The sequence below is a fragment of the uncultured Shewanella sp. genome (assembly GCF_947497935.1).
In the GTDB taxonomy this organism is placed as follows: Bacteria; Pseudomonadota; Gammaproteobacteria; order Enterobacterales; family Shewanellaceae; genus Shewanella.
Genome location: NZ_CANMIO010000002.1, coordinates 346,028 through 403,698, shown reverse-complemented (window position 1 = coordinate 403,698; position 57,671 = coordinate 346,028). Strand labels below are relative to the sequence as shown.

At 46.4% G+C, this 57,671-nt stretch carries 53 protein-coding genes (1 of these 53 cut by a window edge); 30 read left to right on the top strand and 23 right to left on the bottom strand.

Translation table 11 applies throughout. The features are described 5' to 3' along the window. Window positions 1-50: 50 nt before the first annotated feature. From Q1A86_RS03970 to Q1A86_RS03950, 5 genes are all read right to left on the bottom strand, one after another. Window positions 51-245 (bottom strand): hypothetical protein, encoded by a 195-nt coding sequence (locus Q1A86_RS03970; RefSeq protein ID WP_299803113.1) that lies wholly within the window; start codon window positions 243-245, stop codon window positions 51-53. A gap of 47 nt (window positions 246-292) precedes the next feature. After that, window positions 293-544: a superinfection immunity protein gene (locus tag Q1A86_RS03965; RefSeq protein WP_299803110.1), complete on the bottom strand. Its 252-nt coding sequence runs from the start codon at window positions 542-544 to the stop codon at window positions 293-295. An 82-nt stretch (window positions 545-626) separates the two neighbouring features. After that, a complete protein-coding gene (locus Q1A86_RS03960; RefSeq protein ID WP_299803107.1) occupies window positions 627-1,769 on the bottom strand; it encodes an ABC transporter permease in 1,143 nt (380 codons plus the stop codon). A gap of 24 nt (window positions 1,770-1,793) precedes the next feature. Beyond that, the gene (locus Q1A86_RS03955) at window positions 1,794-2,528 is read right to left on the bottom strand and encodes an ATP-binding cassette domain-containing protein (RefSeq protein ID WP_299803105.1); all 735 of its coding nucleotides are present in this window, start codon (window positions 2,526-2,528) and stop codon (window positions 1,794-1,796) included. Window positions 2,529-2,538: 10 nt separating this feature from the next. Next, a complete protein-coding gene (locus tag Q1A86_RS03950; RefSeq protein WP_299803103.1) occupies window positions 2,539-4,113 on the bottom strand; it encodes an alpha/beta hydrolase in 1,575 nt (524 codons plus the stop codon). Window positions 4,114-4,615: 502 nt separating this feature from the next. Between Q1A86_RS03950 and Q1A86_RS03945 the strand changes: the two genes are divergently transcribed. Both Q1A86_RS03945 and Q1A86_RS03940 read left to right on the top strand, forming a co-directional pair. After that, window positions 4,616-6,412, top strand: coding sequence for a long-chain fatty acid--CoA ligase (locus Q1A86_RS03945; RefSeq protein ID WP_299803101.1), 1,797 nt, complete (start codon window positions 4,616-4,618; stop codon window positions 6,410-6,412). Between the two features lie 178 nt (window positions 6,413-6,590). Next, entirely contained in the window at window positions 6,591-6,995 is a 405-nt protein-coding gene (locus Q1A86_RS03940) for a thioesterase family protein (protein ID WP_299803099.1), read from the top strand. A gap of 37 nt (window positions 6,996-7,032) precedes the next feature. On the opposite strand, the gene Q1A86_RS03935 is transcribed toward Q1A86_RS03940, so the two are convergent. Further along, window positions 7,033-7,281 (bottom strand): GNAT family N-acetyltransferase, encoded by a 249-nt coding sequence (locus Q1A86_RS03935; protein WP_299803097.1) that lies wholly within the window; start codon window positions 7,279-7,281, stop codon window positions 7,033-7,035. Window positions 7,282-7,334: 53 nt separating this feature from the next. Beyond that, on the bottom strand, window positions 7,335-7,763 hold the full coding sequence (locus Q1A86_RS03930; RefSeq protein ID WP_299803094.1) for a thioesterase family protein: 429 nt from the start codon (window positions 7,761-7,763) through the stop codon (window positions 7,335-7,337). 139 nt (window positions 7,764-7,902) lie between these two features. Between Q1A86_RS03930 and Q1A86_RS03925 the strand changes: the two genes are divergently transcribed. Together Q1A86_RS03925 and Q1A86_RS03920 are read left to right on the top strand one after the other, a co-directional pair. After that, entirely contained in the window at window positions 7,903-8,643 is a 741-nt protein-coding gene (locus Q1A86_RS03925; RefSeq protein WP_299803091.1) for a DUF4344 domain-containing metallopeptidase, read from the top strand. 150 nt (window positions 8,644-8,793) lie between these two features. Further along, a complete protein-coding gene (locus Q1A86_RS03920) occupies window positions 8,794-9,711 on the top strand; it encodes a hypothetical protein (RefSeq protein ID WP_299803089.1) in 918 nt (305 codons plus the stop codon). Between the two features lie 55 nt (window positions 9,712-9,766). On the opposite strand, the gene mtnC is transcribed toward Q1A86_RS03920, so the two are convergent. Next, on the bottom strand, window positions 9,767-10,447 hold the full coding sequence (mtnC, locus tag Q1A86_RS03915; RefSeq protein WP_299803086.1) for an acireductone synthase: 681 nt from the start codon (window positions 10,445-10,447) through the stop codon (window positions 9,767-9,769). Window positions 10,448-10,843: 396 nt separating this feature from the next. On the opposite strand from mtnC, the gene Q1A86_RS03910 reads away from it, so the two are divergent. After that, window positions 10,844-12,052, top strand: coding sequence for an alpha/beta hydrolase-fold protein (locus tag Q1A86_RS03910; RefSeq protein ID WP_299803083.1), 1,209 nt, complete (start codon window positions 10,844-10,846; stop codon window positions 12,050-12,052). Between the two features lie 73 nt (window positions 12,053-12,125). Here the strand turns inward: Q1A86_RS03910 and Q1A86_RS03905 are convergent, their stop codons facing one another. Together Q1A86_RS03905 and hutI are read right to left on the bottom strand one after the other, a co-directional pair. Then, window positions 12,126-13,175 carry a murein transglycosylase domain-containing protein gene (locus Q1A86_RS03905; RefSeq protein ID WP_299803081.1) on the bottom strand — a complete coding sequence of 350 codons (1,050 nt, stop codon included), beginning with the start codon at window positions 13,173-13,175 and terminating at the stop codon, window positions 12,126-12,128. A 1,116-nt stretch (window positions 13,176-14,291) separates the two neighbouring features. After that, on the bottom strand, window positions 14,292-15,518 hold the full coding sequence (hutI, locus tag Q1A86_RS03900) for an imidazolonepropionase (protein WP_299803078.1): 1,227 nt from the start codon (window positions 15,516-15,518) through the stop codon (window positions 14,292-14,294). A gap of 166 nt (window positions 15,519-15,684) precedes the next feature. Here hutI and hutC point away from each other — a divergent pair, with 166 nt between their 5' ends. The 4 genes from hutC to Q1A86_RS03880 all read left to right on the top strand — a co-directional run bounded on the left by hutC (window position 15,685) and on the right by Q1A86_RS03880 (window position 20,979). Continuing rightward, the gene (gene hutC, locus Q1A86_RS03895; protein WP_299803076.1) at window positions 15,685-16,389 is read left to right on the top strand and encodes a histidine utilization repressor; all 705 of its coding nucleotides are present in this window, start codon (window positions 15,685-15,687) and stop codon (window positions 16,387-16,389) included. A 119-nt stretch (window positions 16,390-16,508) separates the two neighbouring features. Then, on the top strand, window positions 16,509-18,197 hold the full coding sequence (gene hutU, locus Q1A86_RS03890; RefSeq protein WP_299803073.1) for a urocanate hydratase: 1,689 nt from the start codon (window positions 16,509-16,511) through the stop codon (window positions 18,195-18,197). A 3-nt stretch (window positions 18,198-18,200) separates the two neighbouring features. After that, window positions 18,201-19,733: a histidine ammonia-lyase gene (gene hutH / locus Q1A86_RS03885; protein WP_299803070.1), complete on the top strand. Its 1,533-nt coding sequence runs from the start codon at window positions 18,201-18,203 to the stop codon at window positions 19,731-19,733. Window positions 19,734-20,067: 334 nt separating this feature from the next. Beyond that, window positions 20,068-20,979: a LysR substrate-binding domain-containing protein gene (locus Q1A86_RS03880; protein ID WP_299803067.1), complete on the top strand. Its 912-nt coding sequence runs from the start codon at window positions 20,068-20,070 to the stop codon at window positions 20,977-20,979. Between the two features lie 73 nt (window positions 20,980-21,052). On the opposite strand, the gene Q1A86_RS03875 is transcribed toward Q1A86_RS03880, so the two are convergent. From Q1A86_RS03875 to Q1A86_RS03850, 6 genes are all read right to left on the bottom strand, one after another. Next, entirely contained in the window at window positions 21,053-21,439 is a 387-nt protein-coding gene (locus Q1A86_RS03875; RefSeq protein ID WP_012157354.1) for a RidA family protein, read from the bottom strand. A gap of 75 nt (window positions 21,440-21,514) precedes the next feature. After that, the gene (locus Q1A86_RS03870; protein WP_299803063.1) at window positions 21,515-22,921 is read right to left on the bottom strand and encodes a Na+/H+ antiporter NhaC family protein; all 1,407 of its coding nucleotides are present in this window, start codon (window positions 22,919-22,921) and stop codon (window positions 21,515-21,517) included. A 105-nt stretch (window positions 22,922-23,026) separates the two neighbouring features. Further along, a complete protein-coding gene (locus tag Q1A86_RS03865) occupies window positions 23,027-24,046 on the bottom strand; it encodes a D-cysteine desulfhydrase family protein (RefSeq protein ID WP_299803060.1) in 1,020 nt (339 codons plus the stop codon). A 91-nt stretch (window positions 24,047-24,137) separates the two neighbouring features. Further along, complete coding sequence (locus Q1A86_RS03860; RefSeq protein ID WP_299803058.1) at window positions 24,138-24,878, bottom strand: sulfite exporter TauE/SafE family protein; 741 nt, start codon at window positions 24,876-24,878, stop codon at window positions 24,138-24,140. A gap of 243 nt (window positions 24,879-25,121) precedes the next feature. Further along, entirely contained in the window at window positions 25,122-25,784 is a 663-nt protein-coding gene (locus tag Q1A86_RS03855; protein WP_299803056.1) for a DUF3157 family protein, read from the bottom strand. Window positions 25,785-25,946: 162 nt separating this feature from the next. Further along, a complete protein-coding gene (locus tag Q1A86_RS03850; RefSeq protein WP_299803055.1) occupies window positions 25,947-26,483 on the bottom strand; it encodes a TonB-dependent receptor in 537 nt (178 codons plus the stop codon). Window positions 26,484-26,676: 193 nt separating this feature from the next. Here Q1A86_RS03850 and Q1A86_RS03845 point away from each other — a divergent pair, with 193 nt between their 5' ends. Further along, complete coding sequence (locus tag Q1A86_RS03845) at window positions 26,677-27,930, top strand: mechanosensitive ion channel family protein (RefSeq protein ID WP_299803053.1); 1,254 nt, start codon at window positions 26,677-26,679, stop codon at window positions 27,928-27,930. A gap of 71 nt (window positions 27,931-28,001) precedes the next feature. On the opposite strand, the gene Q1A86_RS03840 is transcribed toward Q1A86_RS03845, so the two are convergent. Both Q1A86_RS03840 and Q1A86_RS03835 read right to left on the bottom strand, forming a co-directional pair. Then, window positions 28,002-28,628, bottom strand: coding sequence for a LysE family transporter (locus Q1A86_RS03840; protein ID WP_299803051.1), 627 nt, complete (start codon window positions 28,626-28,628; stop codon window positions 28,002-28,004). Between the two features lie 64 nt (window positions 28,629-28,692). Continuing rightward, window positions 28,693-29,244, bottom strand: a complete 552-nt coding sequence (locus Q1A86_RS03835) for a lysophospholipid acyltransferase family protein (protein WP_299803049.1) — start codon at window positions 29,242-29,244, stop codon at window positions 28,693-28,695. 141 nt (window positions 29,245-29,385) lie between these two features. Between Q1A86_RS03835 and Q1A86_RS03830 the strand changes: the two genes are divergently transcribed. After that, a complete protein-coding gene (locus Q1A86_RS03830; RefSeq protein WP_299803047.1) occupies window positions 29,386-29,808 on the top strand; it encodes a DUF4440 domain-containing protein in 423 nt (140 codons plus the stop codon). 214 nt (window positions 29,809-30,022) lie between these two features. Here Q1A86_RS03830 and Q1A86_RS03825 read toward each other — a convergent pair whose 3' ends face one another. Beyond that, window positions 30,023-30,793, bottom strand: a complete 771-nt coding sequence (locus tag Q1A86_RS03825) for an NRDE family protein (protein WP_299803045.1) — start codon at window positions 30,791-30,793, stop codon at window positions 30,023-30,025. An 89-nt stretch (window positions 30,794-30,882) separates the two neighbouring features. Beyond that, on the bottom strand, window positions 30,883-32,535 hold the full coding sequence (locus Q1A86_RS03820; protein WP_299803043.1) for a metal transporter: 1,653 nt from the start codon (window positions 32,533-32,535) through the stop codon (window positions 30,883-30,885). A 217-nt stretch (window positions 32,536-32,752) separates the two neighbouring features. Here Q1A86_RS03820 and Q1A86_RS03815 point away from each other — a divergent pair, with 217 nt between their 5' ends. The 4 genes from Q1A86_RS03815 (at window position 32,753) to Q1A86_RS03800 (ending at window position 38,951) form a co-directional block, all read left to right on the top strand. Then, window positions 32,753-33,349: a YhgN family NAAT transporter gene (locus Q1A86_RS03815; protein WP_012157340.1), complete on the top strand. Its 597-nt coding sequence runs from the start codon at window positions 32,753-32,755 to the stop codon at window positions 33,347-33,349. A gap of 177 nt (window positions 33,350-33,526) precedes the next feature. Beyond that, complete coding sequence (locus Q1A86_RS03810; RefSeq protein WP_299803038.1) at window positions 33,527-35,692, top strand: trehalase family glycosidase; 2,166 nt, start codon at window positions 33,527-33,529, stop codon at window positions 35,690-35,692. 144 nt (window positions 35,693-35,836) lie between these two features. Further along, entirely contained in the window at window positions 35,837-36,136 is a 300-nt protein-coding gene (locus Q1A86_RS03805; RefSeq protein WP_299803036.1) for a hypothetical protein, read from the top strand. Between the two features lies 1 nt (window position 36,137). Then, on the top strand, window positions 36,138-38,951 hold the full coding sequence (locus tag Q1A86_RS03800) for an immune inhibitor A domain-containing protein (RefSeq protein WP_299803033.1): 2,814 nt from the start codon (window positions 36,138-36,140) through the stop codon (window positions 38,949-38,951). Window positions 38,952-39,002: 51 nt separating this feature from the next. Here the strand turns inward: Q1A86_RS03800 and Q1A86_RS03795 are convergent, their stop codons facing one another. Next, on the bottom strand, window positions 39,003-39,560 hold the full coding sequence (locus tag Q1A86_RS03795; RefSeq protein ID WP_299803030.1) for a chorismate lyase: 558 nt from the start codon (window positions 39,558-39,560) through the stop codon (window positions 39,003-39,005). Between the two features lie 424 nt (window positions 39,561-39,984). Here Q1A86_RS03795 and Q1A86_RS03790 point away from each other — a divergent pair, with 424 nt between their 5' ends. The 3 genes from Q1A86_RS03790 to Q1A86_RS03780 all read left to right on the top strand — a co-directional run bounded on the left by Q1A86_RS03790 (window position 39,985) and on the right by Q1A86_RS03780 (window position 42,055). Continuing rightward, window positions 39,985-40,386 carry a flagellar basal body-associated protein FliL gene (locus Q1A86_RS03790; RefSeq protein WP_299803028.1) on the top strand — a complete coding sequence of 134 codons (402 nt, stop codon included), beginning with the start codon at window positions 39,985-39,987 and terminating at the stop codon, window positions 40,384-40,386. A 57-nt stretch (window positions 40,387-40,443) separates the two neighbouring features. Continuing rightward, a complete protein-coding gene (gene rlmF, locus Q1A86_RS03785) occupies window positions 40,444-41,562 on the top strand; it encodes a 23S rRNA (adenine(1618)-N(6))-methyltransferase RlmF (RefSeq protein ID WP_299803026.1) in 1,119 nt (372 codons plus the stop codon). A 121-nt stretch (window positions 41,563-41,683) separates the two neighbouring features. Next, window positions 41,684-42,055, top strand: a complete 372-nt coding sequence (locus Q1A86_RS03780; RefSeq protein WP_299803024.1) for a DUF4440 domain-containing protein — start codon at window positions 41,684-41,686, stop codon at window positions 42,053-42,055. 24 nt (window positions 42,056-42,079) lie between these two features. Here the strand turns inward: Q1A86_RS03780 and Q1A86_RS03775 are convergent, their stop codons facing one another. Then, entirely contained in the window at window positions 42,080-42,985 is a 906-nt protein-coding gene (locus tag Q1A86_RS03775) for a helix-turn-helix transcriptional regulator (RefSeq protein WP_012157332.1), read from the bottom strand. 47 nt (window positions 42,986-43,032) lie between these two features. Then, window positions 43,033-43,863 (bottom strand): formate dehydrogenase accessory sulfurtransferase FdhD, encoded by an 831-nt coding sequence (locus tag Q1A86_RS03770; protein WP_299803021.1) that lies wholly within the window; start codon window positions 43,861-43,863, stop codon window positions 43,033-43,035. A 295-nt stretch (window positions 43,864-44,158) separates the two neighbouring features. On the opposite strand from Q1A86_RS03770, the gene Q1A86_RS03765 reads away from it, so the two are divergent. The 12 genes from Q1A86_RS03765 to Q1A86_RS03710 form a co-directional block, all read left to right on the top strand. Beyond that, complete coding sequence (locus tag Q1A86_RS03765; RefSeq protein ID WP_299803019.1) at window positions 44,159-44,626, top strand: DUF3305 domain-containing protein; 468 nt, start codon at window positions 44,159-44,161, stop codon at window positions 44,624-44,626. Further along, window positions 44,623-45,273, top strand: a complete 651-nt coding sequence (locus Q1A86_RS03760) for a DUF3306 domain-containing protein (protein ID WP_299803017.1) — start codon at window positions 44,623-44,625, stop codon at window positions 45,271-45,273. The genes Q1A86_RS03765 and Q1A86_RS03760 overlap by 4 nt, the downstream gene beginning before the upstream one ends. 147 nt (window positions 45,274-45,420) lie before the next feature. After that, entirely contained in the window at window positions 45,421-47,100 is a 1,680-nt protein-coding gene (locus Q1A86_RS03755) for a 4Fe-4S binding protein (RefSeq protein ID WP_299803015.1), read from the top strand. Between the two features lie 10 nt (window positions 47,101-47,110). Beyond that, window positions 47,111-47,785 carry a molecular chaperone TorD family protein gene (locus Q1A86_RS03750; protein ID WP_299803013.1) on the top strand — a complete coding sequence of 225 codons (675 nt, stop codon included), beginning with the start codon at window positions 47,111-47,113 and terminating at the stop codon, window positions 47,783-47,785. 175 nt (window positions 47,786-47,960) lie between these two features. Continuing rightward, window positions 47,961-48,161 carry a twin-arginine translocation signal domain-containing protein gene (locus tag Q1A86_RS03745; RefSeq protein ID WP_299803011.1) on the top strand — a complete coding sequence of 67 codons (201 nt, stop codon included), beginning with the start codon at window positions 47,961-47,963 and terminating at the stop codon, window positions 48,159-48,161. Window positions 48,162-48,176: 15 nt separating this feature from the next. Then, complete coding sequence (locus Q1A86_RS03740; RefSeq protein ID WP_299803010.1) at window positions 48,177-51,026, top strand: formate dehydrogenase subunit alpha; 2,850 nt, start codon at window positions 48,177-48,179, stop codon at window positions 51,024-51,026. 26 nt (window positions 51,027-51,052) lie between these two features. Continuing rightward, a complete protein-coding gene (gene fdh3B / locus Q1A86_RS03735) occupies window positions 51,053-51,640 on the top strand; it encodes a formate dehydrogenase FDH3 subunit beta (protein ID WP_299803008.1) in 588 nt (195 codons plus the stop codon). Between the two features lie 53 nt (window positions 51,641-51,693). Next, window positions 51,694-52,701 (top strand): formate dehydrogenase subunit gamma, encoded by a 1,008-nt coding sequence (locus Q1A86_RS03730; protein ID WP_299803006.1) that lies wholly within the window; start codon window positions 51,694-51,696, stop codon window positions 52,699-52,701. 730 nt (window positions 52,702-53,431) lie between these two features. Then, on the top strand, window positions 53,432-53,629 hold the full coding sequence (locus tag Q1A86_RS03725) for a twin-arginine translocation signal domain-containing protein (RefSeq protein WP_220762260.1): 198 nt from the start codon (window positions 53,432-53,434) through the stop codon (window positions 53,627-53,629). A gap of 18 nt (window positions 53,630-53,647) precedes the next feature. Next, on the top strand, window positions 53,648-56,503 hold the full coding sequence (locus Q1A86_RS03720) for a formate dehydrogenase subunit alpha (protein ID WP_299803004.1): 2,856 nt from the start codon (window positions 53,648-53,650) through the stop codon (window positions 56,501-56,503). 29 nt (window positions 56,504-56,532) lie between these two features. Next, the gene (gene fdh3B / locus Q1A86_RS03715; protein ID WP_012157320.1) at window positions 56,533-57,102 is read left to right on the top strand and encodes a formate dehydrogenase FDH3 subunit beta; all 570 of its coding nucleotides are present in this window, start codon (window positions 56,533-56,535) and stop codon (window positions 57,100-57,102) included. Window positions 57,103-57,177: 75 nt separating this feature from the next. Further along, window positions 57,178-57,671: the 5' portion of a formate dehydrogenase subunit gamma gene (locus Q1A86_RS03710; protein WP_299802997.1), read on the top strand. The gene runs 487 nt beyond the window's last position; the window shows 494 of its 981 coding nt (coding positions 1-494); its start codon is at window positions 57,178-57,180; its stop codon lies off the right edge, out of view.

Below are 57,671 nucleotides of genomic sequence, written 5' to 3'. Positions count from 1 at the left end.
TGCGATGTCATTCACTTATCGCTTGGTTGATTAACCTATGGGTAATAGGGTTAGTTGCTAACGTTTACAATGCGTTGATGGTCGATTTTAGATCGTTGCTCTAAATATCTGTTTTGCTTACGTAACAGCTCAAGCTCATTGTTGGTGATCTCTGAGCTGGTGAGCTGGCGTGACTGTAAATCGTGCTTAAATGCTTCACCTGCAGTGGCGATAGCAACAATTAACACAATCATTGGGATATCCATGGTGGTACCCCTTATTTAGTTATCTATATCCTTTGACTTTGCGCCTTTTAGCTTTGAGCTTTAGCTCGATTAGCATACTTATCTACGGCCTTACCTGTAATTGCCCAAACCATCACCCCACCCCACGCAATCAGTGAAAACCCAGCAGGGATACAGGCGAGTAAAATCAGTTTGAAATGCTTACGGTTAAACACCAAAGCAAGCATGGCGGGGAGAAACCAAAGCACCACAACGGCTAAGCCAAGCATTGCCATAAAAGCGTAGTTATCACTGGCGAAGATTTTATCGATAAATTCCATTTTTATATTCCTTATCCTTAAAGCGTCATCAAATGAGGGGGCGCTACCGGGGGAGCACTCCCCCGATAGTCATTACTGCTAGTTACAAACCAAAGACGATCTTCTCGCTTTTAAGTGACTTCTGCATGCCAATAGCAAGACCAATGGCAATGGCTAAAGTGAATGCTGATGAGACTGCTATTTGAGTCAGTGGTAGCTCACGACCTTTAATAAACTCAATTAGCGCCTGCATTTGCCCTGAAATAGGTAACCATTGAATGGTCTCAGGCGCGATGTTGTAGCTTGCTGCCATAGCGAGCATCATAGGTACCATCAAGACAATAGTGATGTACGACTGGGCTTCTTTGAAGCTCTTAGCCATAAAGGATACAAACAGCTGTAAGCAAGCCGCCATAATGGCTACAGGTAGTCCGACGATTAGCATCATCACAATAAAGTTCATGTTCACGCTAACGGCAAAACCAAGCTCTTGCCAAGGCACAAAGCTGTAGGCGAGCTTTGAAATAAGCAAGGTGAACACTAAGCCAACCATGGCAAAAATGGTAACTGCGGTGATCTTGGCAATTACAATTTCCCAAGTTGATACCGGGTGACTTAGCAATAGTGCCAATGAGTTACGTTCACGCTCGCCGGCACTGGTGTCGATTGCCAGGTTCATACCTGAGATAAATACCGCATAAATCATCGTCATGGTGGCGATACCTAAAATCATGCCTGCTCTAGAATCAGGGGTGGCTTCATCTTTGACGTTGACTTTTATCGGTTGCATCACTCGAGGATCTATGCCCCGCGCGATCAGGCGTAAACTGCCCATTTCACTACTGTATTCCTGCAAACTTCTTTCTAGGCGACGAATCGAGTTTTGCAGTTTTTCATTAGAGGCATCGGCAACTAAAATTACCTCTGCGCTTAGGCCCTTTGCCATATTCGCGGCGTAGTCATCACTGATTATCAGCTGGATATCTTTGGTGTCTTCGGCTTCGCTGTCACTATTGCTGATCCCGCGGCTAGCAAGGAACTTCACTAGATCGGGAGCGCCTTTGGCATTATCAATTTTGATATTAAGATCTTCTGGGCTGGTGAGCTGACCGATTAGCAAAAAGAACATGCCACACATTAACAATGGCGTACCTATGGCGTAGTACAGGCCCGCCATTACCGAGCGCTTATCGCGAGCGGCATCGATCAGCTCTTTGCGGACCATGGTGATTATTTTATTACTCATATTAAAATCCTTTTAGCAGCCCTATTAGGCTGCAATGCCTTCGTCAGTGCCAATTAATTGAATAAAGGCATCTTCAAGCGAGTCCTTCCCGGTTTGTTGGCAAAGCGCATCAGGGCTACCTATTGCCACCACTCGACCTTCAGCCATCACTATCACTTGGTCACAAAGCGCAGCCACTTCTTGCATCACATGGCTTGAAAACAACACGCAGTGGCCTTGATTTTTAAGGTCGCGCAAAATATCACGCAGCACACGAGTGCTCATTACATCGAGGCCGCGAGTGGGCTCATCGAGAATGATATTGGTTGGCTGGTGGACTATCGCCTGTGCCAGCGCCGTTTTCATTCTTTGACCCTGAGAAAAGCCTTTGCACTGTCTATCGGCAATATCTGCCAAATGCAATTTATCTATTACGCTGCTGGTGGCAATCTTGGCGTCTTTGCGTGATAAGCCATTGAGCTCGGCAAAGTAGCTAATATATTCCCGTGGGGTTAAGCGCTCATACAAACCAAATGGGTCAGGGAACAAGCCTAGCTGTTGTTTGGCCGCGACTGGTGATACGGCGATATCGATACCATCGATTTCAGCGTTACCTTGATCGGCTTTTAGTAAGCCAAATACGGTGCGCAAACAGGTGGTTTTACCTGCACCATTAGGGCCGAGTAGCCCGGTAATTTGACCATCGAGAGCTGAAAAGCTTAAATCATTCAGCGCCTGCACATCTCCGATGCGTTTTGATAGGTTTGATACTTGTATCATTTGTGTTTCCTTACTTATTCAGGGCTGTTTGTTCGTCTGGCTTTGAAGAGTCGTCACTCGGGATCGCCTCAACTGTGCTGGCGTTAAGATAAAAATTACGACGAATATCTTCACTTAGGCATTCAGCATCGAGTTCAGCTACAGAACCTTTGTCGACAAGTCCAGCGATTAAGTCATTACCACAAGACTGATAAGCCACACCATGTGTCGCATAAGGCGCAACAAAGTGTTTGGCATTGGTCAGCTTTTCCATGGCTAGCTCGCCCCAACTTGGTGGGGTGGCGGGATCAAGCTCGCCTGATAGTAAAAGTGTCGGAATATCGCTAGCGATGGGAGCGCCAAAGCTCACATCGACTGCTGGCATATTCCACACGGCGCATGACTCGGCAAAGGTTTTCAGCATCTCTTTGCCAAAGTAGCTCTCGTTGGTTTTTGCGCGCAGTTCAGGTGTGAGTCGCTGCCAATCTTCACCGCATACCACAGAGGCATGCATACCCATGGCGATACCGGCGTTATCGATCCCCATTGCATAGAGACCTGTGATAGGTTGATAGTTGCCCTTGGCTGCTTGGTGAATCGCATGGGGCATAAGTGAACGTGTGCTTGGCGAGTACAGCGCCATACGAAGCGCACCTTTAAACTTGCTGCGAGTGAGTGTCAGTTGGGTTAGCTCGCCGGTCAGAGGGTCGGGCACTTGGCTCACTCTTGGGGCTTGAGCTAGCTCAGCATCGACCTTTTCAAGATCGGCTCTAAGCTGTGGAAACTGACTGTGGCAGAGGGCATTGTTAGCACAGTCTTCAATCAGTAGGTCAAAGGCGCGGGCGATGGCATTTCCAATAGCGAGCACGCTCTGCTGCATAGGCACGACACCATCTAAGGTGACGGTTGCTAGGTATTCTGGATAGTGACGCATATATAGCTGCGCCATGCGGGTGCCGTAGGATATGCCGTATAGATGCAGCTTCTGATAGCCAAGGTGCTGTCTGACGGCTTCAAAATCCTTAAGGGCAGTCAGGCTACCGTATTGAGTCACATCGGCATCTAAGGTTTCGAGGCACTTTTGGGTTTCGACCCGGGTATCAAAATCACTTTCGTCGATCGCAAGCGCACTGTCGAAACCATCACCGATACACTGTAATTGATTTGACTGACCAGTACCGCGCTGATCAATAAGGATCACATCTTCTGTCTGACGTACCTTAGTCAACATGCGATCGAAGCCTTGGGCATTTTCGATAGCCGATTGCCCTGGTCCGCCTGCAATCGCCAGTAGTGCTTCAGTCTTGTCGCTAGGTTTGATGGCTGGCATTACCACATAATGGATCTCAATCTGTTTGCCGTCAGGCTTGGCATAATCTTCAGGAACCAGAATAAAGCCGCATTGCATCTGCTCCGATAGGCCATCGACATAACAGGCTTGCTGATTGTTTGGGCTTGAGGCGTCTGCGCCTAAAGTGTTGGTGTCAGCTTGCACAGCCGGAATGGTTAGACCCGCCCCGAGCAGAACGGCTATGGCGACTTGCTTATGGCGCCATAACGCAGGTGAGACCCGCGTGCGAAGTTGAGAGTACATTCCATGAAGCATGATACTGATTCCTTTTTGAAATTTTGCTTATCCATTAAGAGCCTTGTTACTGTAACAATGTCTTTATGCAGTGGCTAACTACTTTTCCTTATAGCGACATGCTAATTGAGCAAGTGCAGAAACAGGGAGTTGGGCAAAAGGTATTAACTCATGCAATTGCTTTGGCATGCTAAGCGGCGTTTATGGCGAGGGGAGCTGTGGCGCTTATCGTACTAAACCAGATGTAAAAAGCAGAAAACGCGTCAAGATGGTTAAAGTTTAATCTAAGTTGTTGCGCTAAAAATTGCACCAAAAAGGTACACTTGTTAATAAAATATTTCTGTTTTAATTGATATGCTTAGCTTAAAAGACTTGTTGTTAAATATAGGCCTTTGACCTCGCAGGACGGCCTTTTTTTGTGTGTGAGTTAACAAAAATAGAGCAAAAACTCTTAGTGTTTATAGTTTCTTCGAGTAAACTTGCGCCAAAGCGGAACACTTGTAAGCTAAAAGGTAGCCATTTTATGTCGCTCGAGCAATATCACGTAGTACGATTAATACAGCAACAAAGCCAAGCACTTGGCGACGCTATTGCGCTCGAAGGATTCGAAACTGCAGCGCCTTGGCACCAAGTGAGTTGGGCTAAATTCGACTCTATCACCTCAAAAATTGCACGAGTGTTGATTCAGTTCGGTATCGAGTCACAGGACCGCGCAATTATTTTGTCACAGAACTGTCCGCAGTGGACCTGTGCAGATTTGGGCCTATTAAAGGCTAAAGCCGTTGTTGTGCCTATCTATCCAACTAGCACATTAGAACAAGCTGCTTACATAGTTAACGATGCCGAAGCGAAATTAATCTTCGTCGGTGATAAAGACCACTACGCCATGGCGTGTGATTTGGTTGCCCAGTGCGACAGCCTGACTCGCATCGTTGCGTTCGACAAGTCTGTTGAGCTACAAGATCTAGAAAATCATTTCTACTTAGACGAACTTTTAGAACGTGAAGTAAACAGCGCTGCAGATGCAGAGCTAGAAAAACGCTTAAATGCTAAGAATCTTGATGATCTACTAACGCTTATCTACACCTCGGGCACTACAGGTGACCCTAAAGGTGTGATGCTAGATTATCGCAACATAGCGTCTATGGTGCGCCAGCACGACAACTTCCTACCGTTCACGCCGGGTGATGTGTCATTGGCATTCTTGCCACTGAGCCATGTATTTGAGCGAGGTTGGAGCTTCTACGTATTATGTCGCGGCGGTCATAACGTCTATTTGTCTAACCCAATGGCAGTGAAAGAGGCGATTGTGCAAGTGCGTCCGCACACATTATGTGTGGTGCCACGCTTCCTAGAGAAGGTGTATAGCGCAGTACAAGATAAGGTGATCAAAGCGCCAGAGATGAGACAGAAGATGTTCACCTGGGCCATGTCTGTGGGTCACAAGCAGTCTGAAGTCGGTCAAGGTCGTCATAAAGCCTCACTAGGCCTAAGCCTGCAGTGGAAACTAGCCGATAAGCTGGTTTTCAGTAAGTTAAAGCAGGTTTTAGGTGGACGCCTTAAGTTTATGCCTTGCGGCGGTGCGGCTTTAGATCCAAACGTTAGCGCCTTCTTCCAAAGCATCGATGTGCCTGTGCTATGTGGTTACGGCATGACAGAAACCACGGCGACAGCGACCTGTAACACCTTAGGTAATCGTGTACCTGGCTCTAATGGTCAGGTGATCCCTGAAGTGGAGCTCAAGCTAGGTAAAGACAACGAAATTTTGGTTCGTGGTGATACTGTAATGCGAGGCTATTTCAATCGCCCAGAAGAAACGGCTGAAGCGTTTGAAGATGGTTGGTTGAAGACGGGCGATGCGGGTCGTATCGACGAAAACGGTAACCTGTTTATTACCGACCGTATTAAAGAGCTGATGAAAACCTCAAACGGTAAGTATATCGCGCCGCAGCGTGTCGAAGGTAAGGTGGGCTGCTGTCCATTCATCGAGCAAGTGGCCATTGTTGCCGATGCGCGTAACTATGTGACAGCCTTGATTGTACCTGCTTTTGAGTCATTAGAAGCTTGGGCAAAAGAGAAGGGCGTACATTACGAAACACAGCTAGATCTATTACGTCACACTCACGTAGTGGAACACTTTGAGCAGCGTCTTAAGACATTACAAAGCGAGCTAGCTGGCTTTGAAAAGATTAAGAAGTTTACCTTGTTGCCAGATGCTTTCTCTATGGAAGCTGGCCTAATTACCCCAACCATGAAGTTGCGTCGTAAGGTGATTTATAACAAGTACGCTCGTGAAATCGATAAGATGTACAGCCGTTAAGCGAGCTTACAATCGATATTATAAAGGCACGCATTAGCGTGCCTTTTTCATTTATGGAATGGGGTGCTTCCTGAGACTCAAACTTCAATTATCTTTATAGGCTTCTAAGCCGGAAATTTATCGGTAGAATGATGGCAAATAAATACTGCTTACAATAACAACAATAAGGAATTCTAGCGTGCAAGAAACGGCATTTAGCTTAACCCTACAGCCAAGATTTTGTGAAACCGATGCCCTAGGGCATATCAATAATACGGTTATTCCGGTGTGGTTCGAAGCGGCGCGTGAGCCAATTTTCAAGATCTTTAATCCGACGCAAGACTTGTCGAAGTGGAACTTGATTGTGGCGGGCTTCACTATCGCCTTTAATGCGCCAACTTACTTTGCTAGCGATATCACGGTAAAGACTTGGGTCAGCCGTATCGGCAATAGTAGTTTTGAACTGACGCAAAGCTGCTGGCAGAACGGTAAAAAAACTGCCGAAGCGCAAACCACCATGGTCCATTACGATTACGCCAGTGAAAAGAGCCAGCCATTGAGCGATATAATTCGAGCGCAACTGGCATTGCTCACAGGTGAATAGCTACTGGTGAATCACCAGGATTCAATCCCATGAGCTGTTAGGTTTTGCTTAAAAATTTCTGCACATACCAGCAGCTCGCTTCAATTTTAAAGTCTTCTGCCTTGGCCCATTTTAGCCCATGGCGAACCAACTTTTCGGCTAAGCCTTTGCCCCGCACCTGCGGTGGCACATAGGTATTGTTGAAGTTACAGCTAGCATCATAAAGCTCATAGGCCAATACAGCCTGAGCTCCATCTTGGTTAATCACGAAACGGCTTTCATCGGCTAGGTGAATCACTTCACTCATTGGTGTACTCCTTTCATTGCCATTGTTACCTTTGTTGACTGGCTGGCTTCAATTTATGCTTGTTGATATGTCTTTAAAGCATCAATCAGTGCTGGTGTCAGCTTGGCTTTCTGGCCAGTTTTAAAGTTAAACATCACCACCTGCGACGAGCCAAGTGTGGTGACAGCCTTTTGGCTCTGGCTGTAGACACTGTAGTGCATCATGAACCGGTCATCTTTAATGTCACTGATATTCACGCCTACTGTTAAGGTGTCGGGAAAGGTGACTGGGCGCTTGTATCGCGCTTGGTTTTCGCTGATCACCGGGCCAATAGAGGTAGTTTGTAGCTCGTCGAGCAGGTTAATCTGATTGAAAAAGTCGATACGGGCAGTTTCAAAATAGCGGAAATAAACCACATTGTTGACGTGTTGCAGTGCATCCATTTCCCCCCAAGCCACGGCAATTTGAGTATTGATTGGGTATTGCTCGAGAAACTTGTCCATAATGATCCCTAGTTGGTGATTTTGGTTGCTTAAACATGCATTTAAACGGGTGTTTAACTTTTGGCCAGCATAACAGCATGTTTATCAGGCAACAAGGCAGGGGATAATACCCATCAGTATAAGTCGGGGCAGGTAGAAAATGACTAAATGGTTAGCAACGGCGTTACTGCTTAGCTGTGGGACGCAGAGTCAGGCGGCGGTCGTAAGCCAGTTTATTGAGACTGAAACTCGCCAAGAACTTAAGGCATATCGATTAATTAAAGCCATTGAACCACAGTTGCAGCAAGTGTATCAGGCGCTGCCTATGCAGCATAAATTAACCGTGGTTTACGGTGCACAAGACGGCCCCTTGTTTGCCCCAGAGGTTATGCAAATTCAAATCCCTTATTACTTTGTAACAGAGGTACTTAATCGTTTTACCAAGGATGAATATCAAAAAACTGGAGTCAGTCCGAAAGCCGCCACTCAAGATGCGCTGCTGCATACCTTAGGTCATGAGTACGGCCACGCTTATATCTATGCCAACGAGATTATCGTACTGGGACGAGAAGAAGATGCGGTCGACACCTTAGCCACATTGCTATTGATAAACGCGTTCGAAGACGGCGCCGAAATCGCGCTAAGTGCAGCGGATCTGTTTGCCCTTGAAGATGAAGACATTGATGAACTGGTTGAAGATGACTTTAGTGATGAACATAGCCTAGACGCCCAGCGTTACCACGCAACGATATGCTTAATTTATGGCAGTGAGCCTGAGAAATATGCAAGGCTGCTAGCAGGCTCTGAACAAGGCACAGAAAGAGGGACGATGTGTGAACAGGAGTACGCTCGTCAAAATGATAATTGGGAGAAGTTAAAAAGCCGCTACTTAGCAAAATAATGCACTTGAAAGTTGGCAAATACTAAGCGTTTTTACTTATAGCAACAGGAAATGTTGGTAAATTGTTATTAAACGTTTATGGTAGTCGCTTCTTGTGCAATTAATAGTGAGTGGGGCCAGTTTTTTATGACGGCAACAAAAATAATAATAATGCCCGCAGCTTTACAAGTCATATTATCTTCGGTTAAGGGCTTCTACCAAAAGCGAATTTCAGGCTTATGGCAAAAATTGTTAGTACTGACTTTTGCGCAATACCTATATGTGTTAGCGGGATTGATTGCAATTTTTGCGGACTCATTTAGTTGGGTTGTAGTGTTAACAGTGTTGGCGTTAACGATAGAGCTGTTACCTATTTTTGAGCGAATTTGGCATAGCTTAGTTGGTAAAGCTGTGCTGTTGCTGTTTTATGCCTTGGTGGCTAACTTTGCGTTGAGTTGGGCTGCTGGGGTCGTCAATGATGTGATTGGAGTGTCTGCCACGAATGTTGCCTATACTCATAATTTGGCGATTTTGCTGTATATCCCAGTGTGGTTTGTGTTTATCACCGCCTTGGTTATTCTCGCCGCGCAGTTGCTGGTGCCTTTCTATTTAATGCTTGCTTTAATACTCGCGCCATTAGGCATTAAACTGCCTAAGTTGACCCAAAATATTCATTTTCAAAAACTCACTTGGCTATTGCGTTTAATGTTGGCAACCGGCTTGTTCGCTCACCTTGTTTTATATGTATTGCCAGAGCTTGAAGCCGAACAGTCACAACAAACTATCACTGCTGGCTTGGTACCGACTGAGACCACTATAAGCGCCGAGAATGCAGAGCTAAAGGGTATGACAGATGAGTATTTGCAAGCGCGCTATGAGTACCAAGCATTTGTGCGGCAGATGATTGCACTTTTTGCATTTGAGTTTGAAGCTAACAGTAAGTCTCGCTGTCAGAAGGATACCGATTCAAGAGTGGTTGAATTAAACGATTATGAACTGATCGAAATATATCGCGATAAGACGCTGAACGATGGTTTCCGTTTTGAGGTTAAAAAGTGTATTTCGCCCGCTTTTCCAAGCGACAGTTGACAGCAAAAGTAATAAAAGGGCCTTTAAGGCCCTTTTTATTACTTTTGGTATTAGCTTAATCGATCTTTAGTTCGTCAAAGCTAGTAATGGTTTTAAAATCGCCTGTACGTTGGCTGTCATCGCGAACCATCTGCACCACGTATAATCCGGCTTCGTTAGCTGCCTTTAGCTCTTCGAGTACGTCAGAAACAAATAGGATCTGCTTAGGGCTTAGGCTGATCGTATTAACGATATTGCAGTAAGCTTGCTTGAAACGCTTGTTGCCAGTGCGAGTGTCAAAGTGGCCATTAAACTTATCGTTTAGATCACCTGCATCACTGTGGCTAAACAGCAGTTTTTGCGCCTCAACAGAACCCGAAGAGAAGCTATAAACTCGCAGACCTTGCTGCTTGTAGCCATCGAGTGCCTCGATAAAGTCAGGGAAAATATGCCCCTTAAATTCACCATTGGCATAGCCCTGTTTCCAGATCAAACCTTGAATGGTTTTCAGTGGCGTGGCTTTGCGGTCTTCTTCGATCCACTGCAGCAAAATTTCGGTCACACGAGCAAGGCTGGCATCTGGCTCAAGTGCAATATCTTGCACATCACAAATACAGTTATCTACAAGTACATTGTGTTGGTTTGCTTCAAGAAAAGCGGCTAATTCCCTGGCTGAATAAGGAAAAAGTACATCCTCAATAAAGTTAAGGTCGGTAGTCGTACCGGCTGTATCTACAACAATGGCTCTGATACCCATAATATTTGCTCACTCCGCAATGTACATTGTACCAATCACACTGATTCAACTTGATTGGTTATTCTAATAGTCGAGATCTGTTATTGCTCAGATCCTAAGCTGAATTACACGCTTTGGCTAGTGTAATCACGCCTACGTTTGTACTAAATTTTCAGTTTTATTCGTTTTGTTGCGCATTGCCCTCGATATTAATGGTCGAGTCAGAGTTATTGATAGTTATTAATTAACGCCATGTCAGCCTAGTCGTTATTTGCTGAAGGTTATTGACTGATTTTAACGTTGTTGTATTTTTGCTCAGCTGTTAAGTTCATCACTTGCTTAACTAAAATAGATGCCAGTATCTGGGGTTAATGAATTGGCTAAAGAGTTAAAAGGATAACGTTCAGGGAGAGACTGATGATAAGAATAATGATGCTGGGTTGCTTGGCTTTAAGTTTAAGTTTAAGTTTGAGTTTAGGCTCGGCAAGCAGTTATGCCAGCGCAAAAGAAGCGGATGCTAAGGCGCCGAAAGCTAATGTTATGGGGTTAACACTAGAGTCATTAACCATCACTTCCGACTTAATAGAGCCTGCTGAGTTTAAGGTGACGTTACCTGCCAGCTATGGCAACAAGCCAAATAAACAATATGTGGTGCTTTTAGGCTTGCACCCAAGAAGCCAAGCTTTGCTCGCAGGCATGCATGACTGGATGAGCCATAACGGTGATTGGCCTTGGTTAGAGACGATAATCGTCACTCCGCCAGATGGACACCAGGGCTTAGGAGAGCTAAAAACCTTAGCGATTGAACAGCAGGGCAATCAAAAACTGCTAGATTATTTTGAGCAAGATCTGCTACCCGCTATCGATAACAAATATCGCACCAATGGCTTTCGTATCTTAAACGGTTTTGTTGGCGATGCCGGGCTCAGCCTCTATTCCCTGATAAATCGCCCCAGCCTGTTTAATGCCTACTTTGTGGCAAGCCCAGCATTGAGCAAAGACTTTGCCTATGTCATTAAAGATGCACCTAAAAAGCTTGCTGCTATGCAGGGCGAGCCGCGATTCTTGTTTATGAGTACTAACGATAGCAGCCATGACCAGCGTCAACTCGGCGCATTTGCAGAGATGGAAGCTATTCTTAAAGCTAATGCCAGCGACACATTGGATTACCGCATCAAACGTTTCGATGGCAGTTATTATATGACTCAACCTGTGCTTGCTGCAGCCTATGCCATTGAAGCTCTGTTCGATGATTACCATCAAGTGTTGGCGGCAGATTCAGAGATTTCTAAGCAAGGCCCACAAGCTATTGTGGCGCATTATCAATATTTATCTGAGCAAAAATACGGTTTTAAAGTGCCCGCGACTCGCTCACTCATAAAGCTAGGTGATAGTTACCTTGAAACGGAACCGACCAAGGCGATTGAAGTATATCAAGTGGCAATCACCGATGATCCTAAAACGGTTATAGCCTATGACGCCGTTGCAGGGGCTTATGCAAAGCTCGGTGATTTTGAGCAAGCCATAAAATATCAGGCGTTAGCGCTAGATAAAACTAATCACTCTTTTTATAAAAAGAAGTATTCGCAAAAGTTGGCTGAGTATAAGCAGCAGAGCAAGCTTTAAATGTTCACTTTGCTGATTCTTTAGAATTGAATAACAAAAACGATAGCCTTGTGGCTATCGTTTTTTATTGCAGTTATAGGTATTTCTTCTGTCGACTACTGACCTTTTTCAAATAGTTACGGGTTTCTTCGCGGTTATGGCGATGAGTTAAAAACCAATAAAACTCGCTCACCGTCATCTTATTAATCCGTGCTAAAGCCTTAGTGCGATTACCACGTGAGTCTAAGCTCTTCCATAGGTTACCCGCGCCGCCGTTATAGCTAGAGATCACCGCATACTCGCGTTTCTTAGGGTGGGTGATCCCTTTAAGGTAGCGGCTTGAAAGGATCTTTAGATAGCCAGTGCCCACCTCAATATTTTTGGCCGGATCATAAAGGTACGCCGATGACGGCGTGTGTTTATAGCCTTGGATTAAATTGAAATAGTCGCGGCCTGCGGTATTGGCCTTAATCTGCATCAAGCCTAGAGCATTAGAACGTGAGCGTGCCAATGGGTTAAACGAGCTCTCCGTCTCGATAATCGCCATGATCAAATCAGTACTGATCCCGTGCTTACGGCTGGCGCTACGGGCGTAATTAATATACTTATTACCAGCAATGGTGGTGTGCTCTTTCACCATGTGAATCGCCACTTGAAAGCGCGAGTTCACTCGTTTGCTTTTATTCACTAGGTAGTCGGCATAGCGGGATGCGCGCCATTCAAATTCAATCGCTTTACCGTCTTTATCGAGCACCTGCCCCCAGAAGAATGGCTTCTTCTTTTTGCTGATTAAGCCAAAATCCTCTGCAGTTTGCGCGTCGATAACCGTAGGGTCGATCTGGGTTAACAGCACTTGCACCACAGCCTCTTTAAGTTGCGCTTTAGTGCGGGTTTCCACCAAGATCAAACCACGTTTAAAGTCGACGTAGGTAGAGGCCTGTTCGGTTTCTTTATACACCAACACCGATGGCACAATTGGCCGTGAGTAGGAGTCTTGCCCCTGATATTCCAGTAGCAATGCCGCGACATCGGCATCGTAATCACTCAAGTCTAATTCGCTACTGTTAGCGGTAGCGATATTCGCTATGGTGATAGCGGTTACGCTGCAGATCGCAAAGAGTAGCTGGGATAAGTATTTAGACATTTATCAGAGGGTTAGGTTTTTTGTGGCTTGATTATACAATGGTTGGGCATCACCCTCATAGTTGAGGTTTTATTTTTCAAAATTTGGTTGTTTTTTGTGTCATTTGGATTTCTATTTTTTAAATCGATCAAACTTCGTTTGATAATAATTTATGGGCTATACGCCCAATTTATAGAGCATCAGGTTACGCCTGACCTTTAAGTTAGACTTCGTCTAACAACCAAAGTCGTGGGATTCCATCCCTTAGTTACGGCTAATCAAGCTGCGCTTGATAAAGGTCGTGAGCTTCCAGCTCACACTCGGGCAAAAGGGGGACAATAGCTTTCCCCTCTTGCATCACCCGAGCCGCCCCTAACGAAGTTGTTGATCCTCAGTCATTTTCGAAAATCGCTATCGCCTCATATTCGCCATCCCTGGCTCACCTAAGGCTACCTCGGCATCCATGCCTCGCTCACGCGCCTAATGTTTACAAGAGCCTTCAATGACCTCGGCAACTCCGATGGGGAATTGGCGTTTCCTGTAGCAATGGTGGGCAGCTATTCCTGCCTTTTGATATTTAAAACACTTCAGTGAAATGATTGTGCTTTTCTAACCCAGTGTAGATGCGGCCGTGACCGTCCATGACATGGACGTCATGGCCGAGCTTCCAGGGATGGATTAACAGCGTGTCACGGCCGCGTCTGCACATGCGCCGACCGCAGGTCATTGGCTGCATCAGATGTAGAAAGCCATAACAGAGGTGATTAGATACAAAAAGCAGAAACAGTTAAGCAGCTGTGCTTAAAAGGCAAAATCCACCGTAGCTAAATACTTATGCTTTACCAACCCAGTGTAGATGCGGCTTAGGCCTTTGATGGCATGGATGCCATCGTAGAGCGGTCAGGGACGTACTTGCAACGATATCCATATCTAAGGGCCAGTTCAGCATCCATGCTTCTCGTTCGTAACTCAAAGCTTCGCTTTACTCACCGTGCCTAAGAAGTATCTGCACATACGCCGACCGCAGGTCATTAGCTGCATCTGATGCAGACAGTTACCTCTGAGGTAATTCGCAACATTGCTGCCAAAAGCCACACCCAAAACGATGAGAATGCCTCATCGCTCAGGCATTCCCAACTATTGATGTACTAAGTGCCCATTCTTCACCACATCTACACACGAGGCCACACCATAGGTGTAGGCCAGCTCTGCTGGCGTGCTGATATTCCACATACAGAAATCGGCGGTCATGCCGACCTCTATTACGCCGACATGATTATCGATACCTAAAGCTTTGGCGGCATTGCGGGTCATGCCTGCTAGCGCTTCTTCTGGGGTTAAGCGCAGTAAGGTACAGGCCATATTGAGCATCAATAGACTTGAGCAAAGCGGCGATGAGCCGGGGTTGTAGTCGCTAGCGACCACCATTGGCACCTTGTATTTGCGTAGCAAATCGATTGGTGGGTGCTGGGTTTCACGTAAAAAGTAGAACGCGCCGGGTAGCAAGGTGGCGCAGGTGCCACTATCACTGAGGGCTTTAACGCCTTCTTCATCTAGGTATTCAATGTGATCCACTGATTTGGCGCCAAGCTTGGCTGCCATGGCAGAACCGCCCATGTTAGATAGCTGCTCGGCGTGTAGCTTGATTTGCAGACCTGAAGCTTTGGCGGCGCTAAGCACGCGTTCGGTTTGCTCTAGGTTGAAGGCGATATTTTCGCAAAATACATCCACTGCATCGGCAAGATTCTCTTCAATGACCTTTGGCAGCATCTCGTTTATCACTAAATCAACATAGGCATCACTATCATGTTGGTATTCCGGCGGAATGGCATGAGCGCCTAAAAAGGTAGTCTTTACATCCACATGGTGATGCTTGCCCAGCTCACGGGCAACGCGGAGGATCTTTAATTCGGTCTCGATATCTAAACCATAACCTGACTTGATCTCTACAGTCGTAACACCTTCTTTAGCCAGTGCATTTAGGCGCTGGCGACCTAGCTCAAACAACTCGGCTTCATCGGCTTCGCGGCAGGCGTTAACGGTTGAAATTATGCCGCCACCACTGCGGGCTATCTCTTCATAGCTAGCACCTTGTAGGCGTAGTTCAAACTCATTGGCACGATTACCGGCAAACACTAAGTGGGTATGGGCATCGATAAGACCTGGGGTGATCCAGCCGCCTTTGCCTTTGTAGATGGGTGTGGCGAATACATCAAATTCTGGCAGCTCGCTGCGTTTACCGACCCAAGCAATTTTACCGTCTTGAACGGCGAGGGCCGCATCGGTAATTGCACCATAAGGCTCTGAAATATTTGGCGACATTGTAGCGATGTTGATATCTATCCAGACTTGATCCCACGACATGATGCAGTTCTCTTTTTGGTTGTTTTTTGTGGCAGCTAAATACTAACACTAAAAATAATTTGTGAGCTAGCTTGTATTTACTTGTATATACAAGCTAGGATTGTAGCTGAGTTTTTGAGCATGTTAAACAAGAAAGCACCTAAAGATAGCTGTAACGGGATGGTCAATGGCAACGCCAAAGTTTGAAGAGATTAAACAATACATTTTAGCGCAAATTGAGTCTGGTGAATGGGCTGAAGATAGCCGTGTGCCATCTGAAAATCAGTTAGCCGAGTTGTTTAATTGCAGTCGAATGACGGCGCGCAGAGGCTTAACTGAGCTGACCGAATCGGGCGTATTAGAACGTTCGCAAGGGTTAGGCACCTTCGTTGCAGGCCTTAAAACTCAGTCTTCAATGATGGCGATTCGTAATATTGCCGATGAGATAAAAGACCGTGGCCATGGTTATAGCGTGCAACAAGTGTTGCTCACGCAAACGCTAGCAACTGGCGCGATTGCGATTGCGCTGGGGCTAGAAGATGGCAGTAAGGTTTATCAGTCAGTTCTAGTGCACTGTGAGCAAGGTACGCCGTTACAGCTTGAAGAGCGCTTTGTGAACCCTAAGTTGGTGCCTGACTATTTAGACCAGGACTTTACCCTGCAAACTCCCCACGAATACTTATCTATGGTAGCGCCGCTGACTGAAGCTAAGCACACCATCGAAGCCAAGATGGCCGATATCGCGCAGTTAGCGCTATTAGAGATTGCGGCCTCAGAGCCGTGTTTACAGATCACTCGCCGCACTTGGTCGCGCCAAGGTGTGGTGAGCTTTGCACGCTTAGTGCACCCCGGTAGCCGATTTAGATTAGGTGGTCACCTGACTTTTAGTTAACCGCTCCCCTAATGATTAACCGTATTAAGCAAGTGATTTACCGCAGGACAAGACAGTACATATAAAGCTTTAAAAAAGCTGATAAGAAAACACAAAACAAATTGAACGAGGTAGTACCCATGGATAAGAGACACGATCCGAGCCGTCGCATTATCGCGCCGACAGGAACAGAGCTAAGTTGTAAGAGCTGGCTGACCGAAGCGCCGATGCGTATGTTGATGAACAACTTACATCCAGATGTGGCTGAGCGTCCTGAAGACTTGGTGGTCTATGGTGGTATCGGCCGTGCGGCTCGTGACTGGGAATGCTACGACAAGATCGTTGAAGTCTTACAGCGCCTTGAAGATGACGAAACCTTACTCGTCCAGTCGGGTAAGCCTGTGGGCGTATTCAAGACTCACAACAATGCGCCGCGGGTGATCATCGCTAACTCAAACCTAGTGCCACATTGGGCCAACTGGGAACATTTTAACGAGCTAGATAAGAAAGGTTTGGCCATGTATGGCCAGATGACGGCGGGTTCTTGGATCTACATTGGCTCACAAGGCATTGTACAAGGCACTTACGAGACCTTCGTCGCTATGGCGAAAAAGCACTTTAATGGTGATTCTAGCGGCAAGTGGATCTTAACCGGCGGCCTTGGTGGCATGGGTGGCGCGCAGCCATTAGCTGGCACTATGGCGGGTTACTCTGTATTGACTTGCGAAGTGGATGAAACTCGCATCGATTTCCGTCTACGTACAAAATACGTCGACAAAAAAGCCACTACCCTTGATGAAGCATTGGCAATGATCGACGAAGCCAACAAGAGTGGTAAGCCTGTTTCAGTTGGTCTATTAGCTAACGCTGCCGACATATTCGCCGAGCTGGTTGAGCGCGGTATAACTCCTGATGTAGTAACTGACCAAACCTCGGCGCACGATCCACTAAACGGCTATCTGCCGCAAGGTTGGACGTTAGAGCAAGCTATCGAGATGCGTAAAACTGACGAAGCGGCAGTGGTTAAAGCGGCGAAGCAGTCAATGGCGGTTCAAGTTAAGGCGATGCTAGCACTACAGGCCGCGGGTGCCGCGACAACCGATTACGGCAACAACATTCGCCAAATGGCATTTGAAGAGGGCGTTGAGAACGCATTCGATTTCCCAGGTTTCGTACCTGCCTATGTACGTCCACTGTTCTGTGAAGGTATTGGTCCATTCCGCTGGGCAGCGCTTTCTGGCGACCCTGAAGATATCTACAAGACAGACGCTAAAGTGAAAGAGCTTATTCCTGATAATCCGCACCTACATAACTGGTTGGATATGGCACGTGAACGTATTGCCTTCCAAGGTTTACCGTCGCGGATCTGTTGGGTGGGTTTAAAAGACCGTGCACGCTTGGCCCTCGCCTTTAACGAAATGGTTAAAAATGGCGAGCTTTCAGCGCCAGTGGTGATCGGTCGTGATCACTTAGACTCAGGCTCTGTTGCCAGCCCTAACCGTGAAACCGAATCTATGCTTGATGGTTCTGATGCGGTATCGGATTGGCCGTTAATGAACGCCCTGCTTAACACTGCAAGTGGCGCAACTTGGGTTTCCTTGCACCACGGTGGTGGCGTAGGTATGGGCTTTAGCCAGCACTCTGGTGTGGTGATTGTGGCAGATGGTACAGACGACGCGGCTGCGCGTTTAGGTCGCGTACTGTGGAATGACCCAGCAACGGGCGTAATGCGTCACGCTGACGCGGGTTACGATATCGCGAAAAATTGTGCAAAAGAGCAGGGTCTAGACCTGCCGATGCTAGAAAATGCCACGACAGAGGGTAAGTAGAACATGAGTCATTTAGTATTAACTCCGGGTACCTTAACCCTGCCACAAATCCGCGAAATTAGCCGTGGCAAAGTAACATTAGAGCTAGCCGAAAGCGCTATCGCCGATATCAACACTAGCGCAGGTTTAGTGCAGCAGGTATTGGATGAAGGCCGCACGGTTTACGGTATCAACACCGGCTTTGGTCTGCTTGCCAACACTAAGATTGCCGCAGACGATCTACAGCTGCTGCAACGCTCAATCGTACTGTCGCACGCAGCGGGTACAGGTCAATACATGCAAGACGCCACTGTGCGCTTGATGATGGTATTGAAGATCAACTCGCTCAGTCGTGGTTTTTCAGGCATTCGTCTAGAGGTGATTAACTTCCTTATCGCTTTGGTTAACGCCGGTGTTTACCCATGCGTACCTGAGAAAGGTTCAGTAGGGGCGTCGGGCGACTTAGCGCCGCTATCACACATGTGTTTGCCGCTACTTGGCGAAGGCGAGATGAGCTACCAAGGTGAGCTAATCACCGCAGCAGAAGGCCTTGAAATTGCGGGTCTTAAGCCAATCGAACTCGCAGCAAAAGAGGGGCTCGCGCTACTTAATGGTACTCAGGCGTCGACGGCATTGGCACTGGAAGGCCTGTTTAACGCAGAAGATCTGTTTGCGGCAAGCTCGGTAATCGGCGCCATGAGTGTTGAGGCGGCAATGGGCAGTCGTAGCCCATTTGATCCACGTATACACGCGGCTCGCGGTCAGAAAGGCCAAATCGACTCAGCAGCTGTATTCCGTCACTTATTGGGTGATGAGTCTGAGATCAGTCTTGACCACGTTAACTGTGAAAAGGTGCAAGATCCCTATTCACTACGTTGTCAGCCACAGGTGTTGGGGGCATGTTTGACCCAGATCCGTCACGCGGCTGAAGTGCTAGGCACTGAAGCGAACGGCGTTACCGATAACCCACTGGTGTTCCAAGATACTGGCGACATTATCTCGGGCGGTAACTTCCACGCAGAGCCTGTAGCAATGGCAGCGGATAACTTGGCAATTGCGATTGCAGAACTTGGCTCGATTGCCGAGCGTCGTATTGCACTGCTTATCGACTCAAACCTATCTAAGCTTCCACCATTCTTGGTGGAAAACGGCGGGGTAAACTCAGGCTTTATGATTGCCCAAGTTACTGCTGCTGCACTGGCATCAGAGAACAAGACTTACGCCCATCCTGCATCGGTGGATAGCTTACCGACATCGGCTAACCAAGAAGACCATGTGTCTATGGCAACGTTTGCCGCGCGTCGCTTACGTGATATGTCTGAAAATACCCGTGGCGTATTGGCGGTAGAGCTATTGGCCGCTGCCCAGGGCCTAGATTTCCGTGCGCCACTGCAACCAAGCAAAGCGGTAGCACAGGCAAAAGGCGAGTTACGTGAGCTAGTCACTTACTACGATAAGGACCGTTTCTTCGGCCCTGATATCGAAGCGGCAACAGATCTACTATTAACAGCCAGCTACAACGCTTATCTGCCAGCGGATATTTTACCTAGTCTCTAAGTGAGATTGAGCTGACAGTGACGAAAAGGGCCTAAGGGCCCTTTTTTTAGCCCTAAACCACCGACTTCAGTAGGCGGTTATCATCAATTAGGCTCTGCCTGAAGTACGTTCAATGGCATTGCGGAGTAAGGCAATGTTTAACGGCTTATAAGTTCATTTAAACATAGCTTATTAACTCAAGTGATACGTGAGCTTTGCTAATGGTGCGGTACAAGCTTCTAAATCTGGCTTTTTACGGGCTAAGGTGATGGATTTGCGAGGCGCTGCTCGGTAGTTTATTGTGCTTTTCGCTACCATCACCTGACTATAGCTTGTCTCTTATTAGGTGAAATCATTGCCAGCAGATTCGAAAATTAAAATTCGCCAGATAGAAGCGTTTCGCTGTTTTATGTTGTCGGGGACGGTAACCGGCGCTGCCGAGCTGATGTATATCTCTCAACCCGCGGTGAGCAGACTCTTATCTGAACTTGAATATCGAGTAGGTTTTCCGCTTTTTGTGCGCACACACAATAAATTAGAGGCAACTCCAGAGGCTAAATTATTCTATAAAGATGTTAACCGAGTCTTTATTGGGATGAACAGTTTAGCCTCTTCGGCCGACGCTATCGCACGTAACAATCAGGGGCGATTGCGTGTCGGTGTGATGCCAATCTGCTCTAATAGCTTTATGCCTGATGTAATCGCGGCGTTTCTAAGCCTGCATCCTAATGTGTCTATTGAGTTGGAGTCGGCATCGAGAATTCAGCTGTTGGATATGGTGCGTAGTCATAGAGTCGATATTGCGATAACGACCAACGTAGAGGCGGATGAAGAGGAGTTCGATTGCCGATTCTTACGCAGACACAGGGCTGTGGTCTTGCTTCATGAGGGACATCCATTAGCGCAGAAGAGCTCGCTTTCACCGATAGATCTGAAACATGAACGTTTTATGACTCTGGCTTATGGTAGTCCGTTTCGAACGCGAGTCGAGGATGCGTTTCTTAAGCAGAGCGTTAAGCGCAATATTATTCTCGAAGCGAGAGAGCAGAGTACCCTGTTTCAGTTAGTAAAGAAGGGCGTGGGTATCGCTATTTTAGACCCTTTCGTGCTCCAATCTGGCGCGGATGGCATTGTGAGCCGACCTTTTGAGCCTGTGACAGAGTGGGAATATCACGTGGTGCAGGCAAAAGGGATTCAAACTCCTAGAATGGTAAATGCTTTTCTAGATATCTTATTTGAGTATTTTGAAGAGCCTTTAGCTGGATAAAAACCCTCAAAGCGGCAGCAATAGACAAAAAAATACCGCAGCAAGCTGCGGTATTTTACTTATTGAATGCTGATTAGCTTCTTACTGCAATCGCTTCGATTTCGATTAGTGCATCTTTAGGAAGACGTGCAACTTCAACACAAGAACGTGCAGGGTAAGCAGCGCCTAGGTTGTCGAAGAAGTTTTGGTAAACTTCGTTCACGATTGGGAAGCTGTTTAGATCTTTTACGAATACCGTCATCTTAAACACGTTAGCCATAGTTAGGCCTGCAGACTCTACGATAGCCTGTACGTTTTTCAGTGACTGTAGCGCCTGCTCCGCAACATCGGCAGACATCTCGCCTGTTGCTGGATCGATTGGTAGCTGGCCAGAGGTAAAGATCATGCTGCCAAGGTCAACGCCCTGAACATATGGGCCGATTGCTGCAGGTGCTGATTCTGTGTTAAGTGCTTTAGTCATTTCTATTTCCTAAATCTTACTAGTGGCGGGCTTCGCCGCCACTGCTATTGTTATTGGTTGATTATTAGTTGCAAATTAAGCTGGTTGTACTTGCGCTTGAGGCTGGTTGGCGTAGCGTTTCCAACCCGTGATGATAGAGAACATCATCACACCGAGTAGGGCCCAAGGATAAGGTGCCATAAAGCTGATCGATGCACTTGGAACCGCTAAGCCTGAAGAGATGGCCGAGGTTTCAACCGCCGAGTACCAAACCATAACCGCTAGACACCAAGGCATCATGTAGAAGATTGAACATACTGAGGCACTCATTAGGTTAGCGCGACGCTCAGGGGTAATGTTGTTCTTCTCACCCAGTGGCTTAACCAGAGTTGGTCCCACTAGCAGCTGAGATGGTGCGTTCGAGCTGACTAATAGTGATGACACAGATGTTGAGTAGAACATCAGTAGTTCAGTGCTACGGGTGCTGTTTGAAACGCGCTCAGTGATGAATGCAAGAATGTCATCCATAATGCCGCTATTCATGAAAATCTTGATCACACCTAGGATTAGGATTACGAACACAACAGCGCCCGTTACACCGGCAATTGCATCTTCGATGATGCCATTCGATACGCCGCGCTCAGAAGGAACGGTGAACAGATCCGTTACCGCAAAAGCACCAATACCCAGTCCAACAACTGTAGCAACAAGGATACCGTAGCTTAGAGCTTCTAATAGGTGACGACCCTTTAGCGCGAAGAAAACCACAGCAGCAACAGAGAGCAGCATTAATAAGCTTTCTGGACGAGCGCTATCGCCGTTTTGAGTGGCGGCTTCTACTAGACCATCACCCTGACCAAAGAATACTAAGGCAACCAGTGCGATAGCACCCGCCGTTAGCGACAGTGGCATACGCTGGCGAACAGTGGCACCAAAATCGGCCCCTTGTGTGGTACAGCCTACGATGGTGGTATCTGAAATAGGGGCAACGTTATCGCCAAATACAGCGCCTGACAGTAAGGCTAGGGCAACGAAGGCAGGATCTGCGCCTAAGTAAACGCCAGCTGGGAATAGAATTGGCGCGAGTGCTAAGTTAGCACCGTTTGAAGAACCAGTACCCATGGCGAAGATAGCGGTAGACATAAAGACGATGATCAAGAACATGCTGCCTTGAATACCGGTCGACATACCAAACCATAAGATACCGTCTACTAGACCGCCGGCCTTCATCAAAGAGCCAAGAACGGCGGCGAAGATCCAAGCTGTGATCACCACAACACCGGTTTTATCGGCGATGCCATCTAATATCGACTGAAAATAATCACGCTTACTCTTAACTAGGAACATACCTAAAATAATGGCGATAAAGCCAGGTGCCCATGCGGCTTTAGGGCCACCAACACCATTAAAGGTAAGCAATAACATTAGACCGACCATGGTCAATAGTGGAACCATTCCACCAATTTTTCCAATATGAAACTCAAGCTTAGTTGACTGAGACATAATTGATTCTACCTATTCCTCGTCTTGGCTGTAGGGTCAGTGGTGACGAGAAATTAAAATTTGGCCAAAATGCCTGAGAAGATTCTCAGGCATGTTTTTTAGTTTTTACTTATTGGCAATCAGTTCTGGGTATCCGAATAGGGCTGGTGTACCACCTGTGTGTAAAAATACAACGTTCTGCTCTTTAGTGAATTGACCGTCGCGGATCATGCCGATCATGCCGGCCATGCTTTTCGCTGTGTAGGTAGGGTCTAATAATATCCCTTCTTCATGACCTAAAATCTCGATTGCTTCATGAACTTCAGTCGTCAATTGGCCATATCCAGGGCCAAGCACCCAATCTTCACACTTAACTAATTCGTGAGTGACTTTATTCTCATCAACACCAAGTAGTTGTAGTACTTTGCGAGTCTTAACTAATACACGCTCGAACTGAGCCACTTTGTCACGACGAACGCAGAAACCATATACTGGGATATCGCTGTTTAGCGCGATTAAGCCTGCTAAAACACCGGCGTGAGTGTTAGCTGAGCCTGTTGGTAGTACGATGGCATCGATCTTCATGCCAGTCGCTTGTGCTTGAAGTAATAGCTCTTCAACACAGTCAACATAACCCAGTGCGCCCCAAGGTGTTTTACCTACCGCACCAAGTGGAATAACGAATGGCTTATAGCCTTCTTCCGTTAGCTCGTCGGCTCTGTCATACATCACCTGATCGGCACCGTTCTCATCTTCGCCCACTGGGTAAGTGTGAATTTTTGCGCCCATTAGTTTGTCTAAGAATGGATTACCGCTATCTTCGTACTCAGGTAGTCGGCCATCAACACGGTGCTCTAGCTGTACTTCAACATGCCAGCCCATCTTTCGAGCTGCTGCAACTGTCATACGAACGTGGTTAGACTGAACTGCACCTGTGGTGAGTAGGGCATTACAGCCATCAGCTTGTGCCTTACCAACATAAAACTCTAATTGGCGAGCCTTGTTACCACCCATGGCTAAGCCCGTCGCATCGTCACGTTTAATCCATAATTTAGGGCCATCGAACTTCTTGGTCATATTAGCCATAAATTCGAAAGGTGTTGGAGTGTGAGCTAATTTAGCTTTAGGGTATTTATCAGTAAGCATGTTTTGATTCCTTTATATTAATTTATTCTTGTATCAATATTTATAAGAATAGCTTTGTGTTTGTTTGGTCTTTAATTAACTGTTTATTGCTTTATATGTTGATAAGGATATTTACTGCACTTCCTAATAAAACAACGAGTGTGATTTTTTTAAATAAATCCTGATTAATAAACTTAGCGATATAGTCACCAAAAAAGGCGCCGGCAAAAGTCGCTGGAATTAGCATCATGGATGTTTTATAGGTGTCTGCTCCAATCCCGACAAAAGAAGCCTGTAGGCCTAAAGCCACGATGTAAGACAGGGTTGAACAGGTGATTACTGTTGCACGGATCTGATCTTTAGTTAGTACGCTGCGTGTCAGGTATGCGACCACCACAGGGCCTGGCATAGCCATGGCGCTGGCCATTACGCCAGACATGGTGCCTACGCCAAAGCATGGACCTTTCCCCATATTCGCTGGAGTTGTTTCATGACCCTTACGCGCTTTTATCATCTCTAGGATGTTTTGCACTGTGATAGCAAGTATGAGTAGAGCAACGGCTATCTTTAGCCCTGTAAGGTCAAAATTACTGAAAATAACAATGCCGATGGGGTAACCTAAGGCACAACCCAACATTATTTTTTTCACTAAATCCATTGGTGCAATTTTACGGATTTTAATCCAGTGAACTAATGACATTGCGAGGGTTAATATAATAACAATTTGAACGGCAGAATTAGATTGTAATAAAACAAGTAGGAAGCTTACGCCAATTAATCCAAATCCAAAACCCGTTGCAGCTTGTAACGTGGCTGCGAAGAATACTGTCATTAATAATAATGAGAATTCCATTAGTTAACCCAAATAATATATTTAATCTATGGGCCGAATTATATGTTTACGCCCCCTGCTTAGGTCAATTGACTAAACATTTGCCAGCTATAACTAAATGTTATGCTGAAACTCATCAGGGTTAGAGTGCATGGAAAAAGCAGAGCTGGAACGCTATATCTTGAGAGTTTTATAAACGACTTAATCGAAAAAAGCCGTAGAGGCAGGACCCTTACGGCTTTGTTTAATACCATTTTTTTGAGGCTACATCCGTGAGTTCATCTCACCTATCTTTAAGCTCATCAGCTCTTTTGTCCACAGAGCCTTGTCGATACCTTCAACCCAGAATACGCGGCTTTCGCGAGTCTGGCCTTTACGAAGATAAGTATCTGGCATTCTGAAAACGGCTTGCCATACCTTAACGGTTTCTTTTTTGATTAATGCGCCAGAGTCGGCAAATAGGCTGACCTCTAGCTCTATCATCACATAGTGCTCTGGGCTGTTGCTGTTAAGCTCGAAAGTGATTCCTAGGCGGCCATCGTCATCCCACTGGCTATCCAAGAAGCTGACTTTGACGCCGCCTTTCGCGGTCGATTTTAGAAGAGCCGATTGAGCTATCGCAGATGAGGTTAGTGTTTCTGTTGTTGCTGGCAGGGTCGTCGGCACTGCCGTTGTTGGTGCTTGGGTTACAGCTGAAGCTTGGCTGTCTACAGCTGCTACTGTGCCAACTGTGGCAGGTAAAGTCACTGGCACTGCGGTATCTGGCTTAGTTTGACTCTCAAGGATCACATACTCCCAAGTGAAGTCATCGTTTAGTTTAACCGTGGCACCATTTTCTAGAGTGACTCGCGCCACCTCTTCGGCGAATGCCGGTATAGAAAATAGTAATAACGCAATCGAGGCGTAGGTTCGCAGAGCTTTATACATGGGTTTTCACCTATTTAAGTGGATTGACCTAGCATAGACAAAGTATGACTTGATTCATACTCGCGCCAAGAAATATGTGATCTTTCGGCTGCAAAATGTAGCGTTTTACCAATGTCTATAACGACATAGAATAGCCGATACTAGATATATAAGGCCGCGGATCTACATAGAGTAGCCAATACTTAACACGGCCGACTCGGTGGCTGAGTTGTATCCAGCGCCTATCATAAAGTGCTTGCCTATGACGTAGCGTAGGCCAACTTCTGCTCCCCATGTGGTGTCTTTATCGGTTTCCCAGACGGGCTCTGCGCCGACCACATAAGGCACAATATTGGTGGTGGATGAATATTCGGTGGTGTAGGCGGTCGCGCCGCCATAGAGGCTGAAATCTGTTGTTAGTGAGTAACTGACACCAAAACGCCATAGGGTGTCTTGGGTATAGGCTTCGCCAGGTGGCTCAAGATACACGTCCTCTTTTTTACTCTGCGCATAGCCGATGTAATAGCCCCAATCTGCATAATCTCTGTCGTAGTGACGAGGCGCGAAGGTAACTCCATACATATCTTCTGCCGCGGGAATATAGTCTAGAGTTACAGCCATAACTGGGGCGGGTTTAGTGTCAGGTTCTAGACTGAATTCATTTGCCATAACGCCGTGGCAAGTCAGCGCAAATAGGCTGGCTATCAAGTATCGAATCATGATTCCCTCAATTAATGGCTAGTATATGGTGATAGATTGTTCTAAATCTTTGGTTTACAGTCAACCAAGAGTGCTAAAATGACTTGTATAATAGCGGTTTGTAACGCTGTTGTTTTCACCTCTTAATCTTAATGTTGGATTAATTTTAACTCGTTGGATGCTCCTTTGAGCGCGCAAGAATTGGAGAATGGCTTTGGATCAGGAATTACGCGCTGCGATTGCTCAGTGGTTAACTAATATTGGCATCAATACTCAACCATCTGATGGTGTGTCGAGCGCGATCATGGTGCTCGCATGTTTTGTGGTGGCTTTTATTGGTTATCTCTTCGTAAAACGTGGAGTGGTGACCACGATGAATATGGTTATTCTGCGCTCTAAGGCGCACTGGGATGACATCTTTATGCGTCATCAAGTATTGGAGAAGATAGCCATCCTTGTACCCATCATTATCTTGAATATTCTGTTACCGCTGGCCTTGAATGATCACAAGGTGCTTAGCAGCCTGAGCGATCGGCTGCTCGATGTGACTATTGTTATCTTGTTTGTTCGCGCAATTTATAGCTCCTTGGACGCGGCGAATGAGATAGCCGATTATAATTTAGTCAGCCGTAGATTGCCGATTAAGAGCTTTGTGCAGCTGGCTAAACTCTTCATGTTCTTTGTCGCGATCATCATCTCTATCTCTGTATTAGCAGATCAATCTCCGGTCTATTTCTTAAGCGGTTTAGGTGTCGCAACCGGTTTGGTCATGTTGGTATTTAGGGATACGATCTTGGGCTTTGTGGCTGGGATTCAGCTGGCTGCTAACCGTATGGTGAGTCCCGGAGACTGGATTGAGATGGATAATTTTGGCGCTAACGGTACTGTTGAAGAGGTGTCGTTGACCACAGTTAAGGTACGTAACTTTGACCAAACTCTGACCATGCTACCAGCTTATTCGTTAACTTCAGGCTCCTTTAGAAACTGGCGTGGCATGTCTGAATCCGGTGGCCGTAGAATTAAGCGTGCGCTGCAGATAGATATCCAGTCGGTGCGTTTCTTAACTGAAGATGACATGCGAAGTTTAAGCAAGATCAATCATCTTAAGGACTATTTCTCTGCAAAATCGGCGGAGATCATCACATATAATGCTCAAGTTGAAGATGCGGATATGTACGTGAATAGTCGCCATCTAACCAATCTAGGTACCTTTAGAGCCTATGTTCAGGAGTACCTGCAACAGCACGATAAGATCCGCAAAGATATGACATTGATGGTGCGTCAGCTCGCGCCGACCGAACTTGGTGTGCCTATCGAGCTTTATATCTTTACTAACGATACCCGCTGGGAATTTTATGAAGGGATCCAAGCCGATATTTTCGATCATATCTTCGCGATCTTGCCTGAGTTTGGTCTGCGAATATTCCAAGGCCCTACAGGAGCGGATGTGCGTAGCTTGAAGCATTAGCTCTGAGTCGTTTATACAGAAAAAGCCAGCTTGAAAGCTGGCTTTTATGTTCTTAGTCGTTGCAACCTAACCTATTTCTCGCGGCTGACTAATATCGCTGCCAGAGCCACAAATACTCCGCCGCTGGTTCTATCGAACCAGTGCAGCTTATTGCTCGACTTCAATGTAGGAGCCAAGACATTGGCCATGCTGGCGTAGATCATCACGAAGCTAAAATCGACCACGGCCCAAGTCGCGGCCAAGATGGCAAGCTGCGGCCCTTGTGGCGCGCTAATATCAATAAACTGAGGAAACAGTGCGGCGAAAAATAGTAGATCTTTAGGATTACTAATACCAACGAGAAAGGCCTGTTTGAATAACTGTTTTGGGGTGCCCTTACCTTGAGTGGTCTTAAGCTCTAAGCCTTTACCATCGCCTTTTGTAAGTAGCAGTTTAACCCCAAGAAATAGCAGGTAAGCTGCGCCAAACCACTTCAATACTGTAAAGCCATACTCAGTGGCACTCAGTAATGCCCCTAAGCCTGCGGCTGAGGCCATCATGAGTATCAGTGCCGAGGTTACGCTGCCGAATGCCGTTGCTATGCTGCGACTCTTACCGTAGTGAATACCGTGCCCCATGGACAGTACTGCCATGGTGCCGGGAGACACTGCAATCAATAGAATGGCGAATAGGTAGAGTAACCAGGTATCGAAGCTCATAGATTTTATACAATTTAGAATATCTGGCAGCACTATAGCCGCCAGACATTATTTAGGCAACTCGCTAAGGAATGTAGTCAGGAATGACCTTTGGATGACGGCCTTCAATTGAGCGGTAGAAGTCGACTATCTCATTCATTTCATGTCGAATGTCGCCAGTTGGCATTTTACCTTCGGCAATCACCACTGTCTTGCGACCAAAATCGAGACCCACTGTGATGATGGGGACCTGAGCCTTATTGGCGATATGGTAAAAGCCCGTCTTCCAACGAGACACAGGGCTACGGGTGCCCTCAGGTGCCAAGGCTAGGCGAAAATTAGGGTTAGTTTTAAATAGCTCAGCGACTGCATCGACGAGATTATTGCTTTTACGCCTATCAACAGGTGTACCGCCGATGGCACGGAAAAACCAACCCCAAGGTGGGATAAACAACTGGTGCTTACCTAAGAAGTTGACTTGCGCGCCCAACGCACCGCGGGCAATTACGCCAATAATAAAATCCCAGTTACTGGTATGTGGTGCCACTATGGCAATAAATTGTTTATCATTTGGCAGCTCGCCGGAAATTTTCCAGCCAATCAGTTTTAGCAGCCCTTTCCAAAATAGTTGAAACATATAACGAAAACCTTCCGGCCTTTCCTATGAGTATTGTTGTTTTCTGCGGCTTTAGCCAATCGTTAGCTATGATTGGTTACAAGACGTCAGCGGGATATTTGAGGTATAGTACACCCAATAGAGCCAGATTGGAGAGAGGCAATGTTTAAAAAAGCAATCAGTGTCTTATTGTTATGCTTGGCATTTAACGCTAACGCGGTGCCAACTGATGATATTGCTAATATTTTGGCGGAGCAGGAAGCTGCATGGAATCGCGGTGACCTAGATGCTTATATGCAGGGCTATTGGAACAGTGACAAAATGCGCTTCGTTTCCAATGGTAAATTCCGTTATGGCTGGGAAGAAACCCTTGCCGTCTATAAGAAACACTATCCCGATAAAGCGACCTTAGGTACGCTGACTTTCACGATTAAAGAGATCAAGATGCTCAGCAATTACGCTGCGATAGTGGTTGGCCGTTGGTCACTGGAGCGCGCTAAAGATAATCCTAATGGCGTGTTCACTTTGTTGGTTGAGAAAATAGATGACCGCTGGGTGATCACTCACGACCATACATCGGATTGAATCAACTAGACTGAAGCTACATTCACTATAATAAAAGGAGTTTTTATGGCGTTTCTATTACCTGGGGCGGTGCTGGTTATCGGTTTACTCTTTTTGATTGACCATGCCGTGAAAAATGAGACAGGCTCTAAAGGCTAGCGTGTTAGACGCTCATCTTACTATTGCTTGAGCTAAATGTAGGATGAGCCAAATATCAGGTAAATACAGAGCGAGCTTAATTTGTTGGCTCTATAACGAATTCATCCCTACCTAAATTACGGCCTTTGCCGTCATATCTCACCTCGATGAAATGTATCTTTCCCTGCTTATCTTTCAAGATGATGCTAGTCGAACGTGTCCCGTACTCCTCATGGCGGATATAGATAGAAGACAGATGACGCTCCCACTCAATGCTTATCCCCGTTGTTGGGAGTTCGGTGTCGGGGGCTTGGGTGTTATCCATCATAATGGTCAGCAGTGCATCGATGTCTGGAGTGTGATGATTCGAAATATGCTGCTCTATCGCCTGAGAACCACGTGCCATTTTGGGCCAAATATCATCGAGAGCGCCATTACTTATAGAGTGAAAACCAGGGGAGAGTCGGCTTATTTTTTGGCTGCGACTATCGAAACATTGCAGGTTGTTTTCGTCGCCAAAAAGTAAGTTAAACGGGTTGTAGAAACGGCTATGACGGGTTAACCATTCTTGCTCAATACCATCAGGATCTAAGGCTTTGAGTACTAGTTCCCCACGGCTTCTCATATCATTTTGCTTGAGTTCAGGTGCGCGGATATTCGTGAGTCCTGCAATTTTTCCAAGCTGATTTACCCCGAGCCAGGTACCACCGGCTTCTAAGTCTTTACCGGCTAATACAGTGTTTGAATTATTTGAGGTTGGCCAAAAATGAGCGGGTTGAGTGGGTCTATGATGAAATTCATCGCGATTTGCACAGATGATAAGCGGGAATTCGGGGTGAGTCTGCAGAGCAACAAATAGGATGCACATAAACATAGCTCAAATCTAAGTCATGAATACAGGTTAATGCTCATGACTTAGAAAAGCTAGTGAGAGTCGATTAGATAAAGCGGTACCAGTTAATGGTGATGCTTGTGATCATGTCCATGCTGGTGTTCATGCTTAGTTTCATGACTATTTTCAGGCCTCTGGCTGTGTTCATGACTGTGTTCAGAGGCATGGCTGTGATCGTGGCTGTGCTCAGGACCATGAGAATGTCCGTGGTCGTGAGCCTTCGACTTAAGCAGCATGAGTCGGCTTAGGAACTTGCGTGGTCCAAGGCGTAACAGGCTAGTGGCGAACAAGATAGCTACAATGACCAAACAGATATTGTTTAGCGTTGCAGGTAGATGTACTAGGGCCTGCCACTTAGGATGCAGTAACTCAATAGCTCCGAGTAAGGCTATCAGTAGCGCAAATAAGCTGGCTCTTTGTGTCCAATTCATTAGCTTCAACTGGGCAAAGTTAAATATTGGTGCGGCGATTAACGGCAAGATCACCGCAGTCGTCGTCCAGCCGCTGTATGCCAGAGATAAAGACAGCACTGCGGCGCCCAAATTGCAGAAGCGCATCGGTAAGAATACCAATAACAACACGAACACTTGCACTAATGGGCTAGATAGCGGTACGGCAGGGTGACCGATGAGGTTAGCGAGTACTAGGCTCAATAAGATCCATGGCGCACTACGATCGACCAAGTGCGCGAAACCAAAACGCCAAGCCGAATCAGGCAGGGCATCATGGGGATCGGTAGGCTCAACATTGCAGCGAGTGAGCTGCCAACCAATAATGGCGACAGAGACCGCTTGGATAAGCGCATACATAGGGCCAAGTAATAAGCCGGTAATGATGATGGCTTCGGGCCCGAGTAATCTTTGCATCCAGAGTTTGCTCAGCTGGCCGTTGTGGGGCGTGAGTCCGAAATGAAAACGAAGACTCGCCACGGCATAACTGAGGAGTAGAACTGGCGCGATAGTCTGCATCCAATCGAGCAGATGCTCAGTTGAGTGACTATGGCTGTGATGATGGTCATGGCCACCTGAATCCATCATCAGCAGTAAAAATAGTAGGGCGATACCAAGTAAACTACCGATCCCTGCTTGGTATTCATACTTGCCTTGTTTGTCGGTGACTGGAGTGCCATGGGGCTGGTGCAGCACCACGTGCAGGATGGAGCCCGTAACAAAAGCTTGTAAATAAACGGTATTTTCAAGGCTTAAATGAGACAGCATTTGCTCTCCGGCAAAGTAACCGAAGCCTGTGAGTAGCATCATCGCGGCGAGTACTGCCATAGCCCAACGGCTACCAACTTGTGGCTTGAGTAACCACCAGATGGCTACACCGACTGGCAATCTATGCAAGATAATCCCTAGCGCCAACAAGGGGGAGTTACCTTCTTGCTGAGCCAGAATCATTGCTCCACCATCTGTGATGGTATGCAGTAATAGTCCGCCAATACCTAAGATTAAGGTGAGGTTATGGGTGACTTCAGAATAGCGGTGGAAAAGCCGTTCGCTAAGCGTGGGGCCCCATATACCTATAATCACAAATACAATCGCGAGAAACCCGCCATGCTCTAATAGCTCTGGAAGAATATGAACCAGCACTAAGCCGCCCAGAGAAACGAATATAAATCCGTCTAGGCCTTTTTGTAGTCCATTGCCTGTCGAAAAGAATCGATAAAACAGTGGGCCTAATAATAGTGCGATGCAGCTAGCTAATAGATACAGCATGGAGTTCCAATTTAAACCGCGAGAGCGAGAAAAGCGCCATAGTATACCAGCCTTGTGGACAATTAGCAGAGGCCTATATTGAATTTACATTGATATTCAATTGGCATTAATTTCATGTCTGTTGTGAAATTTAATGGTGTTTTTTGACGCTGGTTTGTTAGTTTATCGATAAAGATAATAGAATAGTATTTTTTACGGCGAATAGAAGCATTTATCTATGGATACTTTTTCAGCGGCAGTCATGTTATTTCTTATTATGGATCCTTTGGGGAATTTACCCATATTTGCATCTATTTTGCGCCATATTGAGCCGAAGAAGCGCCGTCGAGTGTTGATCCGTGAACTGCTATTTGCTCTAGTGATCATGATGCTATTCTTGTTTGCAGGCGAGGCCATTCTCAACTTTCTGAACTTGCGGACCGAGTCTGTGAGTATTGCCGGTGGTATCATTTTATTCTTGATTGCGATTCGAATGATCTTCCCCCAGCCCGGTGGTGTGGTAGGGCTGGCCGCAGGTGAAGAACCTTTTATCGTGCCTATGGCCATCCCATTAATGGCTGGCCCCTCGGTGTTAGCGGCTTTGATTTTATTGGCGCATACGGACAATGAGCGCATGTTTGATTGGACCATTGCCTTAGTGTCAGCTTGGGGCGTGAGTGCGGTTATCTTACTCTTCTACAAGGTGTTCACTAAAGTGCTAGGTGAAAAGGGCTTGACCGCCGTAGAGCGATTAATGGGCATGGTATTAGTGATGATTTCGGTGCAGATGTTCCTTGATGGTGTCGCTAATTATATTAGTCACACGGGGCTATAACCTAGAGCTATAAAATCCGATTAAGAAGCCGCCATGCTGCAGCTTGGCCTTCAATCTTTATTGGTGAAATGTGGGCTTGATTGTTATTTTTACTTGTTAATCTAAAGTTAATCACCCTTGCAGATTAATTTTTAGCCTGTAATACTGGGATATAATATTCAAAAATAACAATAACTCATGCTGAATTGTCTTCTACTCTGTATCGCTAGCCTCTCTTCGCTCGATTCTGCCGATTATCAAAATCTATTGCCCTATCAAGGCACGCCATCCTCGATGGAAGAGCGTGATAATAAGGGCAATCTCACCATTGGCTCTGTGTATACGGATCAGGGGGCCTGGCATGGTTTTCACCTGCCCGATAATGCCGATTATTACGGTAGCTTTACCGGCCCGCTGTTTATCGCCCAAGAATACAGCTTGCACTTGAGTGACAGCCTGCAACGCCTGCAGCTGATCAACATAGATAGAGATGAGTTTGTCTCGTTAGACAGTGCCAGTCGAATTGAGATCTATAGCAGACCCGACGCCTTGGTGCAGTCGTTTACCTGGTCTGATTTCCAACTTAATTTATCCCTCAGTTATAGCGATAATCGCACCGCAGTGGTGCGCACCGAGTTAATTAACTTATCTAAAAAGCCTCAAAGCTGGCAGCTAGTCTGGCGCGGAACGCCCTTTAATTCTCACTCCTCACTCACCGATTACAGTTTAATCAAGCAGACTGAAGTGAGCGCTAATCATGTTAATTGGCAGCTCAATCCAATCATGGAAACTTGGCGAATTCAGTTGGCCGATGCCGAATATGACTTATGGTTCGATCGCGATATGAAGATTACGCTCAATGAGCAATCGGGTTATCGCGCCATTGCAGAACCCATGACTCTAGATGCAGGGCAGCAGCATACATTTGTATCGGCGCAGCGATATTTTCATACCCAAGCCGAGCGCAGTGCGCATCAAGTACCTGATTGGGGCAAGATTGAGGGGCAGTTGCTTGATAATCAGAGCAAGTGGCAAGCCAGACTCGATAGAGCGATAACAGGAGGAGATAAGAGTTCTCGCCAACTCGCAGTAAAAAGCATGCTTACCCTATTGCATAATTGGCGTAGTCCGGCGGGCGCGCTTCAACATGATGCGATTACGCCTTCGATTACCTATAAGTGGTTTAACGGAGTATGGGCATGGGATAGCTGGAAGCAAGCCGTTGCCTTGGCCCGCTTTGACCCCGCCTTGGCAAAGTCTAATGTGCTGGCGATGTTTGATTATCAATTTACGGCACAAGATCCGCTGAGGCCACAAGATGCGGGCAACCTTCCCGATGCTATTTTTTACAATAAAGACCGAGAACGTGGTGGCGACGGTGGCAACTGGAATGAGCGAAATGGTAAGCCGCCACTATCTGCTTGGGCCGTGTGGGAGATCTATCTACAAGATAAAGATGAAGCCTTTCTTAGCACCATGTATCCCAAGCTTGTGGCCTATCACGAGTGGTGGTACCGCAATCGTGACAACAATGATAATGGCTTAGCCGAGTATGGTGCCAACCTTCACCCTATGCATCTCAATGAAGATGGCTCGATTAATCCTGAGGCGGTGATCGAGGCCGCTGCTTGGGAGTCGGGGATGGATAATGCGCCGCGATTCGATATGGATGACACCTTAGATATCTGGCAAAACCACCAAGGTGGAAAGCTCGTCGGTTATTCGGTATCCCAAGAATCGGTGGATCTTAATGCCTATCTCTATGCGGAGAAACGTTTCCTAGAGCAGATCGCGGCTGTACTTGGCGATGAGAGCGCGGCAGAAAAATGGGATCTTGCAGCCACTCGGTTGGCGAAACAAATTCAGATGCAGATGTATGATGCTGAGTCGGGTTTTTTCTATGATGTTCGTTATACCCCTACGGGTAGCGAGTTAATGGTTAAGCAAGGCAAAGGTGTCGAGGGCTGGATCCCGCTTTGGGCTGGGGCGGCCAGTGAGGCCCAAGCTAGAATTATGGTAGAGCGCCACCTCAATGCTGCGCAATTTGGCACCTTAATTCCGTTCCCGACCGTGAGTGCCGATGGCCCTAATTTTGCGGCTGCTAAGTACTGGCGAGGGCCAGTATGGTTAGATCAGGCATTATTCGGCCTACAGGGGGTCGAGCGCTACGGTTATCATGAGCAAGCCATGAGTTTAGCTAAACAATTGGTAGTGCAAGGCGAGGGGATCCTTGGCCAGAGTCCGATCCGCGAGAATTATAACCCGCTAACAGGCGAGGGGCTGCACTGCACCAACTTTAGCTGGTCGGCTTCTGTGCTATTGCTCATTTATCAGTCATGGTTAACTGAGATAGAAAATATTTAGTAACGAAGGCTAAGTTGGCAAGCATTTAAAAAATTTACCATTAATTTTTTTTTGTGAAAACGGGCTGCCTAAATACATTAATTCAACTGTTAATGTGATGCTGTTGTTGTTATTGTTTTGTGATTCAGCAGTATCGGGTAGCCTATGAAAGTCTCTATTCTAGTCACTATTTTTCTTAGTTTTGTATTTGTGTCGGCCTGCAATAGCCGCTCTCAAGAAATTGAGCAGCCCGCAGTGGCTGATCCACAGAGTGATGTTCCTCGTAAACAACTTTTATGTAGTTCGACACCGCCCATCAAAGATACGGCTAAGCTCAAGGCTAACCTTAAAGAGCGAGGTCTGATTACCGAACAGATGACTGAAACTGAAGCCGAGCAAGTCGTTCTTGAGTATATCCGTATGCGTCAACAAGCGTTCCAGGACTGTAAGAAAGGAGACCTGTAGTATGAGTAACCGATTAGTAACAGCTCTTTTGGCATTATTTACTGTCGGAGCAATCTCTTTGTCCTCGCTTGCTCTCGCCGCCCCTATGACTAGCGGCACGACCGCAGATGCTAATATCATCAATAAGGAGCAGGTTCTTTATTGGTTAATAAAGCGCGGAGAGCTAGCTGCCAATGCCACAGATGCAGAAAAAGAGTTGGCGATTGCGGAATTTACCAAGCGAGCAAATGGTAAAAAAAAGCTGCCGATGATTCAGGCGCAGCAGCAAAGAAAGCGGACCGAGCAAGCAGAGAAACGCTCTAAGTCGATGAGCTTTTCCGATAGCCAGGTAGAAGGCTTTAAGAGTAAAACGGTCAAGGTGCTTACGGTGCTTATCGATTTTCCTGATTTGCCTCATGATGACAATGGCTTAAGCAGTAGCGATACCCAAATGTTCTATAACGATTATTCAGTTGAACACTATCGTTCATTACTTTTTTCAAATTCTGGTTATGAAGGCCCTCAAGGGCAAACCTTGATGACAGGGTATCAATACTATCAGGCTGAATCGGGTGGCAGTTTTTTCTTTACCGGTGATGTCAAAGGTTGGTACCGCGCAGCGAGCAATGCGGCGGTTTATGGCAGTAATGATCCCAACGATAATGATAACGATATTGCAGTTTCAGACTTAGTCAAAGAAGCTGTGGCTGCGGCCGTCGCTGATATGAGTGATTCAGAGTTAGCCAGCTACGATATCGAAGATCCTTTTGACTTAAACAATAACGGCATAACGAATGAAGCCGATGGTATTATCGATCATGTGATGATTTTCCACTCTAGCATAGGTGAAGAGGCTGGGGGCGGCATGCTAGGCGGCGATGCAATCTGGTCTCATCGTTCCTTTGTCGATGGAGGCCGTTATCGCTTACCTGGGACTGAAATGAAACTGTCTGGCTATACCATTCAGCCTATCGATGCCGCGCTGGGCGTGTGTGTACATGAGTTTGGCCATGATTTAGGCCTGCCCGATGAGTATGACACCACATCGCTAGGTAAAGGTTCGCCTGTAGGTTTCTGGTCTATTATGGCCGGTGGTAGCTGGGCGGGTGAGCTTGCAGGTTCGTTACCAACGGGCTTCAGCCCTTATGCTCGCTCTTACTTACAGAATATCTATGGTGGCAATTGGATCACAGAGCAGACCGTTCAGCTCGATTCGATCACAAGTTCAGGTTTAGACATCAGTCTAGTTGAAGCTGTTAATCACGATAAGGTGAATCAGATCTCAATTGCGTTGCCCGCTGTGGATATCGACTTTAAGGAGCCTTATAGCGGAGATTTTCAATTTTACTCCGACCAAGGTCATATGATTAACCATGCAATGTCATTCGATGTGGACTTGCCCGTAGCCACTCCGCTTACGTTAACCATGCAGGCACATTGGAGCATTGAGCAGGATTATGATTATGCTCAGGTGATGGTCGATGGGGTTGCGATAGCGGGCAATTACACTAAGGCGAGTAACTCGATTAATATCGAACGCAATATTATTACGGGTAAGTCTAGTGATTTGGCTGCAGCTGAAGGTACCGATGCTTGGGTTAATCTTTTGTATGATTTGAGCCCATATGCTGGGCGAGAAGTGCGCCTGTCTATTCGGTACGTGACCGATCCAGCGGTAGGTGACTATGGCATTGTGATTGATGACATCAATATCAATAATAATAGCGAACCAGTATTCTCTAATGGTGCAGAGCTCGATGAGGGCATTGCCTATGCAGGGTTTGCTCGATTGGGCAATATGCGTCCGGGTAAAGACCGTCGCTACCTTGTCCAGCTAAGAAGCCAGCAAGGTGTAGATAAAGGGCTTAAGTCAGAATCTTATGATCCTGGAGTTGTGGTTTGGTTTGAAAACCAAGATTACAGCGATAATGAAGTGAATAATCATCCAGGCTATAGCTTAATTAGTGTGGTTGATGCAGATCAGAACCTTATTGGCACTAATGACTCGAGTGTGCAGGTTCGAGATGCAGCTTTCAGCCTATTTAATCAGTCGAGTTATTTTAACGATGAGCACTTAAGTGGGTCCAAGCTATTCGATGATACCAATGATTATAGTGCGCCGCTGCAACCTGAATCAGGGGTTGTGTTACCTGAGCTCGGGTTAACCATGGAGGTCATGGCTCAGTCGAGTAATAGCAGCAATGCTACAGTGCAGTTCAGGTATAGCAGCCAGACGCCACCGGATTCAAAAGATCTGAGCGCATCCATTAGTTATAGTTTACAGGGCCGTGAAGCGAGCTTTGCGGCCAATGTGAGTGGCGGTGATGGAAGTTATACTTACGCTTGGGATTTTGGCGTCACAGAAGCGACTAGTACCGAGGCTTCTCCTAGCTACATCTATGCGGCGAATGGTAATTACTTAGTATCGCTCACGGTGACCGATGGCAATGGAACAAGCTTTGTTAATTATCTCAATCTTGCTGTAGGTTCTGCTATTGAGGTCGATTTTACCCATAGTATCTCTAATCTTCAGGTGAGTTTTACGGATCAGTCCACAGGTGGCAATGGCGAGTTGAGTTATCACTGGGAATTTGGTGATGGTAATACTAGCTCTGTTGCTTCACCCAGTTATACCTATGGCACTACTGGCAGTTATACCGTGACTTTGACAGTGACAGACAGTGTGGGGCAAGAGGCGCAGAAGAGTGCCCCTATATCGGTAGCTGCTGCCGTCGTGGTCGATAGTAGTGGTGATTCATCCGGTGGGGGGAGCTTAGGTTGGCTCTCTTTGTTGGGACTTGGCTTGTTGGGTATGTACCGACGCCAATATTTGTAAACACAAAAAACGCCCAAATAAAGGGCGTTTTTTCTCGATGACGGCTAGCGTTTATAGCTTGGCAATGGCTTGTTGCGCAGCGGGTAGAAATACTTCACTTACTATCAACTGCTCGTCACCATGTTGGAAATAGCGGCGACGTCCCCATAGCGGCTGGGTCACATCCTGTTGCAGCGATTCTGCCAGCTTAGCTATCTTAGAGCAGGCTTCAAAATGAGCCACTTCTATGCGTCCTGGGATAAACTCATCGGTGGCATAGAGTAATTCGCCTAAAGGCCTCACTCCTAAACCTAAAAATGCTTGTTGTTTCTGTTCAAGCAGGCGCCCGGGGATCAAGGTTCTGGCGAAGATCCATGGGGTGCCATCTAGAATGAGTAATACTTCTCTAACCCAGATATTTTTACTGCCAAATGAGTCTTCTGGTAGTGGAGATAAGGTATCTTCTCCGAGAATTTTCACTTCAAAATGTGCACATTGCTTCTTTAACTTTTGCGTTAAGCTGCAAGTGCTGAGTAGCCAGTCCTTAAAAGGTGGCGTAGGTAAATTGGAGATTTGTTCTGGCGAAAACCATTCGATTGATTCACCATAAGGGAAGCTTAACCTAGTCATAGTCGTCTAATTCTCGGTACAATACAGCAAACCGAAGCAGTCTAGCACGCCGCTGTCGCCGCAGGTAGAGCTTGTCTACTTAGAATGCGACGTGACAATGTAATACCCAAGCTACCTCAAGATGCTCGTTTCAGAGCTCCCGTAGGATAGCTGAGCAAGGCAGTGATTGAGGATAATGGTTATTCCCTTATCGATATCACTAACGTAGTGCAGGTATTCTACGGGAACTCCCGTAGGGCACGGCGAGAAGCAACATTTTTCTGTGTTATGAAATATTGAATTAGAATAACTAGTCCTACAATTTCATGCCTTGAACTCTGTCACTTCTCGACATGCTGAATCCTGCATCTTGAAGTTGTTTGGGTATAAGCACATGGATTGGGAGTCTATCTCATCGATTATCGACTAGGGAGTAAGTTTGAAGATGAATAAACTAATAGCAGTATTACTTTTAGTGCTATGCAGTAGCTTTGGAGCATTTGCTGCGGATAATAAGCCACTGGAAGAATATGCTTATTATGGTTTCGAACCGGAGATTGTGACTAACTATATCTCTAATAGGAAGAAACTTGGCTATGTCAGACTCAGTGTCGAGTTGATGGTTAAAAAGCCTGAGCAGTTAGTTAGCCTAGAGCGACACGACCCTCTGTTAAGGGCGGCAATCGTCGAGATTTTAGGTAACCAGACCGAAGACAAGGTGAAGTCATTGACCGGAAAAGAAGAGATCCGTCGTCAGTGCTACGAGAAAGTGAATCAGCTTTTAGAGCAAGAGACTGGTGAACCCTTGGTGGTGAACTTACTTTTCACCAAATATCTATATGATTAGTTGCAGATACCAATACCGCTGGTACTTGCATTTATCGCAAGTGCTAACGGTATAAAAATGATTAAAAGTAATAAAGCTAAACCTGCAAAAGTGAATAAGCCAAGAGTCGCTAAGGCCTCGCCTAATGCTAAGAGCAAGTCTAAGACTCATGCTAAAGTTAAACCTACAGCGGCACCTCAGCCGAGTAAGGCGCTACACCCACGAAATATCCATAATAATGGCTATGACTTTGCCGCATTAGTCGCTGCATTTCCGAAACTTAAGGCTTTTGTAAAACCGAATCCCTATGGCAATTTGTCGATAGACTTCGCCGATCCTATTGCGGTTAAGATGCTTAATGCGGCGTTGCTAAAGTTACACTATGGCGTTGGTCATTGGGATATTCCCGAAGGTTTCCTATGTCCGCCTATCCCCGGTCGAGCCGATTATATCCATCATGTAGCGGATCTATTGGCGGTTAAAAAGGCGAGTAAGAGGCGCGTTCCTAAAGGCCCTAGAGTTCGAGTATTAGATATAGGTACCGGAGCGAATGTTATCTATCCGCTGCTGGGGATACAGTCCTATGGTTGGGACTTTGTTGGCAGTGATGTCGATCCGATCTCGATTGCAAATACACAGCAGATTTTTGCCAATAATTCCGATATCGCTAATAAGTTTAGCGCTAGACTACAAGCGGACGCTAAGCATGTATTTCATGGGGTGATTGAGGCAAATGAGCGCTTCGATCTGACCCTTTGCAACCCACCATTTCATGCCTCCTTAGCTGAAGCCAGTGAGGGCTCGGCGCGAAAACTTAAAAATCTTGCTGCTAATAGAGCCAAGTCAGCTCAAGTTCAGTCCTCTGGAAGGGGGAAGCCTGACTCGGGTAAGAGCGATAGTGTCCTCAACTTTGGTGGCCAGAAAGCCGAGTTATGGTGTGAGGGAGGGGAGCTGCAATTTCTGCGGACGATGATCGACGAGAGTCATGACTTTGCAGGCCAGTGCTTATGGTTCACTACCTTAGTATCTAAAAAGGAAAACCTTAAACCAGCAAAGGCCTTATTGGCCAAGGTAAAAGCTGAAGAGGTAAAAGAGATTGAGATGCACCAGGGCAATAAAGTTACTCGGGTGCTGGCTTGGACATTCCTTAAATCTGAGCAGAGAGAGCTTTGGGTGCAATATCGAGATACCCAATAATTGAGTCCTAGATGCTGGTCGTTGGGAGCGAAACGAAATAAGTACTCATGTGATTTCAAAAGTTTAAAAACTTATCCTAGACTAAAATGATGTAATTACATTGTGCTCTTTGGATACTTTTGTGAACTTCAAACTGGAAAACCTACTGGTTGAGCTAGAACTCTATCTGCAAAAACCTGAAGTGCGAGCTTCTCGTACAGAGCTTGAGCGCCTTATCGGTGATGAATTTCTTGAGTTTGCAGCGACTGGCCATCGATTTGGCAAGGATGAGGTATTGGCGAGGTTGCCAGATGAACGGCAGCCTCAAATAGAAGCTAGCCTATTTACTGTGAGAGAGCTATCGGCAGAGGTTTGTCAGGTTACCTACCGCGCAAAATTAAAAAAAGCCGATGATAATGTCATCGGCTTTTCAATACGTAGCTCTATCTGGCGCAAACATAGAGATATTTGGCAAATAGTGTTTCACCAAGGCACTCAGTGTAGGCCTTTCTAGCGGTTAAAAGCTTAAGGACAACGGTTACTGCCCATTCCACAGTAGCTTGCCACAGTCAGTTAAATCATAACCGCCTAAGGTTGCTGCAAGTTGTTGGGTTTGCGGCTCGGCTAATAGGTTAAATAGTCGCTGTAACTGACGTCTAAAGTAGATCCCTTGGGGCATTACGAAATCAAAAGACTCGGTAACCAGTGGAACAAAACTCAGGCCGCTCTCGAGTGCCACAGACTGGCAGCCAAAGCCGATATCGGCATTGTTGCGGGCAATGTAGCCTGCGAGTTCGCGTTCACTCTGGGCGACAATGTTTGAGTTTAGCTCTTCGAAAGATGCCCCTTGTTTCATTAGCCATTGTTCAAGATGTTGCTGGCTACCAGCGCCCGCTTGACGGGCGACCCAGCGCCATGACTGCTGCGACACTTTGTCCAACTCTTGGCAGCGGTGATGCATATCGGGACGCATCATCAAGCCTTGTTTACGGGTATAACCGTGCACCATCACCCATTGCTGGTGGTTGGCATAACCTTGCAATAACGCTGGGTGACGAACGCTGCGCTCTTCAACACTACCCCAGTGCAGTGTACATACATCGGCGTAACCACGAGACAGCAAGTCTAGGCCGAGTCGAGAGCCTGTTGAGCTATAACTGATAAGCTCACTCTTACCCACCTGTGACATCATTCTCGCCACAAGCATAGATAGCAGAGGGTCATCGCTTCCGGTGATATGCATACGGTCAGATAGCATGCCGCTATGGCAGGAGTCCATCACCCACCTGTCGATCAAAATCTTTGGAAACAACCATTTGCCCGTGATTTTAGTCGCAGGAAGAATGCGGTCGTTGGCCATTGAGTAGACTTTCTTCTCATTGAGATCTAGGTACTCAGATACCTGTTTGGCACTCATATAGATCAGCTCAGTCGGCTCGGTCATTTTTAATCCTTGTGGAACATGCAATATTTGTTGTTAATGGAATACTTTTAAGTAAGAGCATCAAATTCAATGTTTTCAGCGCCGTTATAAATTAGGAAATGGCGACCCTTAGCGCGAGCTATCATGGTGATACCAAGCTTTTGAGCAAGCTCAAGCCCCATCTGAGTTGCACCACTGCGTGACAGTACGACAGGGATCCCCATCTTGGCGACTTTGATAACCATCTCAGAGGTTAGGCGACCTGTAGTGTAGAACAATTTGTTATTGCCACAGTCTTGGTTGAGCCACATCTCACCGGCTAAGGTATCTACGGCGTTATGACGACCTACATCTTCAACAAAACCGACGATCTGATCATCTTGGCATAGACCACAACCGTGCACGGCACCGGCATTTTTATAGGTTTCATTGTAGGCGCTGATGTTCTTTAGCAAGCTGTAGATCATGCTTTGCTTCAGTTTTGGTGTCGGCAAGTTGATGTCGTCGAGCCCTGTCATAAAGTCACCGTAAACCGTGCCTTGACCACAGCCCGTAGTCACTGTTTTCTCAGACAGCTTTTCATCTAAATTTTCAATTTTCTCACTGGTTAGGATCGCAGCTGAATTCACATCCCAATCGACAATAACCGACTCTAGTTTGTTGATATCCGATATAAAGCCTTGGTTCTTAAGGTAACCCAATGATAACGCTTCAGCCCGCGCACCTAGTGTCATCAAGGTCACAATAGGCTGCCAATTAAGGTAGACCGTGAGAGGGCGTTCGCAAGCAATGAACTTATCCACTTTTTCGCCATTCTCGTTTATTGCGGTGACAGCAATTGTAAGAGGCACATCGGTGCTGGTTTTGATTAACGTTGGATTGCTTTTGTATGCAGTCATATGGGTCATCATCTGTTAAAAGGGAATCAATACGCTTACTGCTAAGCAATATCTATACCTAATTGAATAGGGAGTTAAAATTAGTGGTAGATCACATTTATAGCGAGTGGGTCGCCCTTTTATGTCCTATCTACAATTGCTATTCGGACAAAATGTCCTAGTCTTTGCTTGGAATAGTTGATCTAGTTCAAACTATTTAATTGATACTGTGTGGCACACAAATTGCTTTGCTAAAGGGAGTATTTATTTATGGGTCTGCCATATTGGCAGCCACCTCAGGCAAGACGGAGACTGAATGCAACATACCGAAAGCCAATGGCCAATGTACGTTTCTCTTAAGAAAATTGAGAAACAAGTCGGAAGATGGACCTCAGTACAGTGGGAAGTCGACCAAATGCTTCCTGCTACCCACGCCGCACCTGAAGGTGCCAACCTAATCTTACTTGAGCTACACAAGGATGAGCGTGGCAGTTACCGCATCAATATCGATATGGATAATGCCATGCTATATATCGTCTGTGACGAAACCGAAGACGGTGACTGGAAACCAGTAGCAATTTCTGCAGATCAAAATGTCGCAGCTGGCTGCCTAGAAGCCGATACCCCAGTACTCAATATTCCAATGCCTAAGGCGATCGCTTGTTGGATTGAAGCCTTTATTACTCGCCATGGTGAAGTGGAAATTTGTGCCCATCGTCGTAAGCATGTTAATCGTCGTAAGAATGAAGGCCCAAGCACTGATCATACGGCAGAACGCCTATGAGTGGCTTTCTATCTCGCTGGAATCTGCGTAAGCAACAAGTTGAGGCTGAAGGCGAAGCCAAGGTAGCGGCAGAAGAAGCCGCAGCACAAAAGCTCGCTGAAGAGCAGGCATTTGCTGCACAACAGCAAGCTGAAACTGAGCTAACAACAGAGCAAGCGACATCGCCTGTTGTTAGCGACGATGCTACAGCTGACGCCCCCGCAGACAAGATATTAACTGCTGAAGACTTGCCTGATCCTGAAAAAATTGAAGTGGGTGGTAGTTTTGCCAGCTTTATGGGGGCCAATGTTGATCCAGCCGCTAAATCTGCTGCATTAAAGGCGCTTTGGAAACAGCCTCATTACAGTGAGATTGATGGCTTACTCGAATACGCATTGGATTACAGTAATCAACCCTTGTTAACGCCTGATGTGTCTGCGGAAATCGCTAAAAAAGTCTTCCGTCATATGGTTAAAGATAAAGACGAAGAGTCATTGGCAAAGCAAGAATTAGACGCATCAGATGAGATGATTGCGGCTGAAAAGATAGAGCAAAATGAGCGCCATAATGATCCCGAAGAGATATCGGACATTTTGGACGGTGAACAAAGCGGCTTGTCCCAAAATGAACCAGAAAGCAGTGACGTTTCCGCAAGTAAAGTTGTTTAACGTCACTATAGAGTGTTTTTAATTCCACAAATTTGGTATGTGAATTGCTGTATTAGTGAGTAATAAAAGCTGGTGTCAATTATAGGCACATAGAAAACAGCGACACTCATATACAGAAACAGCCAAAGAACTGTTCAGGAACGCAATGTGAGCAATAGTGAAACGCAAGTCGGACTCAAAGAGGTTCGTCAAAAGGTCCTTGCTGGTACTCAGGTTATCCAAAACCTGATCCCACCGACCGTAAGTTACACCACCGAGGGTAACGTCCTCGTTATCGGGCCAGAAGATTTGGCTCGCTTAGCGGCTGACAAGTTATCGACTATGGGCAAGTGTGCCATTCTGGCGAATGAGCCAATCACTAGCCAAGATGAAGCCCACCTTGAAAAAGTAATGACTGCTGCAGAAGATGTAGAGAGTTATTATAATAAGCTTATTGAAATCAAAGGCTTCCTAGGTCAATTTCAAGTCAAGGTCGAGCATGATGATGGCAGTGCAGAATTAAGCACCGTTGCGATTCGTAAGGCTCATTTCGACCTTATTCTCGATCTCAGCATGAGTCCTTGTATAAACCTTGAGATGTTGCCTCCTGGCTATTTCTACGTAGGTCAAGATCAGGCTAAGCTGGATGAAGCCCTAGAGCAACTTCCGGATCTTATCGGCCAATTCGATAAGCCACGCTATGTAAAAGTAAACAGCGAAATCTGTGCTCATTACCGTAATGGTAATGAAGGCTGCAACCGTTGCTTGAACTTCTGTCCTGCTGATGCAATTGCTAGCGTAGAGAAGAAGATTGAAATCGACCCTTATCTCTGCCACGGTGCGGGTAGCTGTACGAATGCGTGTCCAACTGGCGCGATTAGCTATGATTTACCGACTCCGCAAGCTATGCATACCTATTTGCAAAAGTTAGTCACTAGTTTCCGTTCTCAAGCGCAAACTGCTCCAGTCATTCTTTTCCATGATATGGGCAAGGGCGCGCAGTTGGTGACCGAAGCGTTAGCCGGTGAAATCATCCCAATCGAGATGGAAGAGATTACCGTTGCGAGTATGGATCACTGGATGTCTGCATTGGCATGGGGCGCTCGTCAGGTATTGATCCTGCAAACAGACGCCACTGCGCCGACATTAACCCAGATGTTGCATGGTGAATTAGCGTTAGCCAACGATATTCTCGATGAGATGGGCCAGCCACAGCGTATCAGTTTGATAACTGAGGCTCACCTAACAGAAGCGGGTGCTAAAGACCTTTCTGAACTGCTTATCACGAGTGCTAGCTGGCCAGTGATTGTGCCTGCAGAGTTTGTGGCCACAACTAAGCGTGAAACTATTTACAACGCAATCGATCATCTAAATGAGCAAGCAGCATCTGTTGATACCTGTCTTTCTCAAAGCAATATTCCATACGGCCAAGTGAGCGTTAACACTGAGAACTGTACCTTGTGTATGTCTTGTGTGGCGACTTGTCCAACTATGGCATTGACCGATGGTGGCGATCGCCCTGCACTGCATTTTGTTGAACAAGATTGTGTGCAGTGTGGATTATGTGAAACAGCTTGTCCTGAGAAAGTCATCAGCTTAACGCCTCAGGTGAATCTTGATAAAGCTGCGCGTCAGGAGCGTCAAACCCTGCATGAGGAAGCTCCGTTCGAATGTATTACTTGCGGCACTCCGTTCGCAACGCAATCCATGGTGAAGCGGATGTTAGAGGTGGTAGGAACCCACAGTGCCTTCAGTGCCAACACAGACCGCTTAAAAATGTGTGGTGACTGTCGAGTAAAAGACATGTTTGAAGACATTCTTCAAGATCCTGAAAAGCAACTGCGATAAGAGTTTAACCATGACCGAATTTGTAAGAGAAGTTTCAGAAAACGATCAGTTAAGAGCCGATATTTATCAGTTGCTTGCAGCATTACTGCGTCGTCAACCTAGTCCTGAATTACTGGCGTTTCTTTCGGGTTTAGAAATTGATGCCGATGATGACAGCGACATGACTAAAGCATGGGTTAGCCTTAAGTTAGCCGCGCAGCAATTTAGCGAAGAACAGCTTGAAGATGAATATTTCAACGTGTTTCTTGGCGTAGGGTGTGGCGAAATCCTTCCTTACGGCAGCTGGTTTATGACTGGCTCACTGATGGATAAGCCGCTAGCTTTGTTACGTAACGACCTAATACAGTTAGGTTTTGAACGTGAAGAAGAGGTGAAAGAGCCAGAAGATCACGTAGCAGCGTTATGCGAAGTGATGGGCACCTTGATCCTTGAAGCACCAGGCTATCGTCAGCTTGCCTTCTATCAGCGCCACATTGGCAGCTGGATCGAACGTTTCTGCGACAACCTAGCTAAGGCGCCAAGTGCGGCTTTCTATGCAACAGTTGCTCAATTGGCTAAGGCATTTTTCGTTATCGAAGCGAGGGAGTTTGAGCAATTGAGTCTAGACATTCCTGTAAATTGCCCTGGTAGTGAAGCAGAAACGTCAGAAAAGATTGAGCCTGCTACCAATGAGTTAGCGTCTTAAGCGCTATCGGTAGAGGTTTGGATTTATGTCAGTTCAGCACTCGTAGTTAACTGCGAACAGCTGAACTGACATAGACAAAAACTGGGATTCTTCTTAAAAAGAACCCAACAAGAACTGGATAGAGCGTTTAAACATAAGCAATTTATCTTAATTTCAGTATATCTAAGGAGACACTATGAAGAAGCAAGCTTCCGACATGGGCCGTCGTCAATTGCTTAAGGCATTGGCTATCGGTGGTGCGGCTGGCGCAGTTGCAACTGCAAGTGGACAAGCTCTTGCCGCACAACCTGAAGTCGCACCTGCTGCGAAAAAAGGCACCGGCTACCAAGAGTCTGACCATGTTCGTAGTTATTACGACACATTGCGCAGTAAATAATTAAAGGAGAGTGTGATGCGATTAACCCGCAAAACAGACCAAGCTGCAACAAGCAACAAGGCAGTCTTAGGTTTAAACCGTCGCCAATTCCTCAAGTCCGCGAGCCTCGCGACAGGCGGTATTGCAGCGGCATCTATGCTAGGCGCAGGTATGATGCGCAAAGCAGAAGCTAAAGATATTCCCCACGACACCCCCACCGAAACTAAACGTACCATCTGTTCACATTGCTCTGTAGGCTGCGGTGTTTATGCCGAAGTTCAAAACGGTGTATGGACAGGTCAGGAACCAGCATTCGATCACCCATTTAACGCGGGTGGACACTGTGCTAAAGGTGCTGCACTTCGTGAACACGGTCACGGTGAAAAGCGTCTTAAGTATCCAATGAAGTTAGAAGGCGGCAAGTGGAAGCGTCTATCTTGGGATCAAGCGATTGAAGAAGTTGGCCAACAAGCACTAGATATTCGTAAAGAATCGGGTCCTGACTCAGTATTTTTCATGGGTAGTGCAAAGTTCTCAAACGAACAAGCTTATATGTACCGCAAATTTGCGGCAATGTGGGGCACCAACAATGTCGACCACTCTGCACGTATTTGTCACTCTACCACTGTAGCCGGTGTTGCAAACACTTGGGGCTATGGTGCGCAAACCAACTCTTTCAACGATATTCGCAACGCTAAGGCGATGATGTTCATCGGCTCAAACCCTTGTGAAGCTCACCCAGTTGCGATGCAACATATTCTGGAAGGTAAAGAGCGCGGCGCGAAAATTATCGTTGTCGACCCTCGTTTCACCCGAACTGCAGCTAAGTCTGACGAGTTCGTGCATATTCGTCCTGGTACGGATATTCCTTTCATCTATGGTCTGCTATGGCACATCTTCGAAAACGGTTGGGAAGATCAAACCTTCATTGACCAGCGTGTTTACGGTATGGAACGTATCCGCGAAGAGGTTAAGAAGTACCCACCTGCTGAAGTTGAAAACATTGTTGGCGCGACAAAAGAGCAGATGTACCGCGTAGCTAAGCTACTGGCTGAGACTAAGCCTGGTACCGTTGTTTGGTGTATGGGTGGTACTCAGCATCACGTTGGTAACGCTAATACTCGTGCATACTGCATCCTTCAGCTTGCCCTAGGTAACATGGGTGTGTCAGGCGGCGGTACTAACATCTTCCGTGGTCACGATAACGTACAGGGCGCAACTGACTTCGGTCTTCTGTTCGATACGCTACCGGGTTACTACGGTCTAAAGACGGGTTCTTGGAAGCACTGGTGTAACGTTTGGGACTTGGACTATGAGTGGGTTAAGAGCCGCTTCGACCAAGAGCCACGTTTAGGTCAAGATCCTATGACCTCAACGGGTATCCCATGTTCACGTTGGCATGATGGTGTACTCGAAGATAAGTCTAAGATTGCTCAGAAAGATAACATTCATATGGCGTTCTTCTGGGGCCAATCGGTTAACACTGAAACCCGTGGCCGTGAAGTGCGTGAAGCCTTGAATAAGATGAAGACAGTTGTTGTTGTGGATCCATTCCCAACAATGGCGGGTGTCATGCATGAGCGTACCGATGGTGTGTACTTGCTACCAGCGTGTACTCAGTTTGAGACCTATGGTTCAGTATCGGCTTCAAACCGTTCACTACAGTGGCGTACTAAGGTTATCGAACCCCTGTTTGAGTCTAAGCCTGACCATGTGGTTATGTACAAGCTGGCTAAGAAGTGGGGCATCGAGAAAGAGTTCTGTAAGCATATTAAGGTGAACGGTGATGAGCCATTGATCGAAGATATGACTCGCGAATATAACCGTGGTATGTGGACTATTGGTTACACAGGTCAGAGCCCTGAGCGTCTGAAGATGCACCAAGAAAACTGGGGCACATTCGATATTAAATCGCTTGAAGCACCAGGTGGTCCAGCTAAAGGTGAAACTTACGGTTTACCTTGGCCATGTTGGGGCACGCCTGAGATGAAGCACCCTGGTTCACAGATCCTGTATCGTACCGGCCGTGAAGTTAAGAACGGTGGTGGTAACTTCCGTGCTCGTTATGGTGTTGAGCATAACGGCGTTAACATCTTGGCTGAAGGTTCCTACTCTAAAGGCAGTGAAATTAAAGACGGTTACCCAGAATTTACCGACAAGATGCTTAAGCAGCTTGGTTGGTGGGATGATCTCACTGCAGAAGAGAAAGCGGCTGCCGAAGGCAAGAACTGGAAGACCGATATCTCTGGTGGTATCCAGCGTGTCGCCATTAAGCATGGTTGTATTCCTTACGGTAACGCGAAAGCGCGTTGTATTGTTTGGAACTTCCCTGATGATATTCCATTGCACCGTGAGCCTCTATATACGCCTCGTCGTGACTTGGTTGCTAAGTATCCAACATACGAAGATCGTATGGTTGCTCGTCTTCCTACCCTGTACAAAACGATTCAGGAACAAGACTTTAGTAAAGGCTTCCCATTAATCATTACGACTGGCCGTTTGGTTGAGTACGAAGGTGGTGGTGAAGAAACGCGTTCTAACCCATGGCTTGCTGAGCTTCAGCAAGAGATGTTTATCGAGATCAACCCAGCCGATGCTGCCGATCGCGGTATTCGTGATGGTGATAACGTGTTCGTACATAGTCCAGAAGGTGCAAAAATCACCGTTAAGGCTATGGTCATTCCACGAGTTGTACCAGGCGAATGTTTCATGCCATATCACTTCGCGGGTGTATTCGAAGGCAAGAGCCTAGAGAAGAACTACCCAGAAGGCACGGTTCCTTATGTTATTGGTGAAGCTGCCAATACTGTAATGACCTATGGTTATGATGTTGTGACACAGATGCAAGAGACGAAAGTGAGCTTGTGTCAGGTCAGCAAAGCCTAATTAACTTGATGAGGAGATAAGCCATTATGGCAGTCATGAAATTCTTATGTGACACCAAGCGCTGCATCGAGTGTAACGGTTGCGTCACAGCATGTAAAAACGAAAACGCCTCAGCCATTGGCTGGGGGATCCAACGTCGTCGCGTGGTCACACTAAATGATGGTGAGCCGGGTGAAGCGTCTATTTCAGTGGCATGTATGCACTGTACTGATGCACCTTGTATGGCCGTTTGTCCTGCAGACTGTTTCTATCGTACTGAAGACGGTATCGTCTTACACAACAAAGAAACCTGTATCGGTTGTGGTTACTGTTTCTATGCATGTCCTTTTGGAGCGCCTCAGTTCCCTAAGAAGGATGCATTTGGTAGCCGCGGAAAAATGGATAAATGTACTTTCTGTGCCGGTGGCCCTGCACCTGATTTCTCGGAAGAGGAACGTAAGCTATATGGTGCTAACCGTATTGCCGAAGGTAAGTTACCTATGTGTGCAGAGCTTTGTGCGACTAAGGCGTTATTAGCAGGTGATGCGGAGGTTGTTTCTAATATCTTCCGTGAACGTTCTGCTGCACGTGGTGCACCTGGCGCTATCTGGGGTTATACCCCTACAACTGGCTAGTCAGGCTGAATAGGGCTGCGGGTTTCGACCTGCAGCCCGATAAAGGAGTGAGTATGTTTATGAAATCACTGCGCAGCCTGTTTGCATTGCTAGTTATTCCATTGATGGTTTCAATGGGGTTGGGACTTAGCGCTTCGGCAATGGCTGCGGATGATCAAACGAGCCAACAGCAAGCTGCAAGCAATGACGCCGATCTTTGGCGTGCGGTTAAGGCAGGTGACTCAGGTTACACCGTGGCAAAAGGCATCGAGACTGGTGTGCTAATCAATGTAGTAGGTAATGAAGGCAAGAACGTCCGCAACGAGTATTTAACTCCTGTAATGGGAATTACGGTTGTTGGTGTATTTGCTGCATTTCTATTTTTCTATTTGGTGAATGGCCCCTCTAAGTTGAGTAAGGGCTTTTCTGGGAAAATGGTACTACGTTGGTCGAAAGCTGATTTGTGGATCCACTGGGTAATGGCGACATCTTGTTTAGCGCTGATATTCACAGGCCTCAATATCATGCTGGGCAAACACATATTGCAGCCTTATATCGGCGAAGGTCTATGGGCTGGGCTGATCTATGGTAGCAAGACAATACATGACTGGGTCGGACCGATATTTATTGTGTCTTGGATCTTGTGTGTTGTTAAGTGGATGCCGATGCAAACGTTTAAGATGTATGACTTAAAGTGGTTCTTAGTGGTTGGTGGTTACATCAACTTTGGACCTTTTAAGGGTAAGCATCCTGATAGTGGATTTGCTAACGCCGGTGAAAAGATGTGGTTCTGGAGCTTAACTATTTTCGGTTTATTTATTGCCGCATCAGGGTTAATGCTTGTATTACCAGGTCTAGATTTGCCACGTGAAGCCTCAATGGCCGCACTTCTCATTCACTCAATTAGTGCGATTATTATTATCGCGTTCACTATCGTCCATATCTGGATGGCGACAGTGTTAAGTGAAGGTGGTATGGAGTGTATGGTATCGGGTTACTGCGATGAAAACTGGGCAATCCAGCATCACAACGTTTGGTACGATGAAATGAAAGATGGCAATAGCATAGTTTATAAAGACTAACGCTAATTTTGCTATCAGATAAAAATGCCTCGACTCAGTCGGGGCATTTTTGTTTTTGACGGTTTTCAATTGGTGCTTTCCTTCAATATCGGTATTTACCGTGTGGCATACAAACTAGCGAGCGGTATTAGAAACCTTTCTCGAGTTAATTTATGTGAAGCTTTGCTATAAAGAAGTGGATTATCAATTTGTTATATTAGTTGGAGCCATATTGGGAGGGGGCTTTTGGGTGCGTTTTATTACGTGTGTTGTTTTTTGGTAGCAAATCTGTATTGCCTGTTTCGATGCCAATAGGACCTAGTCATGAGTTAGTGAGTCATTTGGTATAAAAAATATTCTTGCAGTCTAGCAAATGTTAATAATTAGCATTTATATAAGTAAACCCTGTAATGTTTTGTATTTGTTAATTTTTAAACACCAATCACTAGTCTAATCACTTGTACAAATTTGATTTTCTACACAGTTTTTTCGGTTTTAAATATGCGCTAGTTAACACTTTGGCTTGAAGCTTCTCCAGAGTCGAAATTTAACCTATCTCAGATCAATTTTTTCCAATCGAATTTTCTTTATATTAGCCCTGCAATTTTGTTGGATACCTCTAATAAGTAAACAAATTTTACATTATGGATCATCGGCTTAACAACTGACTGGTTGTCACTGTAAAAGGTAGCATTATTAGACTTATCTTAATTTTTATAATTAGAGTATTCCTTATCTTCCAGGAGTAAAAATGAACAAGCAACAGCCTGATCTGAACCGCAGATCTTTGCTGAAGGCACTGACCATAGGTGGCACAGCAAGTGTCGCTATCGCCGCTACTGGCGTAAGTGTTGCCCAAGCAAGTGAAACTAAAGTCAGTTCAAAGAATGACAATGGCTATCATGAAACTGCACATATTCGCAGTTATTACAATAGCTTACGCGGCTAGTTTAGGAGAATTTAAGCGATGAAGTTAACTCGCAAATCCAATGCGGCACCAACCGTAGAGAAAAAAACTCTAGGTATCAGCCGTCGTCAATTTATTAAGCAAGCAGGTATCACATCTGGTGGTATCGCCGCCGCTTCTTTGTTGGGTACAGGCATGATGCGTCGAGCAGAAGCCAAAGATATCCCACATGATGCTCCAACTGAAATCAAACGTACTGTATGTAGTGCATGTGCGGTAGGTTGTGGTCTTTACGCTGAAGTACAAAATGGCGTGTGGACAGGTCAAGAGCCTGCTTTCGATCACCCATTCAACGCGGGCGGTCACTGTGCTAAAGGTGCTGCACTACGTGAACATGGTCACGGTGAGAAGCGTCTTAAGTATCCAATGAAGCTTGTTGATGGCAAGTGGAAGAAACTATCTTGGGAGCAAGCTTTTAACGAAGTTGGCGACCAAATGCAGAACATTCGTAAAGAATCGGGTCCAGACTCTGTTTACTTCATGGGTAGTGCTAAGTTCTCGAACGAAGGCTGCTACATGTACCGTAAATTTGCGGCAATGTGGGGCACGAACAACGTTGACCACTCTGCACGTATTTGTCACTCTACCACTGTAGCCGGTGTTGCAAACACTTGGGGTTACGGTGCGCAAACTAACTCTTTCAACGATATCCAGAATGCAAACGCAATCTTCTTTATCGGGTCAAACCCGGCTGAAGCGCATCCTGTTGCCATGCAGCATATCTTGATCGCTAAAGAGAAGAACAACGCTAAGATCATCGTGGTTGATCCACGTTTCTCTCGCACTGCTGCTCACGCAGATCTTCACTGTGGTCTACGTCCTGGTACCGATATTCCATTCATCTACGGTATGCTTTGGCACATCTTCGAAAACGGTTGGGAAGATAAGACATTTATCGAACAACGTGTATTCGAGATGGACACCATCCGTGAGGAAGTGAAGAAGTTCCCACCTAAAGAAGTTGAGCACATCACTGGCTGCACTGAAGAAGAAGTCTATCAAGCTGCTAAAATGATGGCGGATAACCGTCCTGGTACTGTTGTTTGGTGTATGGGTGGTACTCAGCATCACGTGGGTAACGCTAACACTCGCGCATACTGTATTCTTCAGCTAGCCCTAGGTAACATGGGTGTATCTGGTGGCGGTACTAACATCTTCCGTGGTCACGATAACGTACAGGGCGCAACTGACTTAGGTCTATTGTTCGATACGCTACCGGGTTACTACGGTCTTAAGACGGGTTCTTGGCAGCATTGGTGTAACGTTTGGGACTTGGACTACGATTGGGTTAAGGCGCGTTTCGACCAAAACTCTTATCTAGGCCGTATTCCAATGAATACCCCTGGTATTCCTTGTTCACGTTGGCACGACGGTGTGCTTGAAACACCAGAGAAGCTAGCGCAGAAAGATCGCGTTCGCATGGCATTCTTCTGGGGACAATCAGTTAACACTGAAACCCGCCAGAATGATGTTCGTGACGCACTCGATCAAATGGACACAGTGGTTGTAGTGGATCCTTTCCCAACAATGGCGGGTGTAATGCACCGTCGTAAGAATGGTGTTTATCTTCTACCTGCTGCAACTCAGTTCGAAACTCAAGGTTCTGTGTCTAACTCTGGCCGTAGCCAGCAGTGGCGTGAACAGGTTATCGAGCCATTATTTGAATCTAAGACTGACCTTGAGATCATGTACCGTCTATCTCAAAAGCTTGGTTTTGCTGACGAATACACTAAGCGTATCGCTAAAGATGCCAATGACGTGCTAGTGATTGAAGACGTTACTCGCGAAATCAACCGCGGTATGTGGACGATTGGTATGTCAGGTCAAAGCCCTGAGCGTTTGAAGTTACATACTCAAAACTGGGGCACGTTCAGCAACAAGACTCTTGAAGCTGCTGGTGGTCCTGCTAAAGGCGAGACTTACGGTCTACCTTGGCCATGTTGGGGTACACCAGAGCAGAAGCACCCTGGTACACAGATCCTTTATAACACAAACAAGCACGTACTTGAGGGTGGCGGTAACTTCCGTGCTCGTTACGGTGTTGAGTATAAAGGTAAGAACCTACTTGCTGAAGGCAGCTACTCTAAAGGCGCTGAAATCCAAGACGGTTACCCAGAGTTCACTGCTGACATGCTTAAGCAATTAGGCTGGTGGGATGACCTTACAGCGGCTGAAAAAGCACTTGCTGAAGGTAAGAACTGGAAGACTGATATCTCTGGTGGTATCCAACGTGTGGCTATGAAGCACGGTTGTATCCCATTCGGTAACGCTAAGGCACGTTGTATTGTTTGGACATTCCCAGACGAGGTCCCTGTTCACCGTGAGCCGTTATATACACCACGTCGTGATCTTGTGTCTAAGTACCCAACATACGCTGACATGCAAGTACACCGTCTACCAACGCTGTACAAGACTATTCAAGACAATGACAACACCGATAAGTACCCACTAGGTCTGACTTCTGGTCGTCTAGTTGAGTACGAAGGTGGTGGTGAAGAATCGCGTTCAAACCCATGGTTGGCTGAACTTCAGCAAGAGATGTTTGTTGAAATCAACCCAGCTGATGCGGCAGATCGCAGTATTCGCGACGGCGATACAGTATGGCTAGAAGGTGCTGAAGGTGGTCGTATTAAGATTAAGGCTATGGTTACTCCACGCGTTAAGCCGGGTGTCACTTGGATGCCTTACCACTTCGCGGGTGAGATGCATGGCGAAAGCTTAGCGCCTAACTACCCAGAAGGTACGGTTCCTTACGTTATTGGTGAATCAGCTAACACTGCATTGACTTATGGTTATGACCCTGTGACTCAGATGCAGGAAACCAAAGCATCGCTTTGTCAGATCACTAAAGCCTAAGTGCAGAATTAGCTAGGAGAATTGCCAGAATGGCTACAATGAAATTTTTATGTGATACCAAGCGCTGCATCGAGTGTAACGGTTGTGTCACAGCATGTAAGAACGAAAACGACTCTGCTTTAGAGTGGGGTATTCAACGTCGTCGTGTTGTCACTATCAATGACGGTGTAAAAGGCGAAGCATCTATCTCAGTAGCATGTATGCACTGTAGTGATGCACCTTGTATGGCAGTTTGCCCAGCAAATTGTTTCTACAAGACAGAAGACGGCATCGTACTTCACGACAAAGATACTTGTATCGGTTGTGGCTACTGCCTATACGCTTGCCCATTTGGCGCGCCACAGTTCCCTAAATCAGGTGCTTTCGGTGCTCGCGGTAAGATGGATAAGTGTACTTTCTGTGCCGGCGGACCAGAAGAGAACTTTTCTGAAGCAGAGCGTCAGAAGTATGGTGCCAACCGTATTGCTGAAGGCAAGCTACCTATGTGTGCTGAGTTGTGTGCAACTAAGTCACTACTTGCGGGTGACGCAGAAGTTGTTTCTGCAATCTTCCGTGAGCGTGTTGCATACCGTGGTTCTAACAAAAATGTTTGGGGCTAAGCCTTAAATATTGCGTTAGTCCATAATCGCTGCAAGCTGTCTCATTGAGCTGGCTTGCAGCAATCAGGAGGTGATATGAACAAATGGTTCAAACACATAGGCGTGGCAATCGCACTGTTATTTAGTGTGTCTGTATTTGCCCACGATGCCCCTAAAGTCGGTGACACTAATGAAGTGAATGGCCAAATCTGGGCTCAGCTAAAAGCGGGCGAAGAAGGCTATACCACTTCAAAGAGTGAATTCCACGGTCAAGCAATCAATACGTATGACCTACGTGTACTTGAGTTGCGCAGTGATATTCTTGCTCCAGCGTTGATGGCTGCCCTTTTTGGCATGATCATCATTTTTGTACTGTTTATCAAAGTGAATGGCATTTCTAAGCTTCACGGTGGTTTCTCAGGCAAGCTGGTTTACCGTTGGTCCAAGTTTGACGTATCGATTCACTGGCTAGGTGCTATTCCTTGTCTGTTATTGATTCTGACAGGCTTAACGCTACTTGCTGGACGTTTCTTCTTCCAGCCATACATTGGTGAAGGCCTATGGGCTGGTCTAGTCAACGCTGCTAAGCA

Bases quoted from the DNA above. Each gene is read 5' to 3' on its own strand.
- Q1A86_RS03970 (WP_299803113.1), bottom strand. From the start codon at position 245: ATGGATATCCCAATGATTGTGTTAATTGTTGCTATCGCCACTGCAGGT.
- Q1A86_RS03965 (WP_299803110.1), bottom strand. From the start codon at position 544: ATGGAATTTATCGATAAAATCTTCGCCAGTGATAACTACGCTTTTATG.
- Q1A86_RS03960 (WP_299803107.1), bottom strand. From the start codon at position 1,769: ATGAGTAATAAAATAATCACCATGGTCCGCAAAGAGCTGATCGATGCC.
- Q1A86_RS03955 (WP_299803105.1), bottom strand. From the start codon at position 2,528: ATGATACAAGTATCAAACCTATCAAAACGCATCGGAGATGTGCAGGCG.
- Q1A86_RS03950 (WP_299803103.1), bottom strand. From the start codon at position 4,113: ATGCTTCATGGAATGTACTCTCAACTTCGCACGCGGGTCTCACCTGCG.
- Q1A86_RS03945 (WP_299803101.1), top strand. From the start codon at position 4,616: ATGTCGCTCGAGCAATATCACGTAGTACGATTAATACAGCAACAAAGC.
- Q1A86_RS03935 (WP_299803097.1), bottom strand. From the start codon at position 7,281: ATGAGTGAAGTGATTCACCTAGCCGATGAAAGCCGTTTCGTGATTAAC.
- Q1A86_RS03930 (WP_299803094.1), bottom strand. From the start codon at position 7,763: ATGGACAAGTTTCTCGAGCAATACCCAATCAATACTCAAATTGCCGTG.
- Q1A86_RS03925 (WP_299803091.1), top strand. From the start codon at position 7,903: ATGACTAAATGGTTAGCAACGGCGTTACTGCTTAGCTGTGGGACGCAG.
- Q1A86_RS03920 (WP_299803089.1), top strand. From the start codon at position 8,794: ATGCCCGCAGCTTTACAAGTCATATTATCTTCGGTTAAGGGCTTCTAC.
- mtnC (WP_299803086.1), bottom strand. From the start codon at position 10,447: ATGGGTATCAGAGCCATTGTTGTAGATACAGCCGGTACGACTACCGAC.
- Q1A86_RS03910 (WP_299803083.1), top strand. From the start codon at position 10,844: ATGATAAGAATAATGATGCTGGGTTGCTTGGCTTTAAGTTTAAGTTTA.
- Q1A86_RS03905 (WP_299803081.1), bottom strand. From the start codon at position 13,175: ATGTCTAAATACTTATCCCAGCTACTCTTTGCGATCTGCAGCGTAACC.
- hutI (WP_299803078.1), bottom strand. From the start codon at position 15,518: ATGTCGTGGGATCAAGTCTGGATAGATATCAACATCGCTACAATGTCG.
- hutC (WP_299803076.1), top strand. From the start codon at position 15,685: ATGGCAACGCCAAAGTTTGAAGAGATTAAACAATACATTTTAGCGCAA.
- hutU (WP_299803073.1), top strand. From the start codon at position 16,509: ATGGATAAGAGACACGATCCGAGCCGTCGCATTATCGCGCCGACAGGA.
- hutH (WP_299803070.1), top strand. From the start codon at position 18,201: ATGAGTCATTTAGTATTAACTCCGGGTACCTTAACCCTGCCACAAATC.
- Q1A86_RS03875 (WP_012157354.1), bottom strand. From the start codon at position 21,439: ATGACTAAAGCACTTAACACAGAATCAGCACCTGCAGCAATCGGCCCA.
- Q1A86_RS03870 (WP_299803063.1), bottom strand. From the start codon at position 22,921: ATGTCTCAGTCAACTAAGCTTGAGTTTCATATTGGAAAAATTGGTGGA.
- Q1A86_RS03865 (WP_299803060.1), bottom strand. From the start codon at position 24,046: ATGCTTACTGATAAATACCCTAAAGCTAAATTAGCTCACACTCCAACA.
- Q1A86_RS03860 (WP_299803058.1), bottom strand. From the start codon at position 24,878: ATGGAATTCTCATTATTATTAATGACAGTATTCTTCGCAGCCACGTTA.
- Q1A86_RS03855 (WP_299803056.1), bottom strand. From the start codon at position 25,784: ATGTATAAAGCTCTGCGAACCTACGCCTCGATTGCGTTATTACTATTT.
- Q1A86_RS03850 (WP_299803055.1), bottom strand. From the start codon at position 26,483: ATGATTCGATACTTGATAGCCAGCCTATTTGCGCTGACTTGCCACGGC.
- Q1A86_RS03840 (WP_299803051.1), bottom strand. From the start codon at position 28,628: ATGAGCTTCGATACCTGGTTACTCTACCTATTCGCCATTCTATTGATT.
- Q1A86_RS03835 (WP_299803049.1), bottom strand. From the start codon at position 29,244: ATGTTTCAACTATTTTGGAAAGGGCTGCTAAAACTGATTGGCTGGAAA.
- Q1A86_RS03830 (WP_299803047.1), top strand. From the start codon at position 29,386: ATGTTTAAAAAAGCAATCAGTGTCTTATTGTTATGCTTGGCATTTAAC.
- Q1A86_RS03825 (WP_299803045.1), bottom strand. From the start codon at position 30,793: ATGTGCATCCTATTTGTTGCTCTGCAGACTCACCCCGAATTCCCGCTT.
- Q1A86_RS03820 (WP_299803043.1), bottom strand. From the start codon at position 32,535: ATGCTGTATCTATTAGCTAGCTGCATCGCACTATTATTAGGCCCACTG.
- Q1A86_RS03815 (WP_012157340.1), top strand. From the start codon at position 32,753: ATGGATACTTTTTCAGCGGCAGTCATGTTATTTCTTATTATGGATCCT.
- Q1A86_RS03810 (WP_299803038.1), top strand. From the start codon at position 33,527: ATGCTGAATTGTCTTCTACTCTGTATCGCTAGCCTCTCTTCGCTCGAT.
- Q1A86_RS03805 (WP_299803036.1), top strand. From the start codon at position 35,837: ATGAAAGTCTCTATTCTAGTCACTATTTTTCTTAGTTTTGTATTTGTG.
- Q1A86_RS03800 (WP_299803033.1), top strand. From the start codon at position 36,138: ATGAGTAACCGATTAGTAACAGCTCTTTTGGCATTATTTACTGTCGGA.
- Q1A86_RS03795 (WP_299803030.1), bottom strand. From the start codon at position 39,560: ATGACTAGGTTAAGCTTCCCTTATGGTGAATCAATCGAATGGTTTTCG.
- Q1A86_RS03790 (WP_299803028.1), top strand. From the start codon at position 39,985: ATGAATAAACTAATAGCAGTATTACTTTTAGTGCTATGCAGTAGCTTT.
- rlmF (WP_299803026.1), top strand. From the start codon at position 40,444: ATGATTAAAAGTAATAAAGCTAAACCTGCAAAAGTGAATAAGCCAAGA.
- Q1A86_RS03775 (WP_012157332.1), bottom strand. From the start codon at position 42,985: ATGACCGAGCCGACTGAGCTGATCTATATGAGTGCCAAACAGGTATCT.
- Q1A86_RS03770 (WP_299803021.1), bottom strand. From the start codon at position 43,863: ATGACTGCATACAAAAGCAATCCAACGTTAATCAAAACCAGCACCGAT.
- Q1A86_RS03765 (WP_299803019.1), top strand. From the start codon at position 44,159: ATGCAACATACCGAAAGCCAATGGCCAATGTACGTTTCTCTTAAGAAA.
- Q1A86_RS03760 (WP_299803017.1), top strand. From the start codon at position 44,623: ATGAGTGGCTTTCTATCTCGCTGGAATCTGCGTAAGCAACAAGTTGAG.
- Q1A86_RS03750 (WP_299803013.1), top strand. From the start codon at position 47,111: ATGACCGAATTTGTAAGAGAAGTTTCAGAAAACGATCAGTTAAGAGCC.
- Q1A86_RS03745 (WP_299803011.1), top strand. From the start codon at position 47,961: ATGAAGAAGCAAGCTTCCGACATGGGCCGTCGTCAATTGCTTAAGGCA.
- Q1A86_RS03740 (WP_299803010.1), top strand. From the start codon at position 48,177: ATGCGATTAACCCGCAAAACAGACCAAGCTGCAACAAGCAACAAGGCA.
- fdh3B (WP_299803008.1), top strand. From the start codon at position 51,053: ATGGCAGTCATGAAATTCTTATGTGACACCAAGCGCTGCATCGAGTGT.
- Q1A86_RS03730 (WP_299803006.1), top strand. From the start codon at position 51,694: ATGTTTATGAAATCACTGCGCAGCCTGTTTGCATTGCTAGTTATTCCA.
- Q1A86_RS03725 (WP_220762260.1), top strand. From the start codon at position 53,432: ATGAACAAGCAACAGCCTGATCTGAACCGCAGATCTTTGCTGAAGGCA.
- Q1A86_RS03720 (WP_299803004.1), top strand. From the start codon at position 53,648: ATGAAGTTAACTCGCAAATCCAATGCGGCACCAACCGTAGAGAAAAAA.
- fdh3B (WP_012157320.1), top strand. From the start codon at position 56,533: ATGGCTACAATGAAATTTTTATGTGATACCAAGCGCTGCATCGAGTGT.